General features: G+C 59.3%; 50 protein-coding genes and 3 rRNA genes (1 of these 53 running past the window's edge). 18 read left to right on the top strand and 35 right to left on the bottom strand.

Annotation, left to right across the window (positions count from 1 at the left end):
* Positions 1-244, bottom strand: partial view of a diaminobutyrate acetyltransferase gene (gene ectA / locus SR908_RS00265; RefSeq protein WP_040241148.1) — the 5' end (the start) only. 335 nt of this gene lie to the left of the window's left edge; the window shows 244 of its 579 coding nt (coding positions 1-244); its start codon is at positions 242-244; its stop codon lies off the left edge, out of view.
* 284 nt (positions 245-528) lie between these two features.
* Positions 529-1,893, bottom strand: a complete 1,365-nt coding sequence (gene gorA / locus SR908_RS00260) for a glutathione-disulfide reductase (protein ID WP_178998669.1) — start codon at positions 1,891-1,893, stop codon at positions 529-531.
* 129 nt (positions 1,894-2,022) lie between these two features.
* Between gorA and can the strand changes: the two genes are divergently transcribed.
* From can to SR908_RS00220, 8 genes are all read left to right on the top strand, one after another.
* Positions 2,023-2,661, top strand: coding sequence for a carbonate dehydratase (gene can / locus SR908_RS00255; RefSeq protein ID WP_178998668.1), 639 nt, complete (start codon positions 2,023-2,025; stop codon positions 2,659-2,661).
* A gap of 148 nt (positions 2,662-2,809) precedes the next feature.
* A complete protein-coding gene (locus SR908_RS00250) occupies positions 2,810-4,396 on the top strand; it encodes an ABC transporter substrate-binding protein (RefSeq protein WP_246921920.1) in 1,587 nt (528 codons plus the stop codon).
* A 121-nt stretch (positions 4,397-4,517) separates the two neighbouring features.
* Complete coding sequence (locus SR908_RS00245; protein WP_178998666.1) at positions 4,518-5,567, top strand: ABC transporter permease; 1,050 nt, start codon at positions 4,518-4,520, stop codon at positions 5,565-5,567.
* Positions 5,564-6,505: an ABC transporter permease gene (locus SR908_RS00240; RefSeq protein WP_178998665.1), complete on the top strand. Its 942-nt coding sequence runs from the start codon at positions 5,564-5,566 to the stop codon at positions 6,503-6,505. Before SR908_RS00245 ends, SR908_RS00240 begins: the two co-directional genes overlap by 4 nt.
* Positions 6,506-6,510: 5 nt before the next feature.
* Entirely contained in the window at positions 6,511-7,512 is a 1,002-nt protein-coding gene (locus tag SR908_RS00235; protein ID WP_178998664.1) for an ABC transporter ATP-binding protein, read from the top strand.
* The gene (locus tag SR908_RS00230; RefSeq protein WP_246921917.1) at positions 7,509-8,573 is read left to right on the top strand and encodes an ABC transporter ATP-binding protein; all 1,065 of its coding nucleotides are present in this window, start codon (positions 7,509-7,511) and stop codon (positions 8,571-8,573) included. The genes SR908_RS00235 and SR908_RS00230 overlap by 4 nt, the downstream gene beginning before the upstream one ends.
* Before the next feature lie 123 nt (positions 8,574-8,696).
* On the top strand, positions 8,697-9,614 hold the full coding sequence (locus tag SR908_RS00225; protein WP_246921914.1) for a LysR family transcriptional regulator: 918 nt from the start codon (positions 8,697-8,699) through the stop codon (positions 9,612-9,614).
* 204 nt (positions 9,615-9,818) lie between these two features.
* Positions 9,819-10,844 carry a hydrolase gene (locus SR908_RS00220; RefSeq protein WP_246921912.1) on the top strand — a complete coding sequence of 342 codons (1,026 nt, stop codon included), beginning with the start codon at positions 9,819-9,821 and terminating at the stop codon, positions 10,842-10,844.
* A 14-nt stretch (positions 10,845-10,858) separates the two neighbouring features.
* On the opposite strand, the gene msrA is transcribed toward SR908_RS00220, so the two are convergent.
* Positions 10,859-11,494, bottom strand: coding sequence for a peptide-methionine (S)-S-oxide reductase MsrA (msrA, locus tag SR908_RS00215; RefSeq protein ID WP_097023698.1), 636 nt, complete (start codon positions 11,492-11,494; stop codon positions 10,859-10,861).
* A 14-nt stretch (positions 11,495-11,508) separates the two neighbouring features.
* On the opposite strand from msrA, the gene SR908_RS00210 reads away from it, so the two are divergent.
* The gene (locus SR908_RS00210; protein ID WP_246921910.1) at positions 11,509-11,988 is read left to right on the top strand and encodes a YchJ family protein; all 480 of its coding nucleotides are present in this window, start codon (positions 11,509-11,511) and stop codon (positions 11,986-11,988) included.
* On the opposite strand, the gene tamB is transcribed toward SR908_RS00210, so the two are convergent.
* From tamB to SR908_RS00195, 3 genes are all read right to left on the bottom strand, one after another.
* A complete protein-coding gene (gene tamB, locus SR908_RS00205; RefSeq protein ID WP_246921908.1) occupies positions 11,957-15,979 on the bottom strand; it encodes an autotransporter assembly complex protein TamB in 4,023 nt (1,340 codons plus the stop codon). The genes SR908_RS00210 and tamB overlap by 32 nt on opposite strands.
* Positions 15,943-17,769, bottom strand: coding sequence for an autotransporter assembly complex protein TamA (gene tamA / locus SR908_RS00200; RefSeq protein ID WP_246921906.1), 1,827 nt, complete (start codon positions 17,767-17,769; stop codon positions 15,943-15,945). The genes tamB and tamA overlap by 37 nt, the downstream gene beginning before the upstream one ends.
* Before the next feature lie 135 nt (positions 17,770-17,904).
* Positions 17,905-18,729 carry a hypothetical protein gene (locus tag SR908_RS00195; RefSeq protein WP_246921904.1) on the bottom strand — a complete coding sequence of 275 codons (825 nt, stop codon included), beginning with the start codon at positions 18,727-18,729 and terminating at the stop codon, positions 17,905-17,907.
* A 238-nt stretch (positions 18,730-18,967) separates the two neighbouring features.
* Here SR908_RS00195 and SR908_RS00190 point away from each other — a divergent pair, with 238 nt between their 5' ends.
* Positions 18,968-19,549 carry a superoxide dismutase gene (locus tag SR908_RS00190; RefSeq protein WP_178998657.1) on the top strand — a complete coding sequence of 194 codons (582 nt, stop codon included), beginning with the start codon at positions 18,968-18,970 and terminating at the stop codon, positions 19,547-19,549.
* Positions 19,550-19,595: 46 nt separating this feature from the next.
* Here the strand turns inward: SR908_RS00190 and SR908_RS00185 are convergent, their stop codons facing one another.
* Positions 19,596-20,888, bottom strand: a complete 1,293-nt coding sequence (locus tag SR908_RS00185; RefSeq protein WP_246921901.1) for a nucleotide sugar dehydrogenase — start codon at positions 20,886-20,888, stop codon at positions 19,596-19,598.
* A gap of 4 nt (positions 20,889-20,892) precedes the next feature.
* Positions 20,893-21,780 carry a UTP--glucose-1-phosphate uridylyltransferase GalU gene (gene galU / locus SR908_RS00180; protein WP_097023704.1) on the bottom strand — a complete coding sequence of 296 codons (888 nt, stop codon included), beginning with the start codon at positions 21,778-21,780 and terminating at the stop codon, positions 20,893-20,895.
* Between the two features lie 274 nt (positions 21,781-22,054).
* Between galU and ubiG the strand changes: the two genes are divergently transcribed.
* On the top strand, positions 22,055-22,792 hold the full coding sequence (ubiG, locus tag SR908_RS00175) for a bifunctional 2-polyprenyl-6-hydroxyphenol methylase/3-demethylubiquinol 3-O-methyltransferase UbiG (RefSeq protein ID WP_246921899.1): 738 nt from the start codon (positions 22,055-22,057) through the stop codon (positions 22,790-22,792).
* Positions 22,789-23,478 (top strand): HAD-IA family hydrolase, encoded by a 690-nt coding sequence (locus SR908_RS00170; protein WP_246921897.1) that lies wholly within the window; start codon positions 22,789-22,791, stop codon positions 23,476-23,478. Before ubiG ends, SR908_RS00170 begins: the two co-directional genes overlap by 4 nt.
* 9 nt (positions 23,479-23,487) lie before the next feature.
* On the opposite strand, the gene SR908_RS00165 is transcribed toward SR908_RS00170, so the two are convergent.
* The 14 genes from SR908_RS00165 to SR908_RS00100 form a co-directional block, all read right to left on the bottom strand.
* A complete protein-coding gene (locus SR908_RS00165) occupies positions 23,488-24,267 on the bottom strand; it encodes a YciK family oxidoreductase (protein WP_246921895.1) in 780 nt (259 codons plus the stop codon).
* A gap of 27 nt (positions 24,268-24,294) precedes the next feature.
* Positions 24,295-25,095, bottom strand: a complete 801-nt coding sequence (ybgF, locus tag SR908_RS00160) for a tol-pal system protein YbgF (protein ID WP_246921893.1) — start codon at positions 25,093-25,095, stop codon at positions 24,295-24,297.
* Positions 25,096-25,113: 18 nt separating this feature from the next.
* Entirely contained in the window at positions 25,114-25,647 is a 534-nt protein-coding gene (gene pal, locus SR908_RS00155) for a peptidoglycan-associated lipoprotein Pal (protein WP_246921891.1), read from the bottom strand.
* Positions 25,648-25,688: 41 nt separating this feature from the next.
* On the bottom strand, positions 25,689-26,975 hold the full coding sequence (tolB, locus tag SR908_RS00150) for a Tol-Pal system beta propeller repeat protein TolB (RefSeq protein ID WP_246921889.1): 1,287 nt from the start codon (positions 26,973-26,975) through the stop codon (positions 25,689-25,691).
* Entirely contained in the window at positions 26,975-28,012 is a 1,038-nt protein-coding gene (gene tolA, locus SR908_RS00145) for a cell envelope integrity protein TolA (protein WP_246921887.1), read from the bottom strand. Before tolA ends, tolB begins: the two co-directional genes overlap by 1 nt.
* A gap of 9 nt (positions 28,013-28,021) precedes the next feature.
* Positions 28,022-28,459, bottom strand: coding sequence for a protein TolR (gene tolR, locus SR908_RS00140; protein ID WP_097023711.1), 438 nt, complete (start codon positions 28,457-28,459; stop codon positions 28,022-28,024).
* A gap of 10 nt (positions 28,460-28,469) precedes the next feature.
* Complete coding sequence (tolQ, locus tag SR908_RS00135) at positions 28,470-29,147, bottom strand: protein TolQ (protein ID WP_179703103.1); 678 nt, start codon at positions 29,145-29,147, stop codon at positions 28,470-28,472.
* Positions 29,148-29,198: 51 nt separating this feature from the next.
* Complete coding sequence (gene ybgC / locus SR908_RS00130) at positions 29,199-29,594, bottom strand: tol-pal system-associated acyl-CoA thioesterase (protein WP_097023713.1); 396 nt, start codon at positions 29,592-29,594, stop codon at positions 29,199-29,201.
* Positions 29,591-30,643: a Holliday junction branch migration DNA helicase RuvB gene (gene ruvB / locus SR908_RS00125; RefSeq protein ID WP_097023714.1), complete on the bottom strand. Its 1,053-nt coding sequence runs from the start codon at positions 30,641-30,643 to the stop codon at positions 29,591-29,593. The genes ybgC and ruvB overlap by 4 nt, the downstream gene beginning before the upstream one ends.
* 9 nt (positions 30,644-30,652) lie before the next feature.
* Complete coding sequence (gene ruvA, locus SR908_RS00120; protein WP_246921884.1) at positions 30,653-31,267, bottom strand: Holliday junction branch migration protein RuvA; 615 nt, start codon at positions 31,265-31,267, stop codon at positions 30,653-30,655.
* A gap of 80 nt (positions 31,268-31,347) precedes the next feature.
* Positions 31,348-31,887: a crossover junction endodeoxyribonuclease RuvC gene (gene ruvC / locus SR908_RS00115; RefSeq protein ID WP_246921882.1), complete on the bottom strand. Its 540-nt coding sequence runs from the start codon at positions 31,885-31,887 to the stop codon at positions 31,348-31,350.
* A 25-nt stretch (positions 31,888-31,912) separates the two neighbouring features.
* On the bottom strand, positions 31,913-32,662 hold the full coding sequence (locus SR908_RS00110; RefSeq protein ID WP_246921880.1) for a YebC/PmpR family DNA-binding transcriptional regulator: 750 nt from the start codon (positions 32,660-32,662) through the stop codon (positions 31,913-31,915).
* 102 nt (positions 32,663-32,764) lie between these two features.
* A complete protein-coding gene (aspS, locus tag SR908_RS00105; protein ID WP_246921878.1) occupies positions 32,765-34,549 on the bottom strand; it encodes an aspartate--tRNA ligase in 1,785 nt (594 codons plus the stop codon).
* Between the two features lie 62 nt (positions 34,550-34,611).
* On the bottom strand, positions 34,612-34,869 hold the full coding sequence (locus tag SR908_RS00100) for an FmdB family zinc ribbon protein (RefSeq protein ID WP_246921876.1): 258 nt from the start codon (positions 34,867-34,869) through the stop codon (positions 34,612-34,614).
* A gap of 221 nt (positions 34,870-35,090) precedes the next feature.
* On the opposite strand from SR908_RS00100, the gene SR908_RS00095 reads away from it, so the two are divergent.
* From SR908_RS00095 to SR908_RS00085, 3 genes are read left to right on the top strand one after another with little or no spacing between them, the layout of a single operon-like run.
* Positions 35,091-36,032 (top strand): D-2-hydroxyacid dehydrogenase, encoded by a 942-nt coding sequence (locus SR908_RS00095; RefSeq protein ID WP_246921874.1) that lies wholly within the window; start codon positions 35,091-35,093, stop codon positions 36,030-36,032.
* A 28-nt stretch (positions 36,033-36,060) separates the two neighbouring features.
* Positions 36,061-36,981 carry a ribokinase gene (locus SR908_RS00090; RefSeq protein ID WP_246921872.1) on the top strand — a complete coding sequence of 307 codons (921 nt, stop codon included), beginning with the start codon at positions 36,061-36,063 and terminating at the stop codon, positions 36,979-36,981.
* Positions 36,982-37,034: 53 nt separating this feature from the next.
* Positions 37,035-37,979 (top strand): nucleoside hydrolase, encoded by a 945-nt coding sequence (locus SR908_RS00085; RefSeq protein WP_246921870.1) that lies wholly within the window; start codon positions 37,035-37,037, stop codon positions 37,977-37,979.
* A gap of 52 nt (positions 37,980-38,031) precedes the next feature.
* Here the strand turns inward: SR908_RS00085 and yccX are convergent, their stop codons facing one another.
* Together yccX and SR908_RS00075 are read right to left on the bottom strand one after the other, a co-directional pair.
* Positions 38,032-38,304 (bottom strand): acylphosphatase, encoded by a 273-nt coding sequence (gene yccX, locus SR908_RS00080; RefSeq protein WP_246921867.1) that lies wholly within the window; start codon positions 38,302-38,304, stop codon positions 38,032-38,034.
* The gene (locus tag SR908_RS00075) at positions 38,297-39,256 is read right to left on the bottom strand and encodes a YihY/virulence factor BrkB family protein (protein WP_246921865.1); all 960 of its coding nucleotides are present in this window, start codon (positions 39,254-39,256) and stop codon (positions 38,297-38,299) included. The genes yccX and SR908_RS00075 overlap by 8 nt, the downstream gene beginning before the upstream one ends.
* A 140-nt stretch (positions 39,257-39,396) precedes the next feature.
* On the opposite strand from SR908_RS00075, the gene SR908_RS00070 reads away from it, so the two are divergent.
* A complete protein-coding gene (locus SR908_RS00070) occupies positions 39,397-40,500 on the top strand; it encodes a bifunctional nicotinamide-nucleotide adenylyltransferase/Nudix hydroxylase (protein WP_246921863.1) in 1,104 nt (367 codons plus the stop codon).
* Between the two features lie 19 nt (positions 40,501-40,519).
* Here SR908_RS00070 and SR908_RS00065 read toward each other — a convergent pair whose 3' ends face one another.
* From SR908_RS00065 to SR908_RS00040, 6 genes are all read right to left on the bottom strand, one after another.
* Positions 40,520-41,437 (bottom strand): LysR substrate-binding domain-containing protein, encoded by a 918-nt coding sequence (locus SR908_RS00065; protein WP_246921861.1) that lies wholly within the window; start codon positions 41,435-41,437, stop codon positions 40,520-40,522.
* Positions 41,438-41,515: 78 nt separating this feature from the next.
* Complete coding sequence (cls, locus tag SR908_RS00060; RefSeq protein ID WP_097023726.1) at positions 41,516-42,940, bottom strand: cardiolipin synthase; 1,425 nt, start codon at positions 42,938-42,940, stop codon at positions 41,516-41,518.
* Between the two features lie 89 nt (positions 42,941-43,029).
* Positions 43,030-44,535 carry a fumarate hydratase gene (locus SR908_RS00055; RefSeq protein WP_246921859.1) on the bottom strand — a complete coding sequence of 502 codons (1,506 nt, stop codon included), beginning with the start codon at positions 44,533-44,535 and terminating at the stop codon, positions 43,030-43,032.
* Between the two features lie 190 nt (positions 44,536-44,725).
* Positions 44,726-46,756, bottom strand: a complete 2,031-nt coding sequence (uvrB, locus tag SR908_RS00050) for an excinuclease ABC subunit UvrB (RefSeq protein ID WP_097023728.1) — start codon at positions 46,754-46,756, stop codon at positions 44,726-44,728.
* A 54-nt stretch (positions 46,757-46,810) separates the two neighbouring features.
* Positions 46,811-47,212, bottom strand: a complete 402-nt coding sequence (locus tag SR908_RS00045) for an OsmC family protein (RefSeq protein ID WP_246921857.1) — start codon at positions 47,210-47,212, stop codon at positions 46,811-46,813.
* A 20-nt stretch (positions 47,213-47,232) separates the two neighbouring features.
* A complete protein-coding gene (locus SR908_RS00040; protein WP_040241062.1) occupies positions 47,233-47,424 on the bottom strand; it encodes a copper-exporting P-type ATPase CopA in 192 nt (63 codons plus the stop codon).
* Positions 47,425-47,581: 157 nt separating this feature from the next.
* On the opposite strand from SR908_RS00040, the gene ygfZ reads away from it, so the two are divergent.
* Positions 47,582-48,628, top strand: coding sequence for a CAF17-like 4Fe-4S cluster assembly/insertion protein YgfZ (ygfZ, locus tag SR908_RS00035; protein WP_097023730.1), 1,047 nt, complete (start codon positions 47,582-47,584; stop codon positions 48,626-48,628).
* On the opposite strand, the gene SR908_RS00030 is transcribed toward ygfZ, so the two are convergent.
* Positions 48,619-49,398 carry a TatD family hydrolase gene (locus tag SR908_RS00030; protein WP_097023731.1) on the bottom strand — a complete coding sequence of 260 codons (780 nt, stop codon included), beginning with the start codon at positions 49,396-49,398 and terminating at the stop codon, positions 48,619-48,621. The genes ygfZ and SR908_RS00030 overlap by 10 nt on opposite strands.
* Before the next feature lie 65 nt (positions 49,399-49,463).
* Positions 49,464-51,053 carry a peptide chain release factor 3 gene (locus tag SR908_RS00025; RefSeq protein WP_097023732.1) on the bottom strand — a complete coding sequence of 530 codons (1,590 nt, stop codon included), beginning with the start codon at positions 51,051-51,053 and terminating at the stop codon, positions 49,464-49,466.
* Positions 51,054-51,259: 206 nt separating this feature from the next.
* On the opposite strand from SR908_RS00025, the gene SR908_RS00020 reads away from it, so the two are divergent.
* Positions 51,260-52,249 (top strand): IS481 family transposase, encoded by a 990-nt coding sequence (locus SR908_RS00020; protein WP_322527376.1) that lies wholly within the window; start codon positions 51,260-51,262, stop codon positions 52,247-52,249.
* Positions 52,250-52,403: 154 nt separating this feature from the next.
* Here SR908_RS00020 and rrf read toward each other — a convergent pair.
* The 3 genes from rrf to SR908_RS00005 all read right to left on the bottom strand — a co-directional run bounded on the left by rrf (position 52,404) and on the right by SR908_RS00005 (position 57,222).
* A 5S ribosomal RNA gene (rrf, locus tag SR908_RS00015) occupies positions 52,404-52,519 on the bottom strand.
* Between the two features lie 109 nt (positions 52,520-52,628).
* Positions 52,629-55,517: ribosomal RNA gene (locus tag SR908_RS00010) — 23S ribosomal RNA — on the bottom strand.
* A gap of 165 nt (positions 55,518-55,682) precedes the next feature.
* Positions 55,683-57,222 (bottom strand): 16S ribosomal RNA (locus SR908_RS00005).
* The 16S, 23S and 5S rRNA genes sit together here, the layout of an rRNA operon.
* Positions 57,223-57,671: the final 449 nt, after the last annotated feature.

Here is a 57,671-nt window from a genome sequence, read left to right as displayed (position 1 = left end):
CCCCTTCTTCGTCCGTGGCGACGGCACAGGTATCGCGAAACTGCGTCGCGAGTAATAGATAGGCGTATCCCGAGTTGACATCCAAGGGGGGGCACGCCTTGACGAGCTCGTAGATTCCCCACCCATCGTCGGTCGTGGGCTTACGGATGAAAAGAGTCTTCTGTGCACTGCCAATCACGGTATCGGCGACGCTAGGACGCGCCAGATCGGCGGAAGGCGTGAAGTTCTCGGTCGTGGGTGTCATATCCATTTTTCGCTAATGGCGAATGTGTTCGCAATAATAACAGCGGCTTATGCATTGATCAAATAAGCCATTATCGTCATGTCGCTATCACATAAACACACATTATAGTCTGACATGCGCATATGGAATGCGCCGCTAACCTGAGCTTATGTAACCACGACTGCTCTCAGTTTAGTCAATCATGAGTCGTATGCATGCATTGAGTAGAGATGCCTCGCGGTCGGGTATCAACGCAAACGGGCCACCGAGGTGGCCCGTTTGCTAATCGAAACTTCATCACATCGCTAGCGACGTGACAAGGAGCGCATTGTGACGAACTCCTCAGCACTAGTGGGATGTATACCCACCGTGGCATCAAAGTCGGTCTTGGTCAGGCGTGCACGCACAGCGATGGCGATCCCCTGTATGAGTTCGCCGGCATCGTCGCCCACCATGTGAGCGCCGACCACACGATCGGTTGCGTCATCAACGACCAGCTTCATCAGGCAACGTTCCTGGCTACCCGAGAGCGTGTGCTTCATGGGGCGGAAGTCAGCGCGATAGATGCGCACTCCAGCTTCGCACTGCTCACGCGCTTCTTCTTCGCTCAGGCCAACGGTGCCGATATTGGGGTGACAAAACACGGCTGTGGCGATGTCCTGGTAATCCAAGGGCCCCGGCGTTGCATCCCCGTAATGGTGCTGAACGAGGTGCATGGCTTCGGCAAGCGCCACGGGCGTGAGCTCGGGGCCACCGGTCACGTCGCCCAGCGCCAGGATCGACGGTTCTGAGGTCTGATAACGCTCGTCAACCTTGATCGTGCCATTGGGATTGAGTTCGATGTCCAGCGCGTCGAGTCCCAGTCCGGTGAGGTTCGGGCGGCGTCCGGTGGCCGCCAGCACGACATCTACTTCCAGTGTTTCGCCGTTGGTCAGGCTCACGCGGTAGGCATCGCCGACCGGCTCGATACGCTCGATGGTGGTTTCGAAATGCAGGTTGACGCCCTTCTTCTGCATCTCGTCGCGGGTAAATTCACGTACTTCACGGTCGAAGCCGCGCAGGAACAGCTCGCCGCGGTAGACCAAGTGCGCGTCGCTACCGAGCCCATTGAAGATGCTGGCGAACTCGACCGCGATATAACCGCCGCCGAGCACCAGGAAGCGCTCGGGAAAGCTCTCCAGATCGAAGACGCGATTGGAGTCCACGGCGTGTTCCGCACCCTCGATATCGGGAACCCAGGGCCAGCCGCCGGTCGCTACCAGGATCTTTTCGGCGGCGATCGTCTCGCCGTTGATCTCGACGCTATGAGGCCCGGTGATGCGGGCGCGGCCATTGAGTAGCATGACGTCGGCACCTTCGAGCAAGCGCCCGTAGATGCCGTTGAGGCGTTTGATTTCCTCGATCTTGTTGTCACGCAGCGTGGCCCAGTCAAAGCGTGGTGCCTCGGGCAGCGTCCAACCGAAGCCGGCACTATCCTCGAAGGCATCATGGAAATGCGCCGCATAGGAATAAAGCTTCTTGGGCACACACCCGACATTCACACAGGTGCCACCTAGATAGCGGTCCTCGGCAATGGCGACGCGCGCCCCTGTAGCAGCCGCCGTGCGTGCGGCGCGTACTCCACCAGAGCCCGCGCCGATGACAAATAGGTCGTAATCGTACTGAGCCACGTCGATCTCCTGACTTTTCGATGACGCAGATGATAACAGCCCGACGAACGTGCAGGGAGGGGCTAGATTGACGCTTGGTAGCACAGGAGGTAAAAGTTGCTTGGATACCCCCTGCATGAAGAGATTTACATGAGCGATATCAAGAAGCTGTTGGAACAGAACCGCCAGTGGGCCGCCAGCGTACGGGAGCGTGACCCGGACTTCTTCGAGCGCTTGTCGCATCAGCAAAATCCCGACTATCTGTGGATCGGGTGCTCGGATAGCCGCGTGCCGGCGAACCAGATCATCGATTTGCCACCGGGCGAGGTTTTCGTACATCGCAACGTGGCCAATCTGCTGTATCACAACGACATGAATGCCCTATCGGTGGTGCAATTCGCGGTCGATGTGCTGCAGGTCGAACACATCATGGTGGTTGGCCACTATGGTTGCGGTGGCGTGCGGGCCGCAATCGCCGATGGCGATAATGGCATGATCGATTACTGGCTGCACAGCGTTCGCGAGATTTACAGCATCAATCGTGAGGCGCTGGAGCCCTTGTCGCTCGACGAGAAGGTCGATCGAATGTGCGAACTCAACGTACGGGCACAAGTCGCCAACCTGTGTCGTACCAAGGTCGTGCAGCGTGCCTGGCAGCGAGGACAAAAACTATCGGTGCATGGATGGGTCTACGGTTTGTCCGACGGCTGTGTGACCGATCTTGAGTGCACGGTATCGCAGCTCGACGAAGCCTCGCACATTCATCGCCTCGATCGCATCGAGCGCTGATATCGGCCACGCGCTGGAAGCTACCAGGACGCTGTTATTCATCTGACGAATGGCGACCATCAAGATTTCGATTGTCGTCTTCACACAAAGCTCTTTATGTTGAAGCTGACGATTCTCGTCGCATAACAATACACAATAGGGCTTCAACATGATCGATAAGAAGACTCTCCTGGCCTCGTTGCTCGGCGCTTCCGTCGTGCTTCCACTGCCTGCGCTGGCGCAAGACTCGGCCAGCGATAGTGATCCCGTGACATTACGCATGGCGTATGATGCCGACCCGGTGTCGTTGGACATCCATGAACAGCTCTCCGGCGGCATCCTGCAGCTTTCGCATCTGACGCACGATCCCCTCGTACGCTGGACGAAAGACGTCAAGTTCGAGCCGCGCCTGGCGGCGGACTGGGAACGCATCGACGACAAGACGATGCGCTTCACGTTGCGTGACGGCGTCAAGTTCCATACTGGTAACGACTTTACTGCCAAGGACGTGGTCTGGACCATCAACCGTCTGAAGCGTAGCGCCGACTTCAAGGCGATCTTCGATCCCATCGCTTCGGCAACCGCCATCGACGAGCACACCGTCGAAATAAAGACGCATAAGCCCTACCCGCTCGTTCTCAACCTCGCGACCTATATCTTCCCCATGGATAGCGAGTACTACTCTGGCGAGACGGAAGACGGCGATCCCAAGGATGAAATTGTCAAGAATGGCGATTCCTTCGCATCACGGCACTCGTCGGGTACTGGCCCCTACGAGGTCGTGTCCCGCCAGCAAGGTGTCAAAGTCGAGTTCGAACGCTTTGATGACTACTGGGACAAAGACTCCCCGGGCAATGTCGACCGTCTCGTGCTGACGCCGATCGGCGAGAACGCCACGCGTGTATCGGCATTGCTGTCCGGTGATGTCGATTTCATAGCGCCCGTACCGCCCAATGATCTGGACCGCGTCAGAGCCGACAAGAATGTTGAACTGACCACCATGTCGGGCACCCGCATCATCCTCATGCAGCTCAACCAGAAGCGTGTGGAAGCGTTCGAGGATCCACGTGTCCGCAAGGCCTTCAACTACGCAGTGAATCAGCAGGCCATCGCCGACCGGTTGATGAAAGGCTTTGCGACCCCCGCGGCGCAACTCTCTCCCAAGGGCTACGAAGGTTACAACGACAGCCTGGAACCGCGCTACGACGTTGAGAAAGCCAAGGAACTAATGAAAGAAGCCGGCTACGAAGATGGCTTCTCGGTCTCCATGATGGCGCCCAACAACCGCTATGTGAACGACGCCAAGATCGCCCAAGCGGTGGCCACGATGTTGTCGCGCATCAATGTCGACGTGGACCTCAAGACGCTACCCAAAGCTCAGTATTGGGGAGAGTTCGACGACCGCGCCGCGGATATCATGATGATCGGCTGGCACGCCGATACAGAGGATTCCGCCAACTTGTTCCAGTATCTCACCGAGTGCCCGGACCCCGAGACGGGAGCCGGCCAGTACAACGCGGCTAACTACTGTAACCCAGAGCTCGACGAGAAAGTGGCGCAGGCGAATGTCGAGACGGACCGCGCCAAGCGTGCCGAGATGTTGCAGGCGGTCGAGAAGGCGCTGTATGACGACGCCGCCTTCATGCCGTTGCATTGGCAAGATCTCGCTTGGGCGGCGAAGAAAAACGTCAAGCTCGAGCCCGTGGTGAACGTCATGAACTTCCCGTACCTCGGGGATCTCGTCGTCGAGCAATAAGAGCGCGACCATGCAATGCCGCCATCGGGCGGCATTGCTCTATTCCCATCCACGATGTTTCTCCGGCCCAGCCTACTCAGGGCATGGGACGGAGATGCCCGTTTAACAGGACACGCCATCCATGATCGCTTTTCTGATCAAGCGACTGATGCATGCCTTCGTGGTCATGTTCGTCATCAGCGTTATCAGTTTCGCCATCCAGAGCAATCTGGGCGATCCCATCCAGCAGATGGTGGGACAGTCCGTGCCGGAGAGCCAGCGGGCCGAACTGCGAGAAGAGCTGGGGCTCAACGACTCCTTCCTCGTGCAGTACGGTCGCTTCGCGACCAATGCCCTGCAAGGCGATTTCGGTTACTCGTACTTTTTCAACGAGCCGACGACAGAGGTCATCCAGCGCCATTTACCGGCGACGCTGGAACTGGTGATTGCCGCGACACTGATCATCGTGGTGTTTTCGGTGCCTATCGGAGTCTACTGTGCGATACGCCCACGATCGGCCCTGTCACGCTTTTTCATGAGCGTCTCCATCATCGGTATTTCGATCCCCGTTTTCCTAACGGCCATCATGTTGATTCAACTCTTCGCGATCGGCGTCGACTTCTCGCCCTTTCCGGTGGATACGGGATGGGGACAGTGGCTCAACGGTGTGTTGTCCACTGAGGGCGGAATGCCGTCATACGGTCGCGGCAACGACTTGACGCACCTCTTCGGCACCTGGGATAGCAACTTCTTCTCCCTCGATGGCTTGACGTACCTGGTGTTGCCCGCCGTTTCGTTGGCGTCGATCATGCTGCCGCTTTTCATTCGTCTGATACGTGCCGAAATGCTCGAGGTCTTGCAGTCGGAATACGTCAAGTTCGCCACGGCCAAAGGGATCTCGCTCAAGCGCATCTACTTCGTGCATGCACTCAAAAACACCATGCTGCCGGTCATTACCGTCGGTGGCGTTCAGCTCGGCACTATGGTGGCCTACACCATCCTAACCGAGACCGTCTTCCAGTGGCCGGGCATGGGGCTCATGTTCCTCGAAGCCATCCAGCGCTCGGATATCCCGCTCATCGTAACCTACTTGATGATCGTCGGTTTGATCTTCGTGGTCACCAACACGCTGGTTGATCTGATCTACGGGCTGGTCAATCCGACAGTGAAACTGACAGGGAAGCCGGCATGACGACAACGACTGCAACAACGCCTTCCCGCTGGAAGCGTTTCCGTAATTCTTATCTGGTCTACAGCTTCAAGCGTGATTGGATCGCGCAATTCTGCCTGGCCATTTTCCTATGCATTCTCTTGGGGGCGGTTTGCGCGCCGTGGCTCGCACCGATGAACCCCTACGATCTCACCCAGATCAATATCCTTAACTCCGAGCTTCCTCCCATATGGATCGACGGCGCTGATGCTCTCTTCCCTTTGGGCACCGATGCCCAGGGGCGTGACCTGCTGTCGACGATTCTCTATGGCGCGCGCGTCTCGCTGATCATCGGCTTCGGTGCAGTGATGCTCCAGGCGCTGATCGGCGTTACTGTGGGGCTGTTGGCCGGTTACTTGGGTGGCCGGATCGATGCGTTTCTGATGCGTCTGGCGGACATTCAGCTGTCGTTCTCGACATTGATGGTCGCCATCATCGTCGGGGCGTTGATCAAGGCTGTGTTCGGTGGTGCCGTATATAGCGACTACGCCGTCTGGCTGCTGGTGTTGATCATCGGGCTTGCCGAATGGCCGCAATACGCCCGCACGGTGCGTGCTTCGGTGCTGGCCGAGCGTTCCAAGGAATACGTGGATGCCGCTCGCGTCATGGGGTATCGCGACCGCCGGATCATGTTCCGCCATATTCTGCCTAACACGCTTTCGCCGATCTTCGTCATCTCGACCGTGCAGATCGCCAACGCCATCATCTCCGAGGCCGCCCTTTCCTTCCTCGGCCTAGGCATGCCGGAAACTCAGCCTTCTCTGGGCTCATTGATCAAGTCCGGCTTTGATTATCTGCAGTCCGGGTCCTGGTGGATCACACTGATCCCCGGCGCAGTCCTCGTGGTGCTGGTGCTGGTAGTCAACTTGCTTGGCGACTGGTTGCGCGACGTCATGAATCCTCGGCTCTACAAGGGGTAACGCACATGGCTTTACTCGAAGTTTCCAATCTCGATGTGCGCTTTGCCCTGCGCCAAGGTGAGGTGCGCGCCCTGCGCGACGTTAGCTTCACGCTGGACCGCGGCGAGCGTCTGGGCATTGTCGGTGAGTCCGGTGCGGGCAAATCGGTGGCCGCGTTCACATTGCTCAACCTTATCGCCAAGCCGGGATATATCGCCGGTGGTAGCATTCGTTTCGAAGGTAACGATCTGGCGCGAATGTCGGCACGCGAGCTGCGTCGCGTACGCGGCAATCGCATCTCGATGATCTTTCAGGATCCGATGATGACGCTCAACCCCGTGCTGTCCATTGGCGAGCAGATGGTCGAGAGTCTGAAGGCGCATCGACGTATCTCGACACGTGAAGCGCGCGCCATCGCCCTGCACAAGCTCAAGCAGGTTTATATCCCATCGCCGGAAACGCGTCTGGATCAGTATCCTCACGAACTCTCAGGGGGCATGCGCCAGCGTATCATCATCGCGATCGCACTCCTGCTGGACCCGGATATCATCGTCGCCGACGAGCCAACCACGGCGTTGGATGTGACGATTCAAGCCGAGATCATGACGCTCCTGCGCGAGCTGTGTGAGAAGCACAATGTGGGACTGGTGTTGATCACTCATGACTTGGGCGTGGTCAGCCAGATGACTCAGCGTACGTTGGTCATGTACGCCGGACGCGTCATCGAGCAGGGACCGACGCGCGAAATCATCAACGATGCCCAGCATCCCTATACGCAGGGGTTGCTCAATGCCCTGCCCCAGATGACCACGCCCGGTAGTCGGCTCAACCAAATTCCTGGCTCGATGCCATCACTTGCCAATACGCCGAGCGGTTGCGCATTTCATCCACGTTGCCAATATCGTTACGACGCTTCGGGGCAGCCGCGCCGCGATTGCCTCGAAGAGGTCCCCGAGTTCGTTACCTCGGGCAATTGCGACGTCGCGTGCCACATGGTGCGTGACATGCTCGCCAAGGAGGCCTCATGAACGCCGTTGCCGCCCAAGCATCACCCGTGACCGCGTCACAGAACCACGCCGAGGCTGAGTCCCTGCTGGAGATTCGCGGGATGTACAAGCATTTCCCGTTGGCCGACGGATTCCTCGAACAGTTGCACTTCGAAAAAGGTCGTCTGGTGCGGCGCAATGAACAAGTGCATGCCATCAACGGCGTGGACCTCTCCGTTCGCCGGGGCGAGGCTTTGTGCGTGGTCGGGGAGTCCGGCTGTGGCAAATCCACCGTGGCGCGCCTGGTCATGGGGTTGCTGTCTCCCAGCGCGGGGGAAATTAGGTATGACGGGCAGCGCATCGATAATATGCGTGGTAAACGGCTACTGCCTTATCGTCAGCGCATGCAGATGATCTTTCAGAATCCGTATGCCTCGCTTAACCCACGCATGACGATCCAACAGACGCTGGAAGAACCATTGCGTTTTCATCACCCGGACTGGACGACACCGCAGGTCCAGGACAAGGTGGACGACGTGATGGCATCGGTGGGCATCGATCCGGAATGGGGCAAGCGCTTCGGGCACGAGTTTTCCGGCGGTCAACGCCAACGGATCGCAATTGCCCGGGCGTTAGCCGTCGACCCCGAGTTCATCGTCGCCGACGAACCGATCTCGGCGCTCGATGTGTCGATCCAGGCCCAGGTGCTCAACCTGCTGATGGACGCACAGGCCGAACGCCACCTGACGTATCTCTTCATTACCCATGACTTGGCCGTGGTCGAGCATTTTGGGACGCGGGTGGCGGTCATGTATCTGGGGACGGTGTGTGAACTAGCCGATACGCGCTCACTGTTCGCGAGGCCTAAGCATCCCTATACGCAAGCGCTGCTCTCGGCGATTCCCCGCCTCGAAGACGATCGCCCCGAGCATGTACGCCTTTCCGGCGAAGTCCCCACGCCGGTTCACCTTCCCTCGGGCTGTGTCTTTCATGGTCGGTGTCCGCATGCCATGGAGCGCTGCCGCCAGGAAGTACCGCAGCTCATCGTCACCGACGACGGTAACCAGGTGGCGTGTCATGCGGTCGAGGAAGGCCGTATCTGAGCGTATCGTGGAGCAACACATACTTGCAGCGCCCCGTCCATCTGTACGTGACGGGGCGTTGCCATGCGACGCTGCACGCTTCGGCTGGCGTGCGGCGTTAACGATGATGGATGGCGTCTGAAGATGGAAATTCGCTGGCTCGAAGACTTCATCGTGCTGGCCAGGGAACGCCATTTTTCCCGGGCCGCCGATGCCCAGAACGTGACCCAACCGACCTTCTCGCGGCGTATCAAGCTGCTCGAGGAGGAAATGGGAACCACCTTGATCAACCGCCAAACGTTGCCGTTGAGTCTGACGCCGGCTGGCGAGGAGTTTCTAGCGCTTTGCGAGCAGATCACCGAACGCGTGCGATTGACGCGTGACCGTTTACAGTCGATTGCCACCGACGAGGCCAGACGTATCCTACTGGCCGCGCCACAGAGTTTGGTGTCGAATTTTTTGCCAGGCTGGCTCGAACAGCATGCTCTTACACCGGCGATATCGCCCTATTTGCGTGCTACGAGCTGGCTGATCGGCGATTATCTACATGGACTGGAACGCAGCGAATGTGATTTAGCGCTATTGTACTGGCCACGCGGGCGGATAGCCCTCGATCTGGAAATGAGCGAGCTTAAATACCTAAGCCTAGGCGAAGAGCGGCTCGTTCCGGTCAGCGCCCCCGATGCCGAGGGGCGCTCACGCTTCTCGTTACCGGGAACGCGCCGCCAGCCTCAACCGCTGATCGCCTTTCACCCACGCGGATTGATGGCGGCCGCGCTCGAGGCGCACCTCGGCCGCCAGCCGGCGCCCGTCTACCTGAACACGCTCAATGAAAGTGTGCAGGCCACCAATATTCGCGAGCTGGTGATACAAGGCTACGGGCTTGGTTGGCTGCCGCAACGCAGCGTGATCACGCCGATGGCCAATGGCGAATTGGTGCGCGCTGGCGATGAGCGCTGGGATGTCCCGATGGATCTGCGTTTGTACGCACGCCAGGATTCACGTCACCCCGGTTTGCTCGGTTTATGGCAACAACTCGAGGCAACGTACTCCAACGCCTGAAGGTGCTTGCCGAGCAAGCGCAACGCGTTAGGCATTGCCTGAAAAATGCCTGCGCTTACCCATACAGCGTTAAAAATCGACTCAAGATGCTCATTTACAACGCGTAAACTCCGCTCTTTCGCCGATTTTTGCCTTGTCTGTCCTTCGCTCGCCGACTTTTCAGACAGCGCCTAAGCTACAGATAGATTCACAAGAGTCACGCCGATGTCACGTACGCTATTTTCCGCTGATTTTTGTGCGCCACGAGGGCTGGGTAATCGCCATGTGCAGACCCTGTTGCCCCGCTTTCTCCGTTTGCCTCCGCTGGCGCGTGAAACGGAAATTATTAACCTACCCGATGGCGACTTCGTCGAGCTGGCCTGGGCCCAGCCGGCCCCCACACGAGCGGACGCACCGGTGTTCGTGCTGTTTCATGGTTTGGAAGGATCGTTCGACTCCCCGTATGCACGCGAGTTGATGTGCGCGGCGAGTGAGATGGGATGGCGGGCGGTATTGATGCACTTTCGTGGCTGTGGGCAGGCGCCCAATCGGCTTGCCCGAGCCTATCATTCGGGCGATACGGCGGATGCCTATTGGGTCATCGGACAGTTGGCGCTACGTTATCCACGCGCCATCAAAGTGGCGGCCGGTGTTTCACTGGGGGGCAACATGCTTCTCAAGTTGGTGGCCGAGCAAGGCGGCGACGGACTCGATCTGGCCGGAGCTATCGCCATCAGTGCGCCACTCGATCTAGCGGCTAGTGCCGATGCCCTCAACCGCGGCTTTGCCCGCGTCTATCAGCGTCATTTGCTCCACGCCCTCAAACGCAAGGTCGCCACCAAGCTGGCGGCCGGCCCCCTGCCGATAACGCTCAGCGCGCGACAGCTCGCGGGCCTGGAGACGTTCTGGGCATACGACAACGCGGTCACAGCCCCCTTACACGGCTTTCAGTCGGCCAGTGACTATTATCGGCGCGCTTCCGCCGGCCGTCTGTTGGGCGACATAGAACTGCCGACCCTGATTTTACACGCCGCAGATGACCCCTTTATGCCCGCCGATCTGTTCTCCCGGCTGCCAGCCCCGGGCGATGCCGTGCGACTGGAAATCGCCCGCCAGGGCGGGCATGTCGGCTTCGTCGAGTCCTGCCAGGGCCGACTCGGCTCTTGGCTGGCGCGGCGTGTCGCATGGCAGCTGGAATGCTGGGCCGAGCATTTGGTGCCCCACCGCTCGCTGGCGGCGGGGCCCAACTAAGGAACAGCTAGGCTTCACGTTACCGGGCAAGCCACCCCGGTGCCCTTGAGGCCACAATACCCGGCCGGATTCTTGGCCAGATACTGCTGGTGATACTCTTCCGCGTAGTAAAAAGCCTCGAGCGGTGCGACTTCTGTGGTGACATGCCCCAAACCTTGCTGACGAAGGGCCTGGTCGTATTCTTGCCAGCTCTTGTCGACCAGGGGGCGGTGTAACTCATCCGTGGTGTAGATGACGCTGCGGTACTGGCTGCCGATGTCGTTGCCTTGTTGCATGCCTTGCGTCGGATCGTGCGCCTCCCAGAAAGCACGCAGCAATTCGGGTAGCCCGATTTCGGTGGGGTCGAACACGACGTGGACCACCTCGGCGTGTCCGGTATGCCCAGTGCAGGTTTCTTCATAGGTTGGGTTGGGCGTATAGCCGCCGGCGTAACCTACCGCCGTCACGTAGACACCCGGCATTTCCCAGAACAGGCGCTCGGCCCCCCAGAAGCAACCCAGTCCTAGCACGATTTCTTCATGCCCTTCTGGGAACGGCGACAACATCGAGCGACCGTTGACATAATGAGTGCCGCTAATACGTATGGGCGTATCACGCCCCTTGAGTGCCGTTTCCGGCGTGGGAAGCTCGAGCGATTCTTGTGGCCACATAGGGAAAATCTCGCATGACGATGAGTAAAAAAGCGTTCGACACCTGCCCCTGCGGGCAGCCACGGCGCTTCGATGAATGCTGTGCGCCGATCCATGAGGATCCGCGCCGGGCGAAGACACCCGAGGCGCTGATGCGGGCACGCTATAGCGCCTTCGCGTGCGATGCATATGATGCATTGATCGCTACCTGGGAGCCCACCACATGCCCCACCCGTGACTCACTGGCCACGCACGAGGCATGCTGGCTGAAGCTGATCATCCATGACAGCACCCAACAAGGCGCGACAGGCACGGTGACGTTCAGTGCCGATTTCATCGACGCCAATGGCTTTCAGCGTCTTACCGAAACCAGCCGCTTTCGTTTCGCCACCCATGCCGACCAGTGGTTCTATGTCGACGGCGATGCCCAGTGGCGTCGCCTCGACATTGGCCGCAATGCCGCGTGTCCATGCGGCAGTGGCCTCAAGGCGAAGCGCTGCTGCGCCCGAGGCTGAAGGTATAGATCAAATCGAGTGCCTGAGCCGCGCCGGATACCGCTTCCAGATACAGGTTCTGAATCAATCGGTAGCGCAGTGTCAGCTCGGCGATGGGGGAGAAAATGCCAACGCCATAGCCAACTTTCAAGTCATCGAAGACATAGCCACTGACGACGACCTGACTATCCTCGCCTGAGCCCGAGGTGTCGAGGCTTAAATCGTCGACACCGAATGCCTGGCCGAGCTGGCCCACGGCGCGGCCGCTCTGCGACAGCGAGAGCCCGATCAGCGCCGAGGTCAGCGCGCCATCGCCACCGTCGTCGCCCGGCGCTCGACCCCTGAGAAGATAGGAAAGGGCCCGGCTCTCGGACATCGCGGGTTCCGAGAAAATGCTCAATTGGGGATTCTCCGCACGGCCCGTGACGCGTAGCCCGGCGGTCACGTCGTCCTCGATGGTATCGGGGTTGCGAATCGCCTCGAACTGCAGACGCGGCTGGGACGCCGGCCCGCTGAACAGAATCTGCCCCTGACGAATGACCAAGTCCTGCCCGAACGCGGTATAACTGCCGTCGACCAAGTTGACATCGCCGAACAACTGCACGGGCCCGCTGCCCTGGCGTACTTCGAGCTGGCCTGCCAACTGTGTCTCGAGGCCATAGGCCTCGAGGCTCATGTCCGGGCCGAGATGCAGCATGATGCTGATATCCAGTGCCATACCGGCCTCGGAGAGCGCTTGGGCCGTGGCTTCGCTCTGCTCGCCCGATGCTGCGGCTTCTTGCTGGGCAGCATCCTCCTCGCGCGTGATGATGACCTCGTCGCTACTCGGTGCCACTGCGGAAGGCGGAATCTTGCCGACCTCCAAGCGCGCCCAGGGAACATCGACATCGCCACGTACACGCAAGCGATCCGGGGTGGCGTCGACACGCAGATCCGGGGCGACACGCAACCGCCCGAAGTCTGGCAGGCTGACCTGCAACGGATCGTCTTGCCCCTCGATGCCTAGACGCGCCTGCCAAGCCGAGGGATCCTGCCAACCGGCCTCACCCTCCAGGTTCAACCGCCCTGTCTCACCGGCCACGAACCCGTCGAGGTCGGCACGTTGTCCGGCGAAGTCGATGCCAAGACGGGCATCGCGTATCGCGACGGGAATGGCCGGGCCACGTGCTTTCACGCCCTTGGCGGTGAGCTCGCCATCGAGACTGGGTTGGCGCAATGTCCCTGCGAAGGTGACATCGCCGGCGAGCGCCCCTTCGAGGTCGGACAAGCCTTCGACGAGGGCACGATACGGAGCGAAGGCGATGTCATTGACTTGCAGGCGCCCTTCCAAGGCGGCCTCGCCCAGCGGATCGTCAATCCCTAACGACAGCGCCAGTTGCCCGGTGTCGCCCTGATCGAGTGTCAGGCGTGTATCGGCACGAGATGGCGTGGCATCGAACGTTGCCGCGAGGCGGCTGTCCGGCAGTTCCCAGGGGTTGCCACGAGCATCTTCGCCGGTGACATCCAGTTGGCTATCGATCTGCCCCTCGGCATGCCACTGCTGGCCCGCCTGTTGCCAGCTCAGATTGGCCTCACCCTGGGTCTTGCCGTCTACGCGCCAGCCCGACGGCAGTGTGTCGGCAAGCAGGTCCATGGGAATGTCGCGCAAAGCCAGTGCAGCGTCGCCGGTATCGGCGGAAAGCCGCGCCTGGTCGACGAGACACGCTTCGCCTCCTTGCTGGCGCACCAGGCAGAACGGCGCGAGCGTCACGCGCTGGGTGGCGACATCGGCATCGAAGTCCAGGGCGTCATCGAGCGTGATATCGCCGTATTCGGTCGCAAGCTCGAGCGGCGCCAGCGACCCACGATAGCGCTGAGCGTCTGCATCGTACTGACCGTCGAGGATGAGGTTCGCCCGCGAGAGCGGCAGGCCGCTTCCCAGTTGAGTGTCGAGCTCCAGTGTGTGCTGGGAGAGGCGCCCTGCCAGCGCGACGCTCAGAGCGTCGACACGTTGACCACCGGCCTCGAGCCCTTCGATAGACACATTGGCCTCCACGCGCGGGTCGTCGATCCCTTCGCTATGCGCCTTTAGTGACAGGGACTCGAGTTGTTGCGTCTGGTAGCGCAGCGCCTCGCCGGTCATGTCAAGATCGAGACGTGGCGACTCGAGGGAGCCTTGGGCGTCGAGATCACCCTGCAAGGCGCCACCGAGCCCGGGCCACAGCGTCGAGAGTCGCGGTGCCTCGATACGACTGCGCAGGTCCAGACGCTGTCCGATAGTGCCTTCCGCGGTGATGCGGTTATCGCCTTGGCGAAGGTCGAGCTGATCGATTGCCCATTGCATCTGGCTATTGCCACTGAGCTTGGCGTTCAAGCGCAAGGCCCTATCTTGCAAGGTGCCGTCGATGGCCAGCTGTGGTATGCGCAGTCGCCAGCCTTGAGGCTGCATATCGAAGCTGACGCGTGCCTGACCATTGAGGGTTCCGTCCACGGCCTCGGTGAAGGCGCCAATGGGGAGCTTGTCGAGTTGGAGGTCGCTTTCCACCGTTAGCGCCGAGGCCCAATCCACTTGGCCACGACCGCTCAAGGTACCGCCCTCGGCCTTGAGCGTGAGCGGCAACCAGGCGAAGTGTGAGGCGTCGCCACGGCCATCGAGCGTCAGGCGGCTTTCGGGAAGACCGTCCCCGCGTGCCGTCAAGTCGAGTGCGACTCGATAATCCTCCAGGGAGCCATCGGCGTCGAGGTCGAGCGTGTCGAGTCGATAGGCGGCCTTGCCTGCGCCTACGTGTTGTGATGCCGACACTGCGGCGGCATCCAGACGCCCTCCCGCAGCAAGTTCAGGCGCGGTGAGCGTGCCCGCCAGTGGCCAAGTGATGTCACTGGCATCGAGCGACAGACCGAATGGCAAGGTTGGTGCCAACGCATCCACCTTGCCCGTCAGCGTGGCCGTGACGGGACCACTGGCGTCGAGGTCGAGCGCCAGATCGGCCAGGGAGCCGTCCAGCGTCAATGATGCCCGCTGACCGGCCAACGGAGCTCGTGCGATATGCGTTTCCAGGCGGCCGTGGAGGGGATAATCGCCGGTTAGTGTTGCCTGCAAGGCAAGTTCCGCCTCACCGTCATCGCTGCGAACGTTTAGCCGATGAATGGCGACATCGCTGCCTTGGGTGGATAGCGACAGCGTCGCCTGCGTCAGGTTATAGGATGTCGCGCCACGCAACTGAAAGTCGTCGACCACCAGGCTCGGGGCTCGAATATCGAGTGGCAATTCGATCTCGGGCAACGCCAAGCGGCGTTCGGCGTCGTTATCGGATGCCTCGCTCTCAGCCACAGGCGCTTCATCGGTTGCGGATTCCTCGGCAGAGCTGTCCCCCGCCGCCTGTGAGGCCGCATCGATAGTACCTGCAGGAATGGCCGGCGATGCCACCCCTTGGGTCAGACGCTGCCCTTCGCTCATCGGCAGGTAGAGTTGCGTCCCCTCCAGGCGGGTTGGCAGTAATGTAAGGTCGTTGCCGGAAACGCGCGCACCGGTGGTGAAGTCATCCCATTGCAGTTGCGTACCATCTGCCAGGTCGACGCGTACGTCCTCGAGTCCGAGCGCGCGTATCTCGATGGGAAACGGAAACCAGAGTGCGGGCATTCCCCCCCCGGACGATGCATCAGACTGGGAATCGTCACTCGCATTGCCGGACGCCAACACAATGTGTGCGCCCTCGACTTGCAGCCCCTGAAGACAGAGTTTGCCGTCCAGCAGACAATCGTCGGCCCAGCTCAGGTGCAAGCGCTCGACATCGAGGGTAAGAGGGCCGACATCGAGATGCAGGCCACGTAACGTCAGCGTGTCCAGCGGCGCTCCCTTTACCTCCTCGACCTCATACCAGCCGCGTGACTGGCCTTGATCGGCCAGCCATGCGGTTCCCCAGGGCGACAACGCCACCCCGAGCAACAACAACACCAGTCCCAAGAGCCACAGTGGTACGTAAATCAGTGCACGGATCAGAATTCCGGTCCGATGGCGAAGTGCAGACGCCACGCGTCCTCCTCATTATCGAAAGGATGGGCGATATCGAAACGTACGGGCCCCACGGGCGAGATCCACCGCACACCGATACCGGCACCGGTCTTGAGTTCCTCGGGCCACCATTCATTGAAGGCGTTGCCGGTATCGATGAAGGTTGCCCCCCACCAGTTGCCGGTGACCCGACGCTGGTACTCGGCGCTGGCGGTCAACATGTGCTGGCCACCGAGCAGTTCGCCGTCGTCGTTCTCCGGCGATAAGCTCTCGTAGCTGTAGCCGCGCACACTCTGGTCGCCACCGGCGAAGAAACGCAGTGACGGAGGAATCTTGTCGAAGGTATCGGTGGCCATGGCGCCACCGCCGACGCGGCCGACGAAGCGATTGTCCTGCCCCAGTGTGCGAATCCATTGCGAGTCGAACGTGGTACGCAAGAAGCGCGCGTCAGACCCCCACTTGGGGTCGGAAACCTCCAACGCCAGTCGCTGCCGATCGCCCCACATGGGGAAATTGGGTTGCCGCGTGCGAGTACGGGTCCAGCTGATGCCTGGATAAAGCAGCAGGACTTGTTCGTCCTGGTCCGCCTGGGTGAAATCCTCGTACGTGGTACGAAAATAGAGTTCTTGCACCCAGTCGTTGTCGAATTTCCAGCGCCGTGCCAGCTCGACCGAACTCTCTAGGCTCTGCGTGTCCTCGTTGTCGAGTTTACGTAGACCATAGCCAAGGCGGTAGCTATCGCGCAGTGGGTTGGCCAGTGGCATCAGATACTCACCGTCGAAGCGCTGCTCTGGCCCCGAGAGGTACAAGGCATTCGAGAGACTGTGCCCACGCTCATTGAGCCAGGGCATGTCCCAACTGAATTGAACGCGTGGCCCCACATCGGTGGCATAGCCGATCCCGGTTTCGAACTTATGGCGGTCGGCGGGAATGACATCGACGTCGACCGGTACGTCGGTGCGCTGCTGGCCATGGAGTTGGCGCACGGCGGCAAGGCCTGGGCCACTCGTTAAAGGGGGCCTGCGCCCGGTGGCTTCTTGCCACCATTGTCCGCTATTCGCGCCACGCCCGCCGCTGTCGATGCGTGGGCGCACAGCGATGCCACGAAACCAGTCGGTTTCGCCCAGACGTTGGTTGTACTCGGCCAGTTGTCCGGCCAGATAAGGATCGCCGTCTTCAAACGGCAGCATGCGGCGCAGGCGGGCCTCTTCGATCTGGCTTCCCGAAAAACGAATGTTGCCGAAATGATAACGCGGCCCGCTATCCATCCTCAGGAAAATACGGGCACTGGCCTCCCAGGGGCGCACTTCCATCCGTCGCTGAGTAAAGCCGGCATCGAAATAGCCACGTTCGAGCGCCAATGTGGAAAAGCGGCTCTTAGCGCTTTCATAACGGTCATGGCGTAATGCATCGCCTTCCTTGAGCGCCACCTGATCGAGTGCGCTCTGAAAGGCGCTATCCTCGTGGGCCTCGCCATCGATACCCATGTCGAGCTGAGTGATGTGTGTCTGAGGCCCAGGGTCGATGGTGATAACGGCGTCGGCATCGAACGTGCCGTCGGGATACGCCGTCTCGATCTGAGGTGAGTAATAGCCGAAGGCTCGCAACGCCCGTTGGGTTCGATCGCGGACCTCGCTGTCCAGACGTTCCTCGCTGATGTCCTGGGTATCGACCGCGCGCAGAAAAGTGACGACATTGTCGGCGGCAGGGCCTTCAAGCCCCTCAACGGACGCGTCTAGAGCGTGAGCACTGGACGTAACGACACTCAATGCCGCTCCCCACAGGATGCGCCGTGTCATGGAATGGCGCATCGACGTCAGCCTCCCCTGCGTTGCGGATCGACAACGTCCACCAGTGAAGGGGCGATAAAACCCGGGCGTTGATCTCGGCTGATTTCCAATGACTCAATCCTTGTCGTGAGATCGCGTGATTAGTCGACAGCGACATTATTGAGAAGCGGAAAGTGCTTCCACATTGGCATTGAGAGCCAATTGTCCCTGGCGAAGTTCCCGTAGATCGTCCTGAATGCTAGCGACCTCATTGGCGACTTCATCGTGATCGCCGGATAGTGACGCGACCCGAGCGCTCAGATCGTCGAGGTTCTCTTGCAGGTCGTCAAGCGTTTCGCCACGGGCCTGACGTGTGTCGGCCAGCTCATCAAGACGTTGTGTCAGCGTCTCCAGCCCACTGCCCTGCTCTTCCTGGCGCGAGGAGAGCGACTCCAAGCGTGACGACAAGGTGGCGCGCGCATCTTCGCCCGTGCTTTCCAGGGCCTTGAGTGAGGACTGTTGAGCGGCAATGAGCGTTTGTTGCGTGTCTTGCCTGTCGCGCAAGTCTTCCAGGGCGCTACTCGCCCCCGTGCCATCCTCCAGCTCGCTAACCTTGTTTTCCAGGTTGCCGATTACGGCGCGGGAGGCATCCAATTGGGAGCGCAGCCGGTCCAGTTCGGAGCGTAAGCTATCGCCGGAGGCATCCAGCGAGCTGCCCGTGGCGTCAAGGCGGTCGGTCAAGCTGTTTTGCCGTGCTTCGAGGTTGGAAAACCGAGTTTGCCAGGCTTGTCGTTCTTGCCAGTAAAAACTCGTGATTCCCGCCAGAGCGACGATGAGAAGTAACGTCAGGCACCACAATGGCCAGACGCGTGTGCGTCGACGCCGTGTCCCGCTGCTGGCACGGCGTGGACGGCTGTCGAGGCGCCCTTCGGCGATGGGGTCGGTATCGCGCTCGGGCACGATACGTGGTTCCTGGCGTGTTCCTTCCGATCGTTCAGACATGCTCGGCTCTCGTCTCGACTACGTTATTTATCAATGCCCTGGCGTATCACACGAATGTAGCGAAATTGGCGCTTACCGGGGCCGGTGCTAAGATACCGGGCGCGGCTTAGAACGCAGATACTTGGTATTGTAAGGTTTTTTAGTGAATAGAGTGACCACGATAGTAAAACGCTTCACGCTGAGATGCCTCTGTGGTCCTGGGTTACTTCTTGGCCGATCACGATAAAAGGAGCACATCATGGCGTTCGAACTGCCTGCCTTGCCGTATGAGAAAAACGCGCTCGAACCGCATATCTCCGCCGAAACGCTGGAGTATCACTACGGTAAACACCATCAAGCCTACGTGAACAAGCTCAACGAGCTGACCCAGGGTACCGCCTACGACGACAAATCACTCGAAGAGATCATTCAATCGGCTTCCGGTGCCATGTTCAATCAAGCGGCTCAGGTATGGAACCATACCTTCTACTGGCACTGCCTCTCCCCCCAGGGTGGCGGCGAACCCAAGGGCGCGTTGGGCGATGCGATCAAAGCGACGTTCGGTTCCTTCGAGCAGTTCAAGGAAGCGTTCAATGCCAAAGCGGTGGGTAATTTCGGCTCTGGTTGGACCTGGTTGATCAAGACCGCCGATGGCGGCGTGGACATCAGCAACACCGACGATGCCGACTGCCCCATCGCGCATGGCCAAACGCCTCTGTTGACCATCGATGTCTGGGAGCATGCCTATTACATCGATTATCGCAACGCGCGTCCAAAATACCTGGACGCGGTGTGGAACGTCATCAACTGGGACTTCATCTCCCAGAACTTCAATGATTGATTGGCCATCGAAATAGCACGCTCCGCTTCGACGGAGCGTGCATCGTTCAGGCGTTGGGCGGATCCGCTCGTCGACCGATACCACGATAGATCAAGCCACGTGACGCGACATAATCGGGATCGTAGATATTGCGACCATCCAGGATCAATGGCGTGGTCATGAGTTCGCTTAGTCGGCGCCAATTGGGATTCCAGTAGCATTTCCACTCGGTGACCAGCATCAGAGCATCCGCTTCTTCACAAGCGGCGTAAAAATCATCATCGCAAAAGCGTACACGAGGATGCTGCTCGTAGAGCTCACGCAGAGCCGGTAACGCCTCGGGATCGTGAATGCTGACGTTGACGCCCTGCGCCAACAACGCATCGATCAAGGTGAGCACCGGCGCTTGATCGATGCGGGTGGTGCCAGGCTTGAACGCCGCTCCCCAGATGGCGACGCGTCGCTCGAAAAGCTGGCCATGGAAGTGGTGCCAGAATTTGCGGAACAGCGTCTCTTTTTTCTGCTCGTTGATGTCGAGGACATGCTCAAGCAGCAACGACTCGCGACCGGAAGCATGCTGGACATCGGCCAGCCGCATGAGATCACGCGAGAAGCTGGGACCGCCAAAGCCACAGCCAGGATATAGGTACTCGAAACCGATACGGCTATCGGCGCCCATGCCCAGGCGGACATGTTCGACATCGACATCCAGCGAGTCGGCTAGGCCCGCCAACTCGTTCATATAGCTTATGCGTGTCGCCAACATGCCGATGATCGCCAGCTTGGCGAGCTCCGCGGCGCGGCGCGGCATGAGCTGGAACACGTCCTGGCGACGGTTGAAAGCACGTAGCAGCTCGCGCACCTGAGCGGTGGCCTGGCGATCTTCGCTTCCGAGCAACCAGCGTGCCGGGCGGGTGAAGGTCTCCCAGGCACGACCTTCTTCCAGCATGTCTGGTAAGGCAACGGCCGCTTGGCCGGTGTGGCCAAGCAACGCCTCGAGGCGTTCGGTGTGGCCGACCGGAAACGTCGAATTATTGACGATCACCAGCGGGGTGCTTTGCGCCGCGGGAATATCGGCCACATAGGCTTCAGCGGATTCACGCTGGTCCGGAGCCAGCGCTAGCCAATGAATCTCGACATCTTCCCGCGTGGGCGTATCGGTCAGGCGTAGCAGCCCCGAACGACACCCCGCATCGATCTGGGACTTGAGCCCCGGTTCGCGAAGCAGCCATTCGGCATGTTCCAGTCGCTGCCAGGGCACCTCGGGATGCGGGCACCAGTCGACCTGGTGCCCCACCGAGGAAAGCGCTGCCGCCGCCACGGCCGCCGATAGCTCGCTTCCATACACGTTCACGCGCATGGCATCAGCCCTCGTTTGCGTGGCGGTCCAACAGGGAGCGGAATCCTTCGCCATACTGGGAATGGCGCTTGGCGAGTGCCAGTGTGGCTTCCAGGTAGCCTAGTTGGTGCCCGCAATCGTAGGTATTGCCGCGCATGCGATAAGCTTCGGCGCCCTGCTGCTGGCGTAGGGTCTCGAGGGCGTCGGTAAGCTGGATTTCATTCCCCGCACCGGGTTTGGTTTCGGCCAGCAGCGGGAAGATGGCTGCCGGCAGTAGATAACGCCCGATCACTGCCAGGCTGGAAGGCGCCTCCTCCACCTTGGGTTTTTCGACCATGCCCGTCAGCGGTGCGCTATCGCCGGGAGCCGGTGCCTCGCCCTCGAGCGCGACGATCCCATACTTGTGAGTCATTTCTTGCGGCACGTTTTCGACCATGATCTGTGCCTGACCGCTCTTGTCGAAAGCCTCGATCATCCCTGCCAGGTCGTTCTGCGCTAGATCGCCGGCATCTACCAGCACATCGGGCAGCAGCACGGCAAATGGATCGTCGCCAATCACCGACCGCGCGCACAGCACGGCGTGCCCAAGGCCTAGAGCGACCGGCTGGCGCACGGCGATGATGCTCACATCCTCGGGGACGATGTTGCGCACTTCCGCGAGCAATTCATCCTTGCCCTTGGACTCGAGCATCGCCTCGAGCTCGAAGTTCTTGTCAAAATGGTTCTCGATGGCGCTTTTGCTGGAGTGCGTCACCAGCACGATTTCCTTGATGCCGGCAGCCACCGCTTCCTCGACGACGTATTGAATGACCGGCTTGTCGACGATAGTGATCATTTCCTTGGGAATGGCCTTGGAAGCTGGTAGGCAACGTGTGCCGAGTCCAGCGACGGGGAGTACGGCCTTCTTGATCATGAGGAATCCTTCCTTAGCGTTCTAGGGTCGAGTGTTGGCAGTATGCCATAGTGAAAAGCGCGTCGGCGCCAACGATTCGGCATTCCTTTGATGGTATTCAGATAAAGAGGTTCGAGCTGCCTTGCAGGTTGGCAGAATGCGCCTCTCAACATCCGCGCGTAACATTGTAGAATGTGTAGTATTTGCGTGCCGGCACGTGACGATACTTAAAGACATTAGACTTCGATACGTATGCCGTGGCATCGGTTCGATCATTTCTCCAAGAGGAAACCCCATGAGCGAGACGTTCGGTAACAACGTGGATCACGCCGAGATCGCCAAGTTCGAAGCGCTTGCCAGCCGCTGGTGGGATCCTGAAAGCGAGTTCAAGCCGCTGCATGAGATTAACCCGCTGCGCCTGAACTTCATCGATGAGCAGGCCAACCTGGCGGGCAAGACCGCCATCGATGTGGGATGCGGTGGCGGCATCCTTAGCGAAGCGATGGCCCATCGCGGTGCTAGGGTCACGGGCATCGACATGGGAGAAGCGCCGCTTGCCGTCGCACGCCTGCATCAGCAGGAAAGTGAGGTGGCGGTCGACTACCGTCAGATCAGCGCCGAGGAAATGGCGGCCCAGCACCCTGGGGAGTTCGATGTCGTCACCTGCCTGGAAATGCTCGAGCATGTTCCCGATCCGGCGGCGGTCGTGCGGGCATGCGCGACGCTGGTCAAACCCGGCGGGCACTTGTTCTTCTCGACCATCAACCGCAATCCCAAGGCGTATATGTTCGCTATTCTAGGCGCCGAGTATGTGCTGCAGCTATTGCCCCGCGGGACGCATACCTACAACAAGTTCATTCGCCCGGCGGAGTTGTCGGCCTGGTGTCGTGACGCCGGGTTACGCGTGCGTCGTCAGACCGGACTGACCTACAACCCCGTGACCAAGCGCTATCGCCTGGTGGCCAACGATGTGTCCGTGAATTACATGATGCACTGCACGCCGGAATGGACGGGCACAGGAGAGACGCCATGAGCCACGCCCGGCCGACGGCGTTGCTTTTCGATCTTGACGGCACGCTCGTCGACACGGCGCCTGATCTGGCGCAAGCCACCAATGCCTTGCGAACACATCACGGACTCGCGCCATTGCCTTACGAGACCATCCGCGCCCAAGTCTCGAACGGCGGCAGTGCCCTAGTGGAGCTGGCGCTGGGATTGGCGCCTGCGCATGCCGATCATGGCGAAGCTCGGCGTTTCCTGCTCGAGGCCTACGGTCGCGACGTCGCCGTGCATAGCCGCGTTTTTCCCGGCCTCGCCCCTCTGCTTGAGGTATGGACCCAAACCCGGCGCCCCTGGGGGATCGTGACCAACAAACCGCGCGCCTATGCCGCGCCCTTGGTCGAGGCGCTGGGGCTGACGCAGGGCGTGTTGGTGGCCGCGGATGACCTGCCGCTCAAGAAACCCGATCCCGCACCACTACTCGAGGCGGCGCGTCGTCTTGGCGTCGCGCCTGGTGATTGCTGGTACATCGGTGATCATCTACGTGACATGCAGGCGGCACGGGCGGCAGGCATGCACGCCATCGCGGTACGTTATGGTTATATCGGCGACGAGGAAGCTCCGGATACCTGGCCGGTGGATCGTTGGTTCGAAACGCCGGAAAGCTTGACCCAAGCGCTTTGGCCCGGCGAAGACGAAACGGTTGGCCGCCCAGGTTGACAGAACTGCTTATGCGGTTCCCGGTGACACACCTTTGGGCGGCTGAGCGTCGAATGCCTGCCCCGTATGTCCCCGGCTGGCGGGGCCCATCAACCACAAGTAAGTCGGCATGATATCCAGCGGTGTGCGTAATGTCGCCGGATCCTCGTCAGGATATGCCCCTTGCCGCATGGCCGTGCGGGTCGCCCCAGGGTTAAGAGTGTTCACACGTACCGACGAAGTGGGCTCGAGTTCATCGGCCAGCACCTGCATGAAGCCTTCCGTCGCGAACTTCGAAACCGAATACGCGCCCCAGCGCGCGCGGCCTTTACGTCCGACGCTCGAGGAAGTCAGCACCACCGAGGCATCGCGGGATGCCTCGAGCAATGGCAGCAACGCCTGCGTCATCCACACCGGACCGGTGACATTGACCTGCATCACCCGTTCCCAAAGTTCCGGGTCGTAGTGCGCGAAAGGCGTCAATTCCCCGAGCAAGCCGGCGTTGTGTAGAAGACCGTCGAGACGTCCGAACTCACGTTCCAGTGTCTTGGCCAGATCGCGATATTCCTTGAGTGTCGCACCCTCGAAGTTGAGCGGGAAAATCGCGGGTTGCGGTCCCCCGGCGGCTTCGATCTCATCATAGACCGCTTCGAGCTTGGCCAGGGTACGCCCAACCAGTACCAGAGTGGCGCCGTGTTCGGCAAAAGAGCGCGCGGCAGCACGCCCGATGCCCGCCCCCGCGCCAGTCACGAGGACAACACGACCCTCTAGCAGGTTCGCTGGCGGATGATAATCGATATGGCATTCCATGACGCATCCCCCATCTTGCGGCGTCAATCAGTCTGACTGGTTAAGGAAATCCTCGGCCATGTCAGCCGCGTTGCTATCAGGATAGTCGTCGCGGACGCGCTCGAGGAGCGTTGTACTTTCATCGGGCTGGCCTTGGCGTGCTTTTAGCAATCCCAGTTTGTAGAGGGCATCCGCGACCTTGTTGCTGTCGGGATAGTCATCGATAACCGTCTGGAAAGATTCGGCGGCCGCGTCCAATTGCGATTGCGCGGAATACAGCTCGCCTAGCCAATAGTGCGCGTTGGGGCGTAAATCGGAATTCGGGTAGTCGCCGATGAAATCTTCGAAGGCCTGGATTGCCTGATCGAACTGACGCGCCTGCACCTTCTTGAAGGCCGCCTGATAATCTTCGCGTCCTTGGTTGCCTGACGCGCCCTCTTGAGCGCCACCTGCTGGCGATTCGTTGGCATCGGCATTACCGGTGACCGACTCGGCGACATCGCTATCGACCCCGGAAGAATCCCGAGAGGAATCAGAGCGCGACGCCATGTCCTCGATGCGCTTTTCCAGATCCAGGAACCGTTCTTGCGAAAGTTTCTTCTGCTGTTCGAGCTGGTAGCGCAGTTCCTCGAGTTGGCCGCGCAATTGCTTGATCTCGCGCTGGCTGTCCTGCAACTGATTGAACAAGGCCAGATTGCCGCCACCGCCGCCCGTTTCTTCACGCACGGCGGTCTGGCTATAGATATTGTCGGACTGGTCGGTCAAGTCATCGACCGAGGGCTGAGCCCATACGGACAGCGGGAGCACCAGGGCTCCCGCGCCGCACAGTCTTTTCAGACCGTGTTTCATACCTGACTCCGTCGACGTTTAGTAGGAAAAGACGACGCGGCGATTCTGGGCGTACGACTCTTCATCGTGACCGCGTGCCGCAGGACGTTCTTCGCCGTAGCTGACGATTTCGACCTGTGACGACGAGACGCCTTCCACGCTTAGGTACTGCTCGACGGCTTGCGCACGACGCTCACCCAACCCCAGGTTGTACTCGCGGGTGCCACGCTCGTCGGCATGCCCTTCCAAGACGACATCGGTGTTGGGGTGATTCTTGAGATATTGAGCATGCGCTTCGAGTACTGACTCGAATTCCGGACGAATAGTGTCGCGGTCGAAGGCAAAGTAGATAGTGCGCTCTTCAGGAATGGCATTGCGGTCGCCCATCTCGCTGCCTGAAGTGCCTTGTCCACTTTCCATGCCTTGGCTGGAGGCGGAGTCTGAGCCACCGGCGCCTGTTCCGGACGTGCCATCCATGCTGCCATCCTGCGTGCCGCCAGTGCTGGAACAACCCGCGAGAACGGCGAGTGAAATGGCGACGGCGAGGCCTTGAGCATATGGTTTGAATTGCATTGTTTTCTCCTTGCTTGAAAGTCAAATGACTCTATCGCGGTTTAGTCTAAAAAGGGTGACCATGCAGGTTCGCGCACGTCCCCTTGCGGCGACGGCAGCCGGAAGGAAGCACTACCATCGTCCGATACGGCCCCCAATACACCGCGGGTCCCTTCTTGCGTGGCGAAGATTACCATGGTGCCATTCGGCGCGACACTGGGAGATTCGTCCCAGTTGGAATCGGTGAGAACCGTCATGCGATCGGTATCCAGATCCTGGCGAGCAATGTGGAAACCGTCGTCGTCACGGGTCACCATAAATATCGCATCACCGTCCGGGTTGAAACGGCCACGTGAATTATAGCTACCAGTGAAGGTGATCCGTTTGGCCTGCTCTTCACCCAAGTTGTAGCGATAGATCTGCGGATTGCCACTACGGTCGGAGGTGAAAATCAGGCTACGGCCGTCCGGCGCCCACTCGGGTTCGGTATCGATCGCATCGCTATGTGTCAGGCGCGTGAGATTCCGCGAGCCTACATCCATGACGTAGATCTCCGGCTGGCCATCCTTGGAAAGCGACATTGCCAACTTGCGTCCATCCGGTGACCACGCCGGTGCACCGTTGATTCCTTCGAAAGAGGTCAACTGGATACGCTGCCCTGTCGAAAGATTCTGAACATAGATGGAGGGCCGCCCCGTCTCGAACGAGACATAGGCCAGCTTGCGACCGTCCGGTGACCACGCCGGCGACATGATGGGTTCATCCGAGGAGAGAATTTCCTGATTGTTGTGCCCGTCGGAATCGGCGATGTTCAAAGTATATTTGATGTTGTCATCGACTCCATTGGCCGTGACATAGGCGATGCTCGTCGAGAAAGCGCCACGAATCCCGGTGATCTCTTCAAAAATCTGATCGCTGATATAGTGCGCGCTGTCGCGCAGTTGATCGCGACTGGAGGTTACGACCTCGCCGAGCATGCGATCTTCGCCATTGACGTCCAGAAGCTCATATTGGATACGGTACTGGCCATCTTGGTTCTCGACCTTGCCTACCACCAGGTAGTCGCTATCCAGCTGCTGCCAATCCTGATAGTAAACATCATCGCTGCTGCTGGGACGAGAGATCAGCGAATCACGCGACAATGGCTCGAAACGACCACTGCGTTCCAGGTCATTGCCGACGATGCGCGAGACCTCCTGTGGTAGTTCATCCCCCCCTTCCATCGGCACGATGGCAATGGGGATGGCCTGATCGCTGCCCTTGGTGATTTCGATGGTCAGCTCGGCATGCGCCACACCGGCACATAACATCAGCAGCAGCGCGGCTGTCCAAAGCTTGAGTCGTTTCATCAGCGGATATCCTCTGGGTTGAAGTCCAGATTGAATTCACGGAACTGACCTTTTACCGAAGCGTCGAGTTCGCGCATCTCACGGAACGGCGCCGCCTTTTCGACGGCATTGATCACGGAATGGTCGAAAGTGGAATTGCCACTGCTTTGAGTGATCGTGGCGCTTACCAGCTCGCCAGTGGGCAGTAATTGGATTCGCACGATGGCGCGTAACTCCGACGACGCATTGGACGGTACATTCCAGTTTTGCTCGACGTATCGGCGAACCAGGTTCTTGAAGCCATTGGCGGCTTCCCGAGCCTGCTCGGCATTGGCAATGGATTGTTCTTCATCACTGATCATGCTGTCCAGTGATGAATCATTGGCCTGAGCCGCTCGTTCGGCAAGCTCTTGCTGGCGCTTCCGCTCGGCTTCGGCTTCTTCTTGGCGCTTCCGCTCGGCTTCAGCTTCTTCCTGGCGCCTCCGCTCAGCTTCAGCTTCTTCCTGGCGCTGCCGCTCAGCTTCGGCTTCTTCTTGGCGCTTCCGCTCAGCTTCAGCTTCCTCCTGGCGTTGCCGCTCAGCTTCGGCTTCCTCCTGGCGTTGCCGCTCAGCTTCGGCTTCCTCCTGGCGCTGCCTCTCGGCTTCAGCTTCTTCCTGGCGTTGCTGCTCGGCTTCGGCTCGCTGTTCCGCCGCGCGTTGCGCTTCTTCCTGCAAGCGCTGTGCTTCGGCTTTGGCTTCTTCCACTGCGCTATCCGTCACCTCGGCCTCGTTATCGGCCGCTGGTTCCTCGGACGATTCGGAAGGTGTCGATTCCTCGGGTTCCGGCGCGTCTTCTTCCGGTTCCGGCTGAGCAGCCGGCGGAGTGGAATCCTCGGTTTGCTGGGGTTGGTCCGTCGCCGTTTCAGCGCGAACGAGCGTCGCCTGGACCACCGATGAAGAGGTTGGGTCGGACTCGCTTTCCGGCCATTTGATGATGGTGAGCATCAGTGCCGCCACATGCACACCAATGGCCAACAGCACTGGCCAGCCATAGCCTACACGGCGTTCACGTTTCGCCATGTCGATGCCTCACTCTTCACCGGAAGGAGGTTCGGAGATAAGCCCGACGTTGCCTACTCCCGACCCTTGCAGCGTACTCATCAACGTTACGATCTGACCGTAGGCAACATTACGATCACCACGCACCATGACCGGTGTGTTCGCATTTCGGCTTAGCATGGCCTTGACCTTTTCCCCGAGTTCATCGAGGGCGACAGGGGTCTCTTCATCTCCCAGGGAAATGAAATACTGCCCCTCACGATCCACCGACACGATCAGTGGCTCTTGCTCCTCGGTATCGATGGGGTCGGACGACACCTGCGGCAGTTCGACATCGACTCCCTGATTGAGCATGGGGGCGGTGATCATGAAGATCACCAACAGCACCAGCATCACATCGATGAACGGCACGACATTGATCTCGCCCATCGGCTTGCGCCGCTGGCGATGATGATAAGATCCGTACATGCTTCCTCCCTCAGGATGCTTCGCGTTCGCTGCGCCCCTGCAGATTACGGTGCAGGATGGCGTGGAATTCCTCGGCGAAGTTTTCGTATTTGCCGAGCAAGCGTCCCGCATGGGCAGATAGCCGGTTGTAGAAGATCACCGCGGGAATAGCGGCAAACAGCCCCATGGCCGTAGCGACCAACGCCTCCGCAATCCAGGGCGCGACGGTGGACAGCGTAGCCTGCTGTGCCATCGACAAGCTTTGGAATGACCCCATGATGCCCCATACGGTACCGAACAGGCCGATATAAGGGCTTGCCGAAGCGACCGTGGCGAGGAAAGTGAGATGCAGCTGCAGGCGGTCTTCTTCACGCGACAGCGCGACGCGCTGGCCACGTTGCACGCCTTCTAGCACTGCATCGGTACTGTTGGTCTTGGGCATCAGACGGTTGAATTCGCGAAAACCGGAGCGGAAAACGTGCTCCGCGCCGTGGGATTCTTGTTCAGCGGGCAGGTCGCGATAAAGGTCGTTGAGGTCAACGCCGGACCAGAAACTGTCTTCGAAATCCTGATAGGCCTTTTCGGCGCGACGCAGCGCGATGCTGCGCTGGAAAATTATGATCCAGGAGGCTATTGAGGCAGCCAGGAGCAGGAGCATGACCAGTTGAACGATCAGGCTGGCGTTCATGATCAGGTGCGGAATGGACATGGAGTCGTTCACGGCAGTCCTCGTGTCGCTTGAGAGTTCGTTTCGCTTGGTTTATCCGTGCATCAGCGGCTGCAGCGCATCCGGCCAACGCACGGGTTTAAGCCGAGAAGCCTCCAGGCAGACGATGTCCACCCGGGCCTCGCACAGTCGTTCCCCGCGACGTGTCACTGTCTGGGCGAAGGTCGCGCGGCAGGCAGTGGATTCGACGACGTCCGCCGAGATGTGCAGTTCGTCGTCGAGGTGGGCGGGCTTGGCATAACGGCATTCCAATTGATGCACGACCAGTTGGATACCCTGTGCGAGCAAGTCGCGCTGGGTCAGGCCGTGGTGGTTGAGCCACTCGCTGCGTGCCCGCTCCATATATTTTAGATAGTTGACGTAATAGACGATGCCGCCGGCGTCGGTGTCTTCGATATAGACCTTGAGCGTATGCGTGAAACCGCTCATGCATCGCCCTCCTGTCGCCTGTCGTCAAGCGACGGCGCCACGACGGCATCGGTCGGCGTCAGGCCGAAGTGTTCGTAAGCTAGACGTGTGACCACACGTCCACGCGCGGTGCGCATCATGAACCCCTGCTGGATCAGGTACGGTTCTAGGACATCCTCGATCGTGTCGCGTTCCTCGCTGATCGCGGCCGCCAGGCTGTCTACACCGACCGGGCCGCCATCGAACTTCTCAATCATCGCCATCAACAGACGTCGGTCCATGTGGTCCAGTCCATGGCGGTCGACATGCAGCATGTTGAGAGCCTGATCGGCAATTTCTTCGTTAAGGCGACCGTCGCCGCGTACTTCGGCGAAGTCGCGCACACGTCTCAGCAGACGATTGGCGATGCGTGGCGTGCCCCGCGCGCGGCGGGCAATTTCGGCCGCACCTTCACGGTCGGCCTCGACCCCCAACAAATGCGCCGAACGCACCACGATCTCGGTCAACTCGTCGACTGCGTAGAATTCCAGTCGTTGTACGATGCCGAAACGATCGCGCAGCGGCGATGTGAGCAGCCCCGCACGCGTGGTAGCGCCCACCAGGGTGAAAGCAGGCAGGTCGAGCTTGATGGAACGCGCGGCGGGGCCTTCGCCGATCATGATATCGAGCTGATAATCCTCCATCGCGGGATACAGCACCTCTTCCACCGAGGCGGGAAGGCGATGGATCTCGTCGATGAACAGCACATCACCGGCTTGCAGATTGGTGAGCATGGCAGCGAGGTCGCCGGCGCGCTCGAGCACGGGGCCGGAAGTCGATTTGATATCGACCTCCATCTCGGCGGCGATGATGTTGGCCAACGTGGTCTTGCCAAGGCCAGGTGGCCCGAATATCAGGGTATGATCAAGGCTGTCGCTGCGCTGACGGGCCGCGCTGATGAAGATATCCATCTGCTCGCGCACGCGGGGCTGGCCGATGTACTCGGCCAGTCGCTGCGGACGAATGGCATGATCCACGTGCACCTCGCTGCCCTGAGGTTGCGCCGCGATCAGACGGTCGGTATCGATCATTCGCGGTCCTTAACCTGCCATCTTGCGTGTCAGGGCGGCTTTGATCAGGCCTTCCGTGGAGAGGCTAGCGTCCAGCCCGGACAGCATGCGCGAGGCTTCGTTGGGTTTGTAGCCCAAGGCGACGAGGGCCGATTCCGCATCGGCGAAAGGATCGGCCGCAGGTGCTGCGGGTGAGGCACCCAACTCAAGGGCATGCAACCCGTTTTCCTGCTCGAGTTGCCAATGGGGGAAGCGGTCTCGCATTTCCACGACCAAGCGATCGGCGGTTTTCTTGCCGACGCCGGGTAGGCGTGTCAGCGCCTTGCTGTCGTCTTCCATGACGCAGCGGATGAAGGCTTCCTGATCCATGCCGGAGAGAATCGCCAAGGCAAGCTTGGGCCCTACCCCGTTGACCTTGATCAGGGCGCGAAAAAGTTGACGTTCTTCGCCGCGTGCGAAGCCATACAGCAGATGCGCGTCCTCACGCACCGCCATATGCGTGTGGAGCTGCACTTCTTCGCCCACCGCCGGCAATGCCAGCAAGGTGGTCATAGAGGTCTCCAACTCATAGCCGACGCCGCCGACGTCGACGACGATCCACGGCGGTTGTTTTTCCAGCAGGGTGCCACGCAAGCGTCCAATCATGCACATCGAGTCCTTCGATTGACTGGGTTGACACTATACTGATCCGCCTTGCGACTGACCAGCACTCGACACACGCTGCCTCAGTCGGGGCGAAAGTCCCGCCAACGCTGACGGGAACCGCTTCGACGCCGCCCTCGTGCCGCTGATAGCGAGCGTCCCTGGCGGGCATAGGCATGCGTCAGGGCGATGGCCAGTGCGTCGGCGGCATCGGCCTGTGGCGTGCCGTCGAGCCCTAGAATCGCCGTCACCATATGCTGTACTTGATCTTTGGTCCCCGCGCCGGTACCGGTGACCGCCTGCTTGATCTGGGTAGGAGCGTACTCGAAAACCTCGAGGCCATGATTGGCGGCGCAAACGATGGCCGTGCCGCGTGCCTGCCCCAGCTTGAGTGCGGAGTCGGCATTCTTGGACATGAAGACCTGCTCGATGGCGATTTCATGCGGACGATGCACGCCGATCAACTCGCCGATGCCGGCATATACCTGGGCAAGCTTCTGGGCCAGTTGGTCACTCTTGATGCGGATGCAGCCGCTGGCGACGTACCGCGGCGTCGCCGAGGAGACATCGACGACACCGTAGCCGGTGATGCGCGACCCTGGATCGATCCCCAGCAGGATCATCGACTCAGCACCCCTGCCTTGCCACTCACTCGAGTTCCGCCATGACGGCATCGGAGAAATCGGCGTTGGAATAGACGTTCTGCACGTCGTCGAGGTCTTCGAGCATGTCGAACAATTTGAGGACCTTGCGCGCCGTATCCACATCGTCGACGGGGGAGTAATTATCGGGATAGGACCCGACATCGCTCGCGGAGGGCTCGATGCCCGCCTCGACTAGCGCGTCCTTGACCGCACCGAAGCCTTCCACGGAGGTCACGATCTCGAGCGTGCCGTCGTCCTGAGTGACGATGTCTTCGGGTTCGGCGGCCAGCGTGGCTTCCATGGCGGCCTCTTCGGAGGTGCCCTCCGGCAGCGTCAACCGCCCTTGCTTATGGAACATGAAGGCGACGGACCCGGACGTGCCCAAATTACCGCCATTCTTGTTGAAAGCGTGACGCACCTCGGAGACCGTGCGATTGCGGTTGTCGGTCATGCATTCGACCATTACCGCGACGCCTTCGGGACCGTAGCCCTCGTAGACGGTTTCCTCCATCTCGTCGCCGTCGTTATTGCCGGCGCCGCGCTCTATGGCGCGCTGGATGGTGTCCTTGGTCATGTTGTTGGACAGCGCCTTGTCGATAGCGGCGCGCAGGCGGGGATTGTCCGCCACCTCACCACCGCCCTGCCGGGAGGCAACCGTCAGTTCACGGATCAGTTTGCTGAAAATCTTGCCGCGCTTGGCATCCTGGGCGGCTTTGCGGTGCTTGATGTTCGCCCATTTACTATGGCCTGCCATGTCGACGTCACTCCTTGAAAAAACAGGCGTTCGCGTTTGCAGGACACCCGGCGCCGAGGCGACGCCGGGAAAACGAGAATAGCGTGGGGCAAGCGGCGCGCGTCAGGCCTCGCCGTTGCCACCTTGCTGCGCCTTCTGACGCAAGCGAATGTTGAGCTCCTTGAGCTGATCGGCGCTGACCTCGCCCGGAGCGTCGGTCATCAGGCAGGCGGCACTCTGCGTCTTGGGGAAGGCGATCACTTCGCGGATCGTCTTGGCGCCGCTCATCAGCATGACCAGACGGTCGAGACCGAAGGCCAGGCCACCATGAGGCGGCGCGCCGAACCGGAGGGCGTCGAGCAGGAAGCCGAACTTCTCCTCGGCTTCTTCCTCGCCGATGCCCAGCACTTCGAAGACCGCCCGCTGCATCGCCTGATCATGAATACGGATGGAGCCGCCACCCAGCTCAGTACCGTTCAAGACCATGTCGTAGGCGCGCGACAGCGCATTGGCGGGGTCTGCCTTGAACGCCTCCGGCGAGCTCGAAGGCGCGGTGAACGGATGGTGCAAGGCGGCCAGGCGACCGGCGTCGTCAGCTTCAAACATGGGGAAGTCGACGACCCACAACGGCGCCCACTCCTGCGTATAGAGATCGAGATCTTCGCCCAACTTGACGCGCAGTGCCCCCAGCGCCTCATTGACGACACGTGCCTTGTCGGCACCGAAGAAGATGATGTCGCCATCCTGGGCGTCGACACGGGTGAGCAGCTCGTCGACCACGCCGTCCATGAACTTGACGATCGGCGATTGCAGCCCTTCGAGGCCCTTGGCACGCTCGTTGACCTTGATCCAGGCCAACCCCTTGGCACCGTAGATGTTGACGAAATCGGTATAGGCGTCGATTTCCTTGCGCGACAGCTTGGCACCGCCGCTAACCTTGAGTGCTGCAACGCGCCCGTCATCGGCCTTGGCCGGACCGGAGAACACCTTGAAGTCGACATCGCGCATCAGGTCGTTGACATCGATCAGCTCGAGCGGGATACGCAGGTCGGGCTTATCCGAACCGTAACGGTTCATCGCTTCGCTGTACGGCATCTTGGGGAATGCCGGCAGGCTGACATCGAGCACGTCCTGGAACAGCTGACGGATCATGTCCTCGGTCATTGACATGATGTCGCTTTCTTCGACGAACGACGCCTCCAGGTCGATCTGGGTGAACTCGGGTTGGCGATCGGCACGCAGATCTTCGTCGCGGAAGCACTTGGCGATCTGGTAATAACGGTCGAAGCCCGACACCATCAAGAGCTGCTTGAACAGCTGCGGTGACTGCGGCAAGGCGAAGAACTCGCCCGGATGCGTACGGCTCGGCACCAGGTAATCGCGCGCCCCTTCCGGCGTCGCACGTGTCAAAATCGGCGTCTCGATATCCAGAAACCCTTGGGATTCGAGATACGCGCGCACGCTATGCGTGATCCGCGAACGCAGCCGCAGTTTGTCGATCATCTCCGGGCGACGTAGATCGATGTAACGATGCTTGAGACGCGTTTCCTCGCCGACCTTGCCATGCTCGTCGAGCTGGAACGGGGGCGTGGCTGCCGTGTTGAGCACTTCGACGTCCGATGCCAGCACTTCGATCATGCCGGTGGGCATGTTGGGGTTCTGGGTACCTTCAGGGCGCAGGCGAATGCGTCCTCGAATGCGCAGCACAAACTCGTTGCGGGCACGATCGGCATTGGCGAACGCCTCGGGAGTATCGGGATCGACCACGACCTGGGCGATACCATCGCGGTCGCGCAAATCGAGGAAGATCACTCCCCCATGGTCGCGACGACGATGTACCCAGCCGCAGAGTGCGACTTCCTGATCCACCTGGGTTTCGTTCAATTGACCGCAATAGTGACTGCGCATGTCTTATCCTGTTTCGTTGCGTATTTCATGGGGCCGGCGCCGCCCGAACGGCGCCGAACGCGTCAGGCGGGCGTTTTGCCGCCGGTCTCGGTAGACGTGGAGGGCGTGGAAGCCTCTCCCGCGAGATTGCGCTTTTGCCCCGATTTGAAGTCGGTTTCATACCATCCGCCGCCGGCCAGGCGAAAGCCCGCCGCGGAGACCAAGCGTGATAATTCTGCGCGCTCGCAGCTTGGACAATCGGTCAACACTGCCGCGCTGACTTTTTGTAGCTTTTCCAGGCGATGGCCGCAGGCCTTGCACTCATACTCGTAGATGGGCATGGTTCTCACCATTCATGTCATCAAGAAGCGCCCGCGCGACGCTCGCGCGGTGGCAGGGATATAGGGCCGGAGATCGCACTTTCCAAGCCTTTTCCGAAAGCCGCTTATTATAGCGCGTTGCGCCACCCAGCGGGCAAGCGTATCCGGGCTCGATATCATGCAGTTTGCTGCCACGATGCCAGACTCACTTCACTTCGTTGTTAAAAGAAAAAGGATGTCGCATGAAAGCCGTGATTCTCGACGCCGCCAGCCTTGGCGATGATATTGATCTCTCACCGTTGCACGCGGCAGTCGATCATCTTGAAGTCCATGCGCATACCGCTGTCGAGAAACGTCAGGAGCGTCTCGGCAACGCGGACATCGCGATTACCAACAAGGTGGTGCTGGACGGTGACCTGCTAGCGTCCCTGCCCGATCTAAAATTGATCTGCGTATTGGCGACGGGTACCAACAATATCGACATGGAAGCCGCCCGCGATCGCGGCATCGAGGTGCGTAACGTCTCTGCGTACGGCACGGCGAGCGTGGCGCAACATACTCTGATGTTGATGCTTGCCCTCGCCAATCGCCTGCCGCTTTACATGCGCGATGTCGCCGCCGGCCGCTGGAACGAAAGTGCATTGTTCTGCTTGCTCGACCACCGCACTCTGCAATTGGCCGACAAGCATCTCGTCATCGTCGGCCATGGCGAACTCGGTCGCGCCGTGTCGCGCTTGGCCGAGGCCTTCGGCATGCGCGTCACCTTTGCCGCGCGCCCTGGCAACGAAGCGCAGGACTCGCGCCCTTCCCTCGCGTCACTGGCGGGTGAACTCGATGTCTTGAGCCTACACTGCCCGCTGACCGATCAGACACGGCATCTCGTCGACGCCGAGATGCTGACCCGTTTCAAACCCGGTGCCTTGCTGATCAATTGTGCACGGGGCGGTATCATAGATGAAAAGGCAGCGTTGGACGCGCTTCGAGGAGGGTCGATTGGCGGGCTCGGCGTCGATAGCCTGCCTGAAGAGCCGCCGCGTCAAGGTCATGCGCTCATCGAAGCCATGGATGAGGCACTCAACCTCATCGTCACGCCGCACAGTGCTTGGATCTCGCCGGAAGCTCGCGCCAATGTCGTCAGCCTGACGTGTGACAACCTGCATCAATGGCTCGCTTCGCGCGCTTAATACATGAGCCTTAAAGCCGGGAGCTCGCATGCTTTATAATTACGGTTCCATCAATATCGATTACGTCTACCGTGTCAGCCATCTGGTGCGTCCCGGCGAGACATTGTCCAGCCAGAGCTTTACCCAGGTACTAGGCGGCAAAGGCGCCAACCAGTCATTGGCCATGGCCCGTGCAGGCGGTGACGTGACGCATTGGGGGCGTGTATCGCAGAACGATCGCTGGGTGCTGGAAATCTTGACCCAGGCGGGCGTCAATACATCCCTGATCGAACTCACCGCCGAGGCCAGCGGGCATGCCATCATTCAGGTCGACGATCACGCCGAGAACGCCATCATCCTTAGTCCCGGGGCCAATCACGGTTTCAGCGAGCGTCACCTCGACGCCTTGATGACTTCGGTGAGTCCTGATGATTGGCTTTTGTTGCAAAACGAATGCAATGCGCTCGAGAGCGTCATGACGCTTGCCGCGCGCCATGGCATGCAGATCGCTTTCAACCCTGCGCCCCTAGGGGAAAATGTGCATGCGTTGCCGCTCGAATTGTGCCAGATACTGTTCCTCAATCGTGGCGAAGCCGCAGCGCTGGCGGGGCTTGACGAGCATGCCGGGGTCGCCGAACTCATGGATGTCCTCTATCAACGGCTGCCTGAGGTCGAACTGGTGTTGACGCTGGGGCGTGATGGCGTGCGTTATCAGTTTGGCGAGCAGCGTCTCGAGCTGCCTGCGTTCCCTGTTGAAGCCGTGGATACGACCGCGGCCGGCGATACCTTCATCGGTTACTTCATGGCTGCGCGGCAACGGAATGCCCCCATCGAAACCTGCCTGAATGAAGCGAGCACAGCCGCGGCCTTGTGCGTTCAAAAAAGCGGCGCGGCGCCAAGCATCCCGCTTGCCAGCGAGGTTGCGGCGACCTCCCGTGACTGGCCAGCACGCGATATCTTGCGCCACTGATTCCTTGCGGCACGTTTGCTGGTTACTTGACCGTTATTTGACACAGGATTCTCATGACCACACCTCTGATTTTCGATACCGACCCTGGCGTAGACGACGCCCAAGCCATCGCCATCGCCCTGGCACACCCCGAGATCGAGCTTCTCGGCATGACTACGACCTACGGCAATGTCGATATCGATACGGCCACTACCAATGCGCTGCTGCTCGCCGAGCTCGCCGATCAGCGCATCCCCGTCGCACAAGGCGCGGCGGCGCCCCTGGTCAAGCTCAAGCATCCGGCGCCGGCGCATATCCACGGTGACAACGGGCTGGGCAACCATCCCTTGCCTGCTCCCAGCCATCGCGCCGAGACAATCAGTGCGCCACAGTTCATCGTCGAACAGGTCAATGCCCGCCCCGGCGAGATCACTCTGGTTGCCGTGGGCCCGCTGGGCAATCTAGCCGCCGCGCTGCAGCTCGACCCGGGCATCGTCGATCGCGTCAAACAGGTCGTCGTCATGGGTGGGTCGATTCGCGAGGGAGGTAACGTCACGCCCGTCGCCGAGGCCAATATCTTCAATGACCCGCATGCCGCCGCACGTGTCTTGACGGCGGGCTGGCCATTGACCTTGGTGGGGCTCGATGCCACGCATCGCTGTGTGCTGGGCCCCGCGCAGATGGACAAGATCGCCGCGGCCCAAGGCAAGCTGGGCGACGTATTGGCGGGCAGCTATGCGTTTTATCGCGCGTTCTACCGTACCGCGCTGGATATCGACGGCTGTTGTCCACACGACAGTTGTGCCTTGGCGTGGTTGATGCGTCCGGAACTCTTCACGACCGCACGCGGGCACTTGAATGTCGTCACCGAGGGCGATGCCGAGGGACAGACGCTGTTTGCGTCACAAGAGCGCACCTTCATCGACCCACGCTGGGCACGCACACCACTCGTCGATGTGTGCATGAACGCTGACGGTGAGGCCGTCGTGGACTGGATCGTCGAGACATTGACCCACTGAGGTCAGTGGCCCTCACCTTGCCGGCCCGCACCGGGACGGTTCAGAGGCAGTTTCACCCGAGTTCGAAGGCACTCGGGGGCGTGACATCGACCTTTTCGCACTCGACATGAGTAACGCGCGACGACGGTGGCCCTTGCCACAACCAGCGCACGACACGGTCGACGGCCACCCGCTCACCGCATAGCAGCACTTCGACGCGGCCGTCGCCGAGGTTCCTGGCATGCCCCGTGAGTCCTTCCCTTAACGCTTGATCGCGTGATGCGGCGCGAAATCCGACGCCTTGCACGCGCCCGGTGATCCAGGCCTTGAGACAATATTCATGCATGGCCCTCTCCTTTGCTTGCGGGCGTCGCTTGAGTCTCGGCATATTTTGGCGAATCCACGAATTCGCGTTTGACCGAGACGGCGGAGTTGCGAGGTACGATACGCTTACCACGCGCTTCGAGATGGGTGCGGGTAAAAGCGGCGCCATACAGCAAAATCAGCGAACTGTAGTAAACCCATAGCAACACCAGAACGACCGACCCTGCCGCGCCGTATGTCGACGCCGTGGCGGTATAGGCTAGATATGCAGCGATGGCGTAGCGTCCGATCGCAAACAGTACCGCCGTCACGATCGCGCCGACCATAACATCTCGCCAGCTCACCAGGACATCCGGCAACACCTTGAAAATAGAGGCGAAAAAAAGCGCAATCACCGCCAGTGAGACCAAGAACTCGGCGCTCCCCAGGAGCGCGTTGACACCCGGCAGCCAGTCGCTTGCATACCTGAAAAAGGTGCGCAGCATCACGCTCAGCACCAACGACACCATGAGGATAAAACCCACCGCCAGTACGACGGTCAGCGACAGCAGGCGTTTCTTGATGAACAACCAAAGCCCGTTGCGATCGGGACGCGCCGTTACGCCCCAGAGCGTATTGAGGGAGAATTGCATCTGCGCGAAGACAGTCGTGGCGCCGATTACCAGTGCGCCGATGCCGAGCAACGTCGGCAAGATGCCGGAGCTTTCGATGCGGGACTGCGCTACCGCTTGCTGAATCGCGGTGGCGGCGTCTTGACCCATGGTGTCCTGCAGTTGCGCCACGATCTGGCCTTGCGCGGCGTCTTCTCCCAATACCAGCCCAATCACGGTGACGGCGATAATGATCGTCGGCGCCAGTGAAAACAGGGTGTAAAACGCCAGAGAGCCCGCGAAGCTGAACGCATTGTGCTCATGCCATAAGGTCGCGGCATTGACGACGATTCGGTACCAATAACGCGGCGAAAGATTGATCACGGACGCTCCTTGTCGGAAATGATAAGTGGCGGGCACAACGTAGCTTGGTCTCAGGATAGCGCAGATGCCCCGACCACTGCTTATATTGCAGAGGCCCGACTGGCTGCTCATAATGGCTCGGCCCTGCTGATGGAGCTTTCATGTCCAACGCCACCACGTCCTTGCCCTCCTCCGATACACCCTATGCCTTCGATTGCCTGGTTTTCATCGGGCGTTTCCAGCCACCCCATCGGGGGCATATCACTGTCATACGCGAGGCATTGCAGCAGGCACGGCAGGTGATCGTCATGGTAGGGTCCGCCTGGCAGGCCCGTTCACTGCGCAACCCCTGGCGCTTCGAGGAGCGTCGAGACATGCTGCGTGAGTGCTTCGACGCCGATGACAACGCACGACTCGAAATCACGCCGTTACTGGATGCGCTCTACAACGATGATGTCTGGGTACGTGATGTACAGCGCCGGGTGCGCGATGTAGTCGTCCCCCAGCATGGCCGGTTACCCCGAATCGGCTTGATCGGTGCCAGTCGCGGTCAGTCAAGCTATTATCTCACGCTGTTTCCGCAGTGGGAGTCGGTCAGCGTCCCTCTGGTCAGCGATGTCTCGGCCAGTCGCATTCGAGAGGCGTTGTTCGGTCAGCCGGCATTGGCAGGCGATTATTTGGCGCGCGAGGAAAGCAGCGGCCTGTCGGCGCCGGTCCGCGATGTGCTGCGGCGCTTTCTCGAAACGCCCGAATGCGCGCAATTGTGGGAAGAGCAGCATCTGCTCGATCAGTATCGTGAGGCCTGGGCCCAGGCGCCCTATCCGCCGGTGTTCGTGACCGTCGATGCTGTCGTGGTGCAATCCGGGCATGTGCTGCTGGTCGAGCGGCGAGCAGCGCCCGGAAAGGGGCTGCTCGCCTTGCCGGGAGGCTTCATTCAACCCCAGGAGCGCTTGCTGGATGCCTGCTTGCGCGAGCTGCGTGAGCGGGTGCGCCTAAAGATTCCCGAAGCCGTGCTCAAAGGTTCGCTACGTGGCCAGCGCTTGTTCGATGACCCCCACCGCAGTTGGCGCGGGCGTACCTTGGCGCAGGCTTTCTATTTTGCCCTGCGGCCCGAACAGCAACTCCCCCGGCTCAAGCCTTCGCGCAGTGGCGAGCAAGCCCACTGGGTGGCGTTGGCCGACCTCGACCCCGAGGCGTTGTTCGAGGACCATTTCTTCATCATTCAGAACTTTCTGGGTTTGCCGGCCGGCATGGCCACGCCATGATGAGGCTTGTTGCCAATGTTCATGCCTGCAAAAAATCGCGCGGCAACTTCATCATCTGTCGCCAGAGCTTCTCGACGCCGGGTTTGTGCACCAATGAACACCGGTACAGGCGAATCTCTAGGGGAATATCCCATTGCGGGTCTCCCGCACGGACCAAGCGCCCTGCGGCGAGTTCTTCGCGTATGCAGAAATCGGGAATCCACGCCATGCCGACCCCTTGCAGGGCCATGCCCTTGAGGCCTTCCGCCATGGCAGTCTCATAGACGGTCTTGAGGCGCATGCGTAGCGGGTCGTTCTTGAGCAGCATACGTACGCTACGTCCCAGAAAGGCGCCTTGGGTATAGGCGAGAAACGGGATGCCCTCCTCGTCGTCCAGCGCAAAGCTTGGAGTGCCGTCGGCGTTGGGCACGCAAACCGGCAGCATTTTCACCTGACCGATGGAAAATGAAGGAAAGGCTTCGCCGTCGAGCTGCATGCTGGCATAGGGATCATAGTACGCCAGCATCAGGTCGCAGTTGCCTTCGCGCAACACATGAATGGCATCCCCGACGTTCATGGCCACCAGCCGCGTCGGAAGTTCACCCACACCTTTTTGCAAGCGTGAAATCCAACGCGGGAAAAACGTCAACGCCAGCGAGTGCGCGGCGACAATATCGAGCGCTTCGTTGGCCATCGACAGGCCGCGCAAATGGGCGAGGCATTCGCTCAACTGCTCGACCATGCTGCGTGCCGTGACCAGGAACAACTGCCCTTCCGGTGTCAGCCCGATAGGGGTCGTGGAACGGTCGACCAAGGTGGCACCCACGGCTTGTTCCAGGGAGCGGATACGTCGGCTGAAAGCAGGCTGGGTGACGTGCCGTTGCCTCGCTGAAGCGGAAAAACTGCGTGTATTGGCGAGGGCAACGAAATCTTCGAGCCACTTGGTTTCAAGATTCACCGGCACTCCTGGTGGTCACGCAGTAAATGTACGACAGCCGCAAACATATGGACGCTGTGTCACCACACGCCACGATTGTCATTGTATGGGCGCGAGCAGATACGCCGCGCGGGAGATGAGTTTACGCCAGATGGGGCGGTTGTTGAGTTCGTCCAACGATACCTCGCGGCATGCCGCAAAATCCCGGCGTAGCATGTCCTCGACCTGACCGGCAAACGTCGCATCGGGGACATACGCGGTAATCTCGAAATTGAGTCGAAACGATCGGTTATCAAGATTGACCGATCCGACCAGCGCCGTCTCGTCGTCGACCAGGACGACTTTCTGGTGCAGGAACCCCGGCTGGTAGCGAAAAATACGCACACCGTGACGAATCATCTCGGGCAAGAAGGAAAAAGCCGAGAGGAAGACTAGCAAGTGGTCGGGGCGCTCGGGGATCATCACGCGTACATCGACACCACGCAATGCGGCAAGCTTCAAGGCATCTTGCACTCCCTGATCCGGGACGAAGTACGGGCTGGTCACCCACAGTCGTTCATGGGCCCCGTGAATGACATGTTGAATCAGCAGGCTTGCCGTCTCGCAGTTATCAGCCGGCCCGGAGGGCACGATCACCACGTGCTGACACTCATCGCAGGTGATCGATGGTTCCCAGTTCAGGGACAATATCTCTTCAGTGGCCCAGTACCAGTCCTCCCAGAAAGCTTCCTGCAACCCCATCACGCTTGGCCCGGTGAGCTTGAGATGGGTATCGCGCCAGGGACCATATCGCGCCACTCTCCCTAGATATTCATCGGCTACATTGAAGCCGCCGGTCCAGCCCTCACGCCCGTCGACGACCACGATCTTGCGGTGGTTGCGGAAGTTGATCTGGAAACGGTGCCGCCAACCGCGCGATGAGTTGAAGGCCGTTACCTCAATGCCCGCTTGCGATAACTCGTGCAAGTAGTCATTCGGTAAACTGCGGCTGCCGATTTCGTCGTAGAGCAGGCACACTCGCACTCCCTGTTCTGCCCGACGCATCAAGTGCTGCTTGAACAAAGTGCCGATTTCATCGGCACGGAAAATGAAAAACTGTACGAGAATATATTCGCGTGCGGCATCGATTCCCTCCAGTAAGCTCTGGAAGGTTTGTTCCCCATCGATGAGCAGTTCAGCGCGATTGCCCGTGCTCATGGGCATCATGGCCAAGCGCTCGACGGCTTGGATCCGCGTGGTGTCAAACGAGGGACGGGAAAAGAAAGGCTCGAGCCGAGGCCTGAAACGCAATAGTACCTGACGTAGTACGCTGTCGCGTTCGCCGCGCGCGGAGGTATACCCGTAGAAACGTGGGCGTCCGAAGACCCAATAGATAGGAACGGCCAGATAAGGAAACGTCAAAAGCGTAACGATCCAGGCAACCGCCCCTTGAGAGGTGCGACTCGACATCAATGCCATGATGGCGGACAACGCGCCAAGCACATGGATTATGACGATCAGGATACCGATCAGTCCGGACGTCATGTCGGCTCCTCCCTGAAACCTTCGAAGCGCTCGCTGGTTAAAAATCAGGCCCCGTATGCACGGGGCCTGAGGCAACGATCATCGCATGATCAGGCACTCGCGGCGATAATCTCTTTCCATTTCGCCGGACCGATCTGGTGGACCGATTCGCCTCGACTGTCGACGGCGACGGTCACTGGCATGTCTTCGACGTCAAACTCATAAATCGCCTCCATCCCAAGATCCTCGAAGGCGACCACACGGGATTTCTTGATCGCTTGGGCCACCAAGTATGCAGCCCCTCCCACTGCCATCAGGTAAACGGCTCCGTTGTCGCGGATCGCCTCGATCGCCATCGGTCCCCGTTCGGCCTTGCCGACCATCCCTTGGAGACCAGTCTGCTCGAGCATGGTCCGCGTGAACTTATCCATGCGCGTCGCAGTCGTGGGGCCAGCAGGACCGACGACTTCGTCGCCAACCGGATCGACAGGCCCTACGTAATAGATGAAGCGTCCACGCAAATCGACTGGCAGAGGCTCGCCTTTGGACAGCATATCAACCATGCGCTTGTGTGCGGCATCGCGGCCAGTCAGCAGCTTCCCATTGAGCAGCAGCGTATCGCCCGGCTGCCAGGAGGCCGCTTCTTCCGCTGTGACTGTGTCCAGGTTCACTCGCTTGACGTTGTCACCCGTTTCACGTGTGATTTGCGGCCAGTCTTCCAGCGTCGGAACGGGCAGTGACGCTGTACCGCTGCCATCCAGCGTAAAATGAACGTGGCGTGTAGCTGCGCAGTTGGGAATGATAGCGACCGGTTTATTGGCAGCGTGGGTGGGATAATCTTTGACCTTGATATCGAGCACGGTGGTCAGTCCACCCAACCCTTGCGCACCGATGCCGGTGCGGTTGACTTGCTCGAAGAGTTCGAGACGCAGCTCCTCCGCACGATTCACAGCACCACGTGCCTTTAGATCCTGAATGTCGATGGGATCGAGCAAGGCTTCCTTGGCGAGTTCCATGGCCTTTTCAGCGGTGCCGCCGATGCCAATGCCGAGCATGCCCGGCGGGCACCACCCCGCTCCCATCTTGGGTAACTGCTCCAAGACCCACTCGGCGACATTGTCGGAGGGATTGAGCATCGCAAACTTGGACTTGGCTTCGCTCCCACCCCCTTTTGCCGCGACGTGGATCTCAACCTTGTCGCCGGGGACCAGCTTGTGATGGATGACTGCTGGCGTGTTGTCGCCGGTATTCTGACGCTTGCCATCAGGATCGGACAATACCGAGGCACGCAGGACATTATCGGGGAGCTTATACGCCTGGCGGACACCCTCGTTGATCATGTCGTCGAGGCTCATATCGGCTTCCCAGCGTACGTTCATACCAATCTCGACGAATACTGTCACGATGCCTGTATCCTGACAGATCGGTCGATGACCCTCGGCACACATTCGAGAGTTGATCAGAATCTGAGCGATAGCATCGCGAGCGGCGGGATTCTCCTCACGTAGATACGCCTCGTGCATGGCGTCGATGAAGTCTTTGGGATGGTAGTAAGAAATAAACTGCAAAGCATCGGCCACGCTCTGGATTACATCATCCTGGCGTATCACGGTCATGAAAGAGGCTCCTTATTGTAGGTAACACCTCGCGAGGGGCCCGTCAGGAAACGTCGCGAGAAACAAACGCAGGATTATACCGAAAATGAGCGATTACGCTTGAGGTAATCGCCCAAAGTCTACAAGGATGATGAGTGCTTTTTTTGATGAGTTGGAGTAGGAGATAACGGTATAAAATTATAGATCGCCATTACCCCAATTCAAGCAACCGTGCCTTCAGGGATTGCAGCTGATCGCGCAGCCGCGTGGCTTCTTCAAACTCCAGATTTTGCGCCGCTTCATGCATGGCGTCCTCGAGCTTGCCGATTTCCCGCGTCAGGCCTGCGGCATCCATCTGATTGAGCTGCTCGGCACTGTAGTCGCCCGGGGCTTCGGCGACACGCTTGTCGGGGCGCTTATGTCCCGTTTTCTTACCAGGTGTCTGAGCCCCTTCCATGATGTCGGCAACCGACTTCGTCACCGTCTTGGGCGTGATGTCATTCTCTTCGTTGAACGCGATCTGCTTTTCACGACGGCGTTCGGTTTCATCCATCGCCCGACGCATCGAATCCGTGATCCGGTCACCGTAAAGAATCGCCTTGCCGTGCGCGTTACGCGCCGCACGCCCGATGGTCTGAATCAGTGAACGTTCAGCGCGCAGGAAGCCCTCCTTATCGGCATCGAGTATCGCCACCAACGAGACTTCCGGGATATCTAGCCCCTCTCGCAGCAGGTTGATGCCTACGAGCACATCAAATTTCCCCAGCCGCAAGTCGCGAATGATTTCGATGCGCTCAACGGTATCGATATCGGAGTGCAGGTAGCGAACACGGACATCGTGCTCGTCGAAATACTCGGTGAGATCTTCGGCCATGCGTTTGGTCAACGTTGTCACCAGAACGCGCTCCCCTACATCGGCACGCAGCCGAATCTCGGAGAGCAAATCATCTACCTGCGTACCTGCCGGCCGCACTTCGATTTCGGGATCGACCAAGCCAGTGGGACGCACGACCTGCTCGACGACCTGGCCTGCATGTTCTGCTTCATACTTGCCCGGCGTCGCAGAAACAAAGGTAGCCTGCGGGCAGATACGCTCCCATTCCTCGAACTTCATTGGACGATTGTCCAATGCCGAGGGTAGCCGGAAGCCGTATTCGACCAGCGTTTCCTTGCGTGAACGGTCCCCCTTGTACATACCGCCCACTTGGGGAACGCTGACGTGAGATTCATCGATGAACAACAGCGCGTCATCCGGGAGATAATCGAAGAACGTCGGGGGTGGCTCGCCCGGCGCGCGGCCCGAAAGATAGCGCGAGTAGTTCTCGATGCCGTTGCAATATCCCAGTTCGAGCATCATTTCGATGTCATAAAGCGTACGCTGCTCAAGACGCTGGGCTTCGACGAGCTTGTCGTTCTTGCGCAACCAGTCCAACCGCTCGGCCAGCTCGGCCTTGATGTCATCCACGGCGCCGAGAATCGTCTCACGCGGTGTCACGTAGTGGCTCTTGGGATAAATCGTCATACGCGGCACCTTGCCACGCACTTCGCCGGTCAGAGGGTCGAACAGGCTGATGGTCTCGATCTCGTCATCGAAAAGCTCCACCCTCACTGCTTCGTCTTCCGCATCTGCCGGGAAGACGTCGATGACATCTCCTCTAACGCGATAGGTCCCGCGACGAAAATCCATGTCGTTGCGGGTATATTGCAGTTCGGCGAGGCGCCGCAGGAAGGTACGCTGATCGATCAGTTCGCCACGATTGAAGTGCAAACGCATCTTCAAGTACTGATCGGGATCACCCAAGCCGTAAATGGCCGAGACGGATACCACGATCAGCGAATCACGACGCTCCAGAAGCGCTTTGGTCGCCGAGAGACGCATCTGCTCGATATGGTCGTTGATCGAGGCATCCTTCTCGATGAAGGTGTCCGACGACGGCACATAGGCTTCCGGCTGATAGTAGTCGTAATACGAAACGAAATACTCGACCGCGTTATCGGGGAAAAAGCTCTTGAACTCGCCGTAAAGCTGGGCGGCTAACGTCTTGTTCGGGGCCATCACAATGGTCGGACGCTGTAGGCGCTCCACCACGTTGGCCATGGTGAACGTTTTCCCGGACCCGGTGACACCGAGCAGTGTTTGATGCGCAAGTCCAGCATTGTAGCCATGTATCAGGCCTTCAATAGCCGCCGGCTGATCGCCTGCAGGCTGGAATTGCGACTGAATGCGAAAGGGTTTGCTCATGAGTCTCACATAAGGGCGAGGTAAGGGCCGTTCAAGCCTTGACCGCGGTTGCGGTCAGGCTGGGCGTGTAGTGATGTCCACCTCGCTGGCGGTCATCAGGCGTTGTATCGGGCAGCGATCGGCAATCTCGAGCAGACGGTTCAGCGTCTCAGGATCATCGACCCCCTCAAACGCCAGGGTAACGGTAAGCCGGTAATGACCTCGGGCCTCATCACTGGCGTCACGCTCGACGGTCGCGGTGATCGTTTCCACGGGCAATTGCTTACGTCGCGCGTACATCAGGGCCGTCATGGCCTTGCACGCACCGAGCGACAGATCGAAATAGTCGTGCGGATCAGGCGCACTTTCATCCCCGCCCACCTCTCGCGGAGCATCCACCGCCAACGCCGAAAATTCCTTTACCGTCGCCTGCTGGCGAAGCGAGCCGTCGCGCTGCGTGATGACCGTGATCGTCATGGCTACCTCTCGTGTGACAGTCAGTGTGCCTTGTACCCCAGCGCCTGGATGGTTTGCAGCAACGCCTCGCGCCGCACGCGCCCTTCCACGTCGGCGCCATGACGGCCGACCTCGGCCTCCTCGACGCCGTCCATCTCCATAAGGGCCGTGGTGATGCGATTGACATCCTCGGCACTGTCGACCTGCTCGAAGGTCAGTGCTATACGCGCCATGGGGTCTTCTCCATTCGTTCATTCGTTTGCCGGGGAGTTTATCATGGCACAACGATGGTGCCGCGGTGGTTGGAAAATCCCTTGCCCGCCCTGATATTCGAGGATGGCATTTGAATACAGTCGAGCGACCGCCGCGTTCGCGATACGGAGTTATTCCATGAACGATTGGATCAGTCATCTTGAAACGCAAGGGCTAGTGCGTGCAGCAGAGAATGAGTGGCACTTCGGCGAGGCCGTGTCCCAGGCTCACGTGCCTTTGTCGTCCACGGCAATTGCCCCGTTGCCACAGTACTCGATCATGGAAATTGCCGGTCCCGATGCCGAACGTTTTCTCCAGGGGCAGACCAGCGCCCAGGTTGAACTTGCCAATGGCGAGTTCGCGCCTTTAACGGCATTTTGCTCGCCCAAGGGGCGCATGCTTGCCAACGGCCAATTGATGCGTGTGGACGAGACACGCTATTGGCTCCTGCTGGATATCGGCGTAGTAGACCCGTTGCACGCGCACCTCGCGAAATACGCGCCCTTTTACAAGGTCGAGATCACGCGGCCGGAAACACAGATATTCGGCGTGCTGGGTGAGAACGCGGCAGCTCAGGTCGAAGCACAACTCGATGCCACTCCCCCTGACACATGGGCCATGGCTCAAAGCGAGGCTGCGGTCATACTACACCACCCAGGCCCGATGCCTCGCTTCATGATCGTCGCTCCCGAGGCCACGGCCTTGCCCCTATGGAAGGCTTTCGAGAACATCGCAACGCCCGTCGGCAACGCCGTATGGCGTCTGCAGGATATCCAAGCCGGACTCGCCTGGTTGGGCGATGCGCAACGTGACAGTTATCTTCCGCAGATGATCAACTGGGAAGCCTTGGGTGGTATCAGCTTTCGCAAAGGGTGTTACACCGGACAAGAAGTGGTCGCGCGTTCGCATTTCCGTGGCCAGGTCAAGAAACGTCTGCTGCGTGCTCAACTGGAAAGCGACACGCTACCGACGCTCGGAACGCCCGTACACGACACTAACGGCAAATCTCAAGGCGACGTCGTGTGCGCTGCCCTGAACGCTGACGGAAAAGCCGAAGTACTCGCTATCATTACGCAGCGCGATGAACCTCGCGAGCTCAACATCGATGGCGTTCCACTCAAGCGTCTAGCGTTACCCTATGCGATCGAACGCGTCGATCCAGAAAGTATGTCTCTTCAGGCTTGATGTGGCACCAATCCGAATAGGCGGCGCGCGGTGGCGGTGCTCTGCATTGCCACCGCGGCATAGGACTGTTCTCGGAGCTCAGACACCGTTTCACACACAGCATGAACTCGGGCTGGCTCATTGCGTCGCCCTTGCTCGCCGTACAGCGGCATATCCGGGCTATCGGTCTCGAGGACATAACCATCGTCGGGCAGCGAACGTATAGCGCGCCGTAGGCGCTTAGCGCGTGCATAGGTCGCGCCCCCGCCGATCCCCAGAACGAAGCCCGCCTCCAGGAAGCCTTGAGCCTGTTCGGGGCTCCCCGAGAACGCGTGTATCAGGCCACCGGCAGGCAATGCGAGCTGGCGCAAGCGCTTTACCACTTGATCGTTGGCCTGGACACAGTGAATCACAACCGGCAGGTGGCGCCGCTTAGCGATGCGTAATTGCGCATCGAAGAGTTGCCATTGGCGATCGAGATCATCAAGACGCGCGTCGATGCCACATTCGCCGAGGGCGACGGTATCCGGGTAGGCGTCGAGCTGGGCTTCAAGAGCGTTAGTATCTTCGGGCGTATGGGCCTGAAGAAAGTAAGGGTGCAACCCATAGCAGACACTGATCTCTGAACGTCGCCCAAGAGCGGCTACCTGTGGCCAACGCTCACGCGTCGTCCCCGGAACAATGTAATGTCCCACTCCAGCCTTGGCCGCACGCGCCAGTACAGCATCGCGGTCTTCATCGAAGACATCGAAATCGAGATGACAATGGGCATCGATCAGAGTCGCAGACATGGTGTGCCTCTCTCGCCGACGCATACGATGGGGATGAGTCGGCGAAGACGAAATGCTAGCGGGACTTAGTGTTCGCGCGTGGCTCGGAATTCAACGTCCGGCCAACGCTCCTGTGTCATCTGCAGGTTGACGCGCGTCGGCGCCAGATAAGTGAGATAGTCTCCACCGTCCCAGGCAAGGTTGGTGCTGGCCTTGCGCTTCAGCTCATCAAGCATCTTGGCATCGTTGCAATATACCCAACGCGCGGTTTGTACGTTGACCGGCTCATAAAGGCAATCGACCTTGTACTCCTGCTTCAGGCGATGCGCGACGACATCGAACTGTAGTGACCCGACGGCACCGACAATCAAGTCGTTGTTGTCCATCGGCATGAACACCTGCGTCGCGCCCTCCTCCGAGAGCTGCTTCAACCCTTTTTGCAGGGCCTTCATCTTGAGCGGATCACGCAATCGCACACGTTTGAAAAGCTCGGGCGCAAAGTGCGGAATACCCGTGAAGCGCATATCCTCGTTCAGAGTGAAGGTATCGCCGATCTGAATCGTGCCATGGTTATGCAATCCGATGATGTCGCCGGGCCACGCTTCTTCGACATGAGAACGGTCAGATGCCATGAACGTCAGTGCATCGGCAATCTTGACGTCTTTACCAATGCGCACGTGGCGCATCTTCATGTTCTTGTCGTACTTCCCTGAACACACCCGTAAGAAGGCAACCCGGTCACGGTGCTTGGGATCCATATTAGCCTGGATCTTGAACACGAAACCGGTGAAACGTTCGTCACTTGCTTCTACGGTGCGCTTATTGGTATCGCGGGCTAACGGTGAGGGCGCATATTCGACGAAACCATCGAGCATTTCACGCACCCCGAAATTCCCCATGGCCGTTCCAAAGTACACCGGGGTGAGATCGCCGCGGCGGTATGCATCAAGATCGAAAGTATGAGACGCGCCGCGAACCAACTCGACTTCCGCCCGTAATTCCTCCGCAGCATCCTTGCCCAATGTTTCCTCGACCTCGGGGCTATCGAGCCCTTCGATGCGTAGATCTTCCGGGATCCGGTTGCCTTGGCCCTGCTTGTAAAGGTGAATGACATCATTGTAGAGGTGATAGACGCCACGAAAATGGCGCCCCATCCCCACCGGCCAAGTCATCGGGGCACACTGAATGTTCAGTACCGTCTCGACTTCATCCATCACCTCGACCGGGTCACGGATATCACGGTCCATCTTATTGATGAATGTCAGAATTGGCGTCGTCCGCAAACGACAGACATCCATCAGCTTGATAGTACGGTCCTCGACCCCTTTGGCGCCATCGATCACCATCAGCGCCGAATCCACGGCCGTCAGCGTTCGGTAAGTATCCTCGGAAAAGTCTTCGTGGCCAGGCGTATCGAGCAAATTGACGATCCGACCGTTGTACGGGAACTGCATCACGGAAGTCGTTACCGAGATGCCACGCTCCTGCTCCATCTTCATCCAATCGGAGGTCGCATGACGTTCATCGCGCTTGCTCTTGACCGAGCCAGCGAGCTGAATCGCGTTGCCAAACAGGAGCATTTTTTCGGTAATGGTGGTCTTGCCGGCGTCGGGGTGCGAGATAATGGCGAAGGTCCGGCGTAATTCTGCTTCTTTAGCCACTTGAGTGTCTGACATCGATATACTTCGCTGATTTGCGGCAGTCGATGCTGATAAAGCATCTGACTGAAAAGAGTGGATTCTTGCCGCGAATTGTACTGCTTAGACGTGCATGTGGGTAGAGGCCCATAAATGTAGGGTCCCGGATGATCAGATGAGCTATAGAAGTTATCCTTTGCTGGCCGCCAAGGAGCTTCTTCACCAGTTCATCCGGGAGCAAGGATATGGACATCAAGCTACATAAACAGGCGACCACCACTCCGAAGATCCGGGCCGAGATCCAGGCAGCGCCTTCCAGCATCAGCGACAGCGAGCTAGCACGCCAGTACGGCGTCGCCGTCTCGACCATCCGGCGCTGGCGGTACCGTGACGATGTCCAGGACCGACCGCACACGCGTCACAACCTGCTGGCCACGCTCACTTCCGAACAGGAAGAGGTGCTGATCGCGGCGCGCGAATTCCTGCGCCTCGGCCTGGATGATCTGCTCGTCGTGGCGCGTGAGTTCCTCAATCCTGGCTTGTCGCGTTCTGGTCTGCATCGCATGCTCAAGCGGCGCGAGGTGCCGACACTGGCAGAGCTGTCTAGACGGGACGCGGGCGACGATGAGAAACCCCGGCACAAGCCCTTCAAAGATTATGAGCCGGGCTACGTGCACATCGACATCAAGCACCTGCCCCGGATGCCCGATGAGGAGCAAAAACGCTACCTGTACGTCGCCATCGATCGCGCCACGCGCTGGGTCCATCTGGAGGTGAGACGCAGCCAGTCCGCGAAGGATGCGCGGGCGTTCATGAAGCGGGTGGAGGAGAAGGCTCCCTTCCAGGTCCAGACGGTACTGACCGACAACGGCAAGTCATTCACCGATCGCTTCACGCGGGCGGGGGAGCGCAAGCCCAGCGGGAATCACCCGTTTGACCAAGAGTGCCAGGCCCTTGGTATCGAGCACCGTCTGATCAAGCCGGGAAGACCGCAGACAAACGGCATGGTGGAGCGCTTCAACGGCCGTATCAGCGATGTGCTGGCGACTCGGCGCTATACCTCAGGCGAGGACCTGGAGCAGACGCTCAAACGCTACACCTGGCTGTACAATCACCACATCCCGCAGAAGGCGCTGCACCATCAATCACCGATTGCGATGATGAAGGAATGGCAGACCAAGCGTCCTGAGTTATTTACCAAGCGGGTAGTCAATCACACGGGACCCGACACATAAACGACAAAACCCCAACTTCGAATGAAGCTGGGGTTTTAGACGCAATGCCTGACGATACTCGGGCCGGCCAACCGGTGGGCGGCGTTCCGGGACTCGCCATGGGGAGGCCCCTAAACGAGTGAACCCCGACCAAGGGCCGGGGTTCGAAATAAATGCCTGACGATGACCTACTCTCGCATGGGGAAGCCCCACACTACCATCGGCGCTAAGCGGTTTCACTGCTGAGTTCGGCATGGGATCAGGTGGGACACGCTCGCTATGGTCGTCAGGCGAAACGGGTGTCATGGCCCCTCGGGCCACGACGCAATCGGGAATAAGCTGACGCGATCGTCTCACACGCATCCGGGATCGGCTCGTCACCAGACCCTTTGGGTGTTATATGGTCAAGCCTCACGGGCCATTAGTACACGTTAGCTCAACGCCTTGCAGCGCTTCCACACCGTGCCTATCAACCAGCTGGTCTCGCTGGGCCCTTCAGGAGGCTCGAGGCCTCGGGGAGATCTCATCTTGAAGGGGGCTTCCCGCTTAGATGCTTTCAGCGGTTATCCCGTCCGCACATAGCTACCCGGCAATGCCACTGGCGTGACAACCGGAACACCAGAGGTGCGTCCACTCCGGTCCTCTCGTACTAGGAGCAGCCCTTCTCAAATCTCCAACGCCCACGGCAGATAGGGACCGAACTGTCTCACGACGTTCTAAACCCAGCTCGCGTACCACTTTAAATGGCGAACAGCCATACCCTTGGGACCGACTTCAGCCCCAGGATGTGATGAGCCGACATCGAGGTGCCAAACACCGCCGTCGATGTGAACTCTTGGGCGGTATCAGCCTGTTATCCCCGGAGTACCTTTTATCCGTTGAGCGATGGCCCTTCCATACAGAACCACCGGATCACTAGAACCTGCTTTCGCACCTGCTCGACGTGTCTGTCTCGCAGTCAAGCACCCTTATGCTCTTGCACTCGATGCACGATTTCCAACCGTGCTGAGGGTACCTTCGTGCTCCTCCGTTACGCTTTGGGAGGAGACCGCCCCAGTCAAACTACCCACCACACACTGTCCTCGACCCGGATAACGGGCCCAAGTTAGAACGCCAATGATGCCAGGCTGGTATTTCAAGGGTGGCTCCCCTGGGACTGGCGTCCCAGGTTCCAAGCCTCCCAGCTATCCTACACAAGCAACATCAGCATCCAGTGTGAAGCTATAGTAAAGGTTCACGGGGTCTTTCCGTCTAGCCGCGGGGACACCGCATCTTCACGGCGATTTCAATTTCACTGAGTCTCGGGTGGAGACAGCGTGGCCATCATTACGCCATTCGTGCAGGTCGGAACTTACCCGACAAGGAATTTCGCTACCTTAGGACCGTTATAGTTACGGCCGCCGTTTACCGGGGCTTCGATCAAGCGCTTCGCCGGAGCTAACGCCATCAATTAACCTTCCGGCACCGGGCAGGCGTCACACCCTATACGTCCGCTTACGCGTTAGCAGAGTGCTGTGTTTTTAATAAACAGTTGCAGCCACCTGGTATCTTCGACCGGCTCGAGCTCAGGACGCGAAGTCCGTCACCCTATGCCGGCGCACCTTCTCCCGAAGTTACGGTGCCATTTTGCCTAGTTCCTTCACCCGAGTTCTCTCAAGCGCCTTGGGATTCTCACCCTGACCACCTGTGTCGGTTTGGGGTACGGTCGCATGTGATCTGAAGCTTAGAGGCTTTTCCTGGAAGCGTGGCATCGATGACTTCCAGACCGTAGTCTGTTCGTCTCGCCTCTCGGCCTTGAGGATCCGGATTTCCCTGAACCCTCGGCCTACCGGCTTTCACCAGGACAACCAACGCCTGGCTCACCTAGCCTTCTTCGTCCCCCCATCGCAATCACATCCGGTACGGGAATATTAACCCGTTTCCCATCGACTACGCCTTTCGGCCTCGCCTTAGGGGCCGACTCACTCTGCTCCGATTGACGTCGAACAGAAACCCTTGGTCTTCCGGCGTGCGGGGTTTTCACCCGCATTATCGTTACTCATGTCAGCATTCGCACTCGTGATATCTCCAGCGCGCTTCTCAACGCCCCTTCACAGACTTACACGACGCTCCTCTACCACTCATCCAGAGGATGAGTCCGTAGCTTCGGCACCTGGTTTGAGCCCCGTTACATCTTCCGCGCAGGCCGACTCGACTAGTGAGCTATTACGCTTTCTTTAAAGGATGGCTGCTTCTAAGCCAACCTCCTAGCTGTCTAAGCCTTCCCACATCGTTTCCCACTTAACCAGAATTTGGGGGCCTTAGCTGACGGTCTGGGTTGTTTCCCTTTTCACAACGGACGTTAGCACCCGCTGTGTGTCTCCCACGCTGCACTCATCGGTATTCGGAGTTTGCCTCGGGTTGGTAAGCCGGGATGGCCCCCTAGCCGAAACAGTGCTCTACCCCCGACGGTGATACGTGAGGCGCTACCTAAATAGCTTTCGAGGAGAACCAGCTATCTCCGGGCTTGATTAGCCTTTCACTCCGATCCACAGCTCATCCCAGCATTTTTCAACATACTTGGGTTCGAGCCTCCAGTCAGTGTTACCTGACCTTCACTCTGGCCATGGATAGATCGCCCGGTTTCGGGTCTATATCCAGCGACTCATCGCCCTGTTAAGACTCGGTTTCCCTACGCCTCCCCTAGTCGGTTAAGCTCGCCACTGAATATAAGTCGCTGACCCATTATACAAAAGGTACGCAGTCACAGAACAAGTCTGCTCCTACTGCTTGTACGCATACGGTTTCAGGATCTATTTCACTCCCCTCGCCGGGGTTCTTTTCGCCTTTCCCTCACGGTACTGGTTCACTATCGGTCAGCCAGGAGTATTTAGCCTTGGAGGATGGTCCCCCCGTCTTCAGTCAAGGTTTCACGTGCCCCGACCTACTCGATTTCACCAATGCGGGTTTTCGGTTACGGGGCTATCACCCACTATGGCCGGCCTTTCCAGGCCGTTCACCTAACCGTGCATTGACTTAAGGGCTAGTCCCCGTTCGCTCGCCGCTACTTAGGGAATCTCGGTTGATTTCTTTTCCTCGGGGTACTTAGATGTTTCAGTTCCCCCGGTTCGCCTCCCAACCCCTATGAATTCAGGGTGGGATACCCAGCTGATGCTGGGTGGGTTTCCCCATTCAGAGATGCCCGGGTCGTAGGTTGTTTGCCACCTCACCGAGCCTTATCGCAGGCTACAACGTCTTTCATCGCCTCTGGCTGCCTAGGCATCCACCGTATGCGCTTCATCGCTTGACCATATAACCCCAAAGGGTCTGGCCTGGCGACGAACACGATTTTGCCGGATACGCTTGAGACGTATCGTCTTGCTTTGTCAGCTTATTCCACATTGTTAAAGAGCATTGCTCTATTCGATCAGGTAATTCATTGTGAGCGCTTACCCAGGGGGGATGCGCGGTCGTTTAAGGAGGTGATCCAGCCGCAGGTTCCCCTACGGCTACCTTGTTACGACTTCACCCCAGTCATGAACCACACCGTGGTGATCGCTCTCCCGAAGGTTAAGCTAACCACTTCTGGTGCAGTCCACTTCCATGGTGTGACGGGCGGTGTGTACAAGGCCCGGGAACGTATTCACCGTGCCATTCTGATGCACGATTACTAGCGATTCCGACTTCGCGGAGTCGAGTTGCAGACTCCGATCCGGACTGAGACCGGCTTTTCGGGATTAGCTTCAGCTCGCGCTTTCGCAACCCTTTGTACCGGCCATTGTAGCACGTGTGTAGCCCTACCCGTAAGGGCCATGATGACTTGACGTCGTCCCCACCTTCCTCCGGTTTGTCACCGGCAGTCTCCCTAGAGTTCCCGACCGAATCGCTGGCAAATAGGGACAAGGGTTGCGCTCGTTACGGGACTTAACCCAACATTTCACAACACGAGCTGACGACAGCCATGCAGCACCTGTCTCTGCGCTCCCGAAGGCACCCCGGAATCTCTTCCGGGTTCGCAGGATGTCAAGGGTAGGTAAGGTTCTTCGCGTTGCATCGAATTAAACCACATGCTCCACCGCTTGTGCGGGCCCCCGTCAATTCATTTGAGTTTTAACCTTGCGGCCGTACTCCCCAGGCGGTCGACTTATCGCGTTAACTGCGCCACTAAGTCCTCAAGGGACCCAACGGCTAGTCGACATCGTTTACGGCGTGGACTACCAGGGTATCTAATCCTGTTTGCTACCCACGCTTTCGCACCTCAGCGTCAGTGTCAGTCCAGAAGGCCGCCTTCGCCACTGGTATTCCTCCCGATCTCTACGCATTTCACCGCTACACCGGGAATTCTACCTTCCTCTCCTGCACTCTAGCCTGCCCGTTCCGGATGCCGTTCCCAGGTTGAGCCCGGGGCTTTCACACCCGGCGTGACACGCCGCCTACGCGCGCTTTACGCCCAGTAATTCCGATTAACGCTTGCACCCTCCGTATTACCGCGGCTGCTGGCACGGAGTTAGCCGGTGCTTCTTCTGCGAGTGATGTCGTCCGTACCGGGTATTGGCCGGCACGCTTTCTTCCTCGCTGAAAGTGCTTTACAACCCGAAAGCCTTCTTCACACACGCGGCATGGCTGGATCAGGCTTTCGCCCATTGTCCAATATTCCCCACTGCTGCCTCCCGTAGGAGTCCGGGCCGTGTCTCAGTCCCGGTGTGGCTGATCATCCTCTCAGACCAGCTACGGATCGTCGCCTTGGTAAGCCGTTACCTTACCAACAAGCTAATCCGACATAGGCTCATCCAATCGCGCGAGGTCCGAAGAGCCCCCGCTTTCTCCCGTAGGACGTATGCGGTATTAGCCTGAGTTTCCTCAGGTTATCCCCCACGACTGGGTAGATTCCTATGCATTACTCACCCGTCCGCCGCTCGACGCCTCCTAGCAAGCTAGGATCGTTTCCGCTCGACTTGCATGTGTTAGGCCTGCCGCCAGCGTTCAATCTGAGCCATGATCAAACTCTTCAGTTGAAAGTCTGATAGTCCGTTGAGCGGACCAAACTTGGTTCAAGACTAAAACGTTCTCAAAAAGATCCGAAGATCCTTGACGAGTCGTTTGCCTTGATAGGTCGTGACTGGCACCCCTATCCTGAGCAAACGCCCACATGAATTACCTGATCGATTGTTAAAGAGCTGCTTGCGTGTGCCCGATGGGCGCCTCGCAAGGAAGGCGTATTCTACCGAAAGCGCCGTGATTGTCAAGGCGTTAGCCGAGGTGACAATCGCTGACATCGCCTTGAACCGCGGCGTTGTCAGGGGCCTTTCGAGGTGCGGCGCATTTTACCGAATCCGGCGTCACTGTCAAGCGAGAAAAACCAACCAACGATTCGAATTTCTCAAGCACGTCAGCCACTTGCGCTACCCTTCCACCGCTGGCCACGAGGTCCGTCGCCGGCAGCGGATGCGTACTTTACGGACCT

This window comes from Chromohalobacter canadensis (assembly GCF_034479555.1).
Taxonomy (GTDB): domain Bacteria; phylum Pseudomonadota; class Gammaproteobacteria; order Pseudomonadales; family Halomonadaceae; genus Chromohalobacter; species Chromohalobacter canadensis.
This window is presented reverse-complemented; position numbering and strand designations above follow the sequence as displayed.

What these genes read in the sequence shown, in the direction of transcription:
- can (WP_178998668.1), top strand. Translation starts at nt 2,023, where the DNA reads ATGAGCGATATCAAGAAGCTGTTGGAACAGAACCGCCAGTGGGCCGCC.
- SR908_RS00250 (WP_246921920.1), top strand. Translation starts at nt 2,810, where the DNA reads ATGATCGATAAGAAGACTCTCCTGGCCTCGTTGCTCGGCGCTTCCGTC.
- SR908_RS00245 (WP_178998666.1), top strand. Translation starts at nt 4,518, where the DNA reads ATGATCGCTTTTCTGATCAAGCGACTGATGCATGCCTTCGTGGTCATG.
- SR908_RS00240 (WP_178998665.1), top strand. Translation starts at nt 5,564, where the DNA reads ATGACGACAACGACTGCAACAACGCCTTCCCGCTGGAAGCGTTTCCGT.
- SR908_RS00235 (WP_178998664.1), top strand. Translation starts at nt 6,511, where the DNA reads ATGGCTTTACTCGAAGTTTCCAATCTCGATGTGCGCTTTGCCCTGCGC.
- SR908_RS00230 (WP_246921917.1), top strand. Translation starts at nt 7,509, where the DNA reads ATGAACGCCGTTGCCGCCCAAGCATCACCCGTGACCGCGTCACAGAAC.
- SR908_RS00225 (WP_246921914.1), top strand. Translation starts at nt 8,697, where the DNA reads ATGGAAATTCGCTGGCTCGAAGACTTCATCGTGCTGGCCAGGGAACGC.
- SR908_RS00220 (WP_246921912.1), top strand. Translation starts at nt 9,819, where the DNA reads ATGTCACGTACGCTATTTTCCGCTGATTTTTGTGCGCCACGAGGGCTG.
- msrA (WP_097023698.1), bottom strand. Translation starts at nt 11,494, where the DNA reads ATGTGGCCACAAGAATCGCTCGAGCTTCCCACGCCGGAAACGGCACTC.
- SR908_RS00210 (WP_246921910.1), top strand. Translation starts at nt 11,509, where the DNA reads ATGACGATGAGTAAAAAAGCGTTCGACACCTGCCCCTGCGGGCAGCCA.
- tamA (WP_246921906.1), bottom strand. Translation starts at nt 17,769, where the DNA reads ATGCGCCATTCCATGACACGGCGCATCCTGTGGGGAGCGGCATTGAGT.
- SR908_RS00195 (WP_246921904.1), bottom strand. Translation starts at nt 18,729, where the DNA reads ATGTCTGAACGATCGGAAGGAACACGCCAGGAACCACGTATCGTGCCC.
- SR908_RS00190 (WP_178998657.1), top strand. Translation starts at nt 18,968, where the DNA reads ATGGCGTTCGAACTGCCTGCCTTGCCGTATGAGAAAAACGCGCTCGAA.
- SR908_RS00185 (WP_246921901.1), bottom strand. Translation starts at nt 20,888, where the DNA reads ATGCGCGTGAACGTGTATGGAAGCGAGCTATCGGCGGCCGTGGCGGCG.
- galU (WP_097023704.1), bottom strand. Translation starts at nt 21,780, where the DNA reads ATGATCAAGAAGGCCGTACTCCCCGTCGCTGGACTCGGCACACGTTGC.
- ubiG (WP_246921899.1), top strand. Translation starts at nt 22,055, where the DNA reads ATGAGCGAGACGTTCGGTAACAACGTGGATCACGCCGAGATCGCCAAG.
- SR908_RS00170 (WP_246921897.1), top strand. Translation starts at nt 22,789, where the DNA reads ATGAGCCACGCCCGGCCGACGGCGTTGCTTTTCGATCTTGACGGCACG.
- SR908_RS00165 (WP_246921895.1), bottom strand. Translation starts at nt 24,267, where the DNA reads ATGGAATGCCATATCGATTATCATCCGCCAGCGAACCTGCTAGAGGGT.
- ybgF (WP_246921893.1), bottom strand. Translation starts at nt 25,095, where the DNA reads ATGAAACACGGTCTGAAAAGACTGTGCGGCGCGGGAGCCCTGGTGCTC.
- pal (WP_246921891.1), bottom strand. Translation starts at nt 25,647, where the DNA reads ATGCAATTCAAACCATATGCTCAAGGCCTCGCCGTCGCCATTTCACTC.
- tolB (WP_246921889.1), bottom strand. Translation starts at nt 26,975, where the DNA reads ATGAAACGACTCAAGCTTTGGACAGCCGCGCTGCTGCTGATGTTATGT.
- tolA (WP_246921887.1), bottom strand. Translation starts at nt 28,012, where the DNA reads ATGGCGAAACGTGAACGCCGTGTAGGCTATGGCTGGCCAGTGCTGTTG.
- tolR (WP_097023711.1), bottom strand. Translation starts at nt 28,459, where the DNA reads ATGTACGGATCTTATCATCATCGCCAGCGGCGCAAGCCGATGGGCGAG.
- tolQ (WP_179703103.1), bottom strand. Translation starts at nt 29,147, where the DNA reads ATGTCCATTCCGCACCTGATCATGAACGCCAGCCTGATCGTTCAACTG.
- ybgC (WP_097023713.1), bottom strand. Translation starts at nt 29,594, where the DNA reads ATGAGCGGTTTCACGCATACGCTCAAGGTCTATATCGAAGACACCGAC.
- ruvB (WP_097023714.1), bottom strand. Translation starts at nt 30,643, where the DNA reads ATGATCGATACCGACCGTCTGATCGCGGCGCAACCTCAGGGCAGCGAG.
- ruvA (WP_246921884.1), bottom strand. Translation starts at nt 31,267, where the DNA reads ATGATTGGACGCTTGCGTGGCACCCTGCTGGAAAAACAACCGCCGTGG.
- ruvC (WP_246921882.1), bottom strand. Translation starts at nt 31,887, where the DNA reads ATGATCCTGCTGGGGATCGATCCAGGGTCGCGCATCACCGGCTACGGT.
- SR908_RS00110 (WP_246921880.1), bottom strand. Translation starts at nt 32,662, where the DNA reads ATGGCAGGCCATAGTAAATGGGCGAACATCAAGCACCGCAAAGCCGCC.
- aspS (WP_246921878.1), bottom strand. Translation starts at nt 34,549, where the DNA reads ATGCGCAGTCACTATTGCGGTCAATTGAACGAAACCCAGGTGGATCAG.
- SR908_RS00100 (WP_246921876.1), bottom strand. Translation starts at nt 34,869, where the DNA reads ATGCCCATCTACGAGTATGAGTGCAAGGCCTGCGGCCATCGCCTGGAA.
- SR908_RS00095 (WP_246921874.1), top strand. Translation starts at nt 35,091, where the DNA reads ATGAAAGCCGTGATTCTCGACGCCGCCAGCCTTGGCGATGATATTGAT.
- SR908_RS00090 (WP_246921872.1), top strand. Translation starts at nt 36,061, where the DNA reads ATGCTTTATAATTACGGTTCCATCAATATCGATTACGTCTACCGTGTC.
- SR908_RS00085 (WP_246921870.1), top strand. Translation starts at nt 37,035, where the DNA reads ATGACCACACCTCTGATTTTCGATACCGACCCTGGCGTAGACGACGCC.
- yccX (WP_246921867.1), bottom strand. Translation starts at nt 38,304, where the DNA reads ATGCATGAATATTGTCTCAAGGCCTGGATCACCGGGCGCGTGCAAGGC.
- SR908_RS00070 (WP_246921863.1), top strand. Translation starts at nt 39,397, where the DNA reads ATGTCCAACGCCACCACGTCCTTGCCCTCCTCCGATACACCCTATGCC.
- cls (WP_097023726.1), bottom strand. Translation starts at nt 42,940, where the DNA reads ATGACGTCCGGACTGATCGGTATCCTGATCGTCATAATCCATGTGCTT.
- SR908_RS00055 (WP_246921859.1), bottom strand. Translation starts at nt 44,535, where the DNA reads ATGACCGTGATACGCCAGGATGATGTAATCCAGAGCGTGGCCGATGCT.
- uvrB (WP_097023728.1), bottom strand. Translation starts at nt 46,756, where the DNA reads ATGAGCAAACCCTTTCGCATTCAGTCGCAATTCCAGCCTGCAGGCGAT.
- SR908_RS00045 (WP_246921857.1), bottom strand. Translation starts at nt 47,212, where the DNA reads ATGACGATCACGGTCATCACGCAGCGCGACGGCTCGCTTCGCCAGCAG.
- SR908_RS00040 (WP_040241062.1), bottom strand. Translation starts at nt 47,424, where the DNA reads ATGGCGCGTATAGCACTGACCTTCGAGCAGGTCGACAGTGCCGAGGAT.
- ygfZ (WP_097023730.1), top strand. Translation starts at nt 47,582, where the DNA reads ATGAACGATTGGATCAGTCATCTTGAAACGCAAGGGCTAGTGCGTGCA.
- SR908_RS00030 (WP_097023731.1), bottom strand. Translation starts at nt 49,398, where the DNA reads ATGTCTGCGACTCTGATCGATGCCCATTGTCATCTCGATTTCGATGTC.
- SR908_RS00025 (WP_097023732.1), bottom strand. Translation starts at nt 51,053, where the DNA reads ATGTCAGACACTCAAGTGGCTAAAGAAGCAGAATTACGCCGGACCTTC.
- SR908_RS00020 (WP_322527376.1), top strand. Translation starts at nt 51,260, where the DNA reads ATGGACATCAAGCTACATAAACAGGCGACCACCACTCCGAAGATCCGG.